The 55,369-nt window shown below is 70.8% G+C and carries 60 protein-coding genes, 2 tRNA genes and 1 pseudogene (1 of these 63 running past the window's edge); 49 read left to right on the forward strand and 14 right to left on the reverse strand.

Going from position 1 to position 55,369, the window contains the following annotated elements; translation table 11 throughout:
- Together N912_RS0136380 and lepB are read right to left on the reverse strand one after the other, a co-directional pair.
- Positions 1-640, reverse strand: partial view of a BTAD domain-containing putative transcriptional regulator gene (locus tag N912_RS0136380; RefSeq protein ID WP_028926296.1) — the 5' portion only. Its footprint begins 278 nt before the window's first position; 640 of the gene's 918 nt are visible here — the first part of the coding sequence; it begins with the start codon at positions 638-640; the stop codon falls past the left edge of the window.
- A 30-nt stretch (positions 641-670) separates the two neighbouring features.
- Positions 671-1,114, reverse strand: coding sequence for a signal peptidase I (lepB, locus tag N912_RS62705; RefSeq protein WP_169748018.1), 444 nt, complete (start codon positions 1,112-1,114; stop codon positions 671-673).
- Positions 1,115-1,304: 190 nt separating this feature from the next.
- On the opposite strand from lepB, the gene N912_RS66050 reads away from it, so the two are divergent.
- The 7 genes from N912_RS66050 (at position 1,305) to N912_RS0136420 (ending at position 8,181) form a co-directional block, all read left to right on the forward strand.
- The gene (locus tag N912_RS66050; RefSeq protein ID WP_028926298.1) at positions 1,305-1,595 is read left to right on the forward strand and encodes a transposase family protein; all 291 of its coding nucleotides are present in this window, start codon (positions 1,305-1,307) and stop codon (positions 1,593-1,595) included.
- Between the two features lie 397 nt (positions 1,596-1,992).
- A complete protein-coding gene (locus N912_RS66830) occupies positions 1,993-2,328 on the forward strand; it encodes a DNA-3-methyladenine glycosylase (RefSeq protein ID WP_425415364.1) in 336 nt (111 codons plus the stop codon).
- Between the two features lie 459 nt (positions 2,329-2,787).
- Complete coding sequence (locus N912_RS0136400) at positions 2,788-3,354, forward strand: TlpA family protein disulfide reductase (protein ID WP_028926299.1); 567 nt, start codon at positions 2,788-2,790, stop codon at positions 3,352-3,354.
- Between the two features lie 699 nt (positions 3,355-4,053).
- The gene (locus N912_RS66590) at positions 4,054-5,919 is read left to right on the forward strand and encodes an ABC transporter ATP-binding protein (RefSeq protein WP_051581297.1); all 1,866 of its coding nucleotides are present in this window, start codon (positions 4,054-4,056) and stop codon (positions 5,917-5,919) included.
- Between the two features lie 18 nt (positions 5,920-5,937).
- Positions 5,938-6,480 carry a MauE/DoxX family redox-associated membrane protein gene (locus tag N912_RS0136410; protein WP_028926300.1) on the forward strand — a complete coding sequence of 181 codons (543 nt, stop codon included), beginning with the start codon at positions 5,938-5,940 and terminating at the stop codon, positions 6,478-6,480.
- Positions 6,481-6,512: 32 nt separating this feature from the next.
- Positions 6,513-6,941: a S26 family signal peptidase gene (locus N912_RS61060; protein ID WP_169748019.1), complete on the forward strand. Its 429-nt coding sequence runs from the start codon at positions 6,513-6,515 to the stop codon at positions 6,939-6,941.
- 16 nt (positions 6,942-6,957) lie between these two features.
- The gene (locus tag N912_RS0136420; protein WP_028926301.1) at positions 6,958-8,181 is read left to right on the forward strand and encodes an ABC transporter permease; all 1,224 of its coding nucleotides are present in this window, start codon (positions 6,958-6,960) and stop codon (positions 8,179-8,181) included.
- An 8-nt stretch (positions 8,182-8,189) separates the two neighbouring features.
- On the opposite strand, the gene N912_RS0136425 is transcribed toward N912_RS0136420, so the two are convergent.
- Positions 8,190-11,099: an AfsR/SARP family transcriptional regulator gene (locus N912_RS0136425; protein ID WP_211261520.1), complete on the reverse strand. Its 2,910-nt coding sequence runs from the start codon at positions 11,097-11,099 to the stop codon at positions 8,190-8,192.
- A gap of 1,227 nt (positions 11,100-12,326) precedes the next feature.
- Between N912_RS0136425 and N912_RS56905 the strand changes: the two genes are divergently transcribed.
- The 3 genes from N912_RS56905 to N912_RS0136440 all read left to right on the forward strand — a co-directional run bounded on the left by N912_RS56905 (position 12,327) and on the right by N912_RS0136440 (position 15,042).
- A complete protein-coding gene (locus N912_RS56905) occupies positions 12,327-12,875 on the forward strand; it encodes a thioredoxin domain-containing protein (RefSeq protein WP_051581300.1) in 549 nt (182 codons plus the stop codon).
- A 652-nt stretch (positions 12,876-13,527) separates the two neighbouring features.
- A complete protein-coding gene (locus N912_RS0136435; RefSeq protein ID WP_156994260.1) occupies positions 13,528-13,938 on the forward strand; it encodes a hypothetical protein in 411 nt (136 codons plus the stop codon).
- 219 nt (positions 13,939-14,157) lie between these two features.
- The gene (locus N912_RS0136440) at positions 14,158-15,042 is read left to right on the forward strand and encodes a phosphotransferase family protein (protein ID WP_245645677.1); all 885 of its coding nucleotides are present in this window, start codon (positions 14,158-14,160) and stop codon (positions 15,040-15,042) included.
- Here the strand turns inward: N912_RS0136440 and N912_RS66065 are convergent.
- Positions 15,008-16,414: an NsdA family TPR-like regulatory protein gene (locus N912_RS66065; protein ID WP_028926305.1), complete on the reverse strand. Its 1,407-nt coding sequence runs from the start codon at positions 16,412-16,414 to the stop codon at positions 15,008-15,010. The two genes, N912_RS0136440 and N912_RS66065, sit on opposite strands and share 35 nt — an antisense overlap.
- Before the next feature lie 130 nt (positions 16,415-16,544).
- Positions 16,545-16,928, reverse strand: a complete 384-nt coding sequence (locus tag N912_RS61065; protein ID WP_169748020.1) for a GntR family transcriptional regulator — start codon at positions 16,926-16,928, stop codon at positions 16,545-16,547.
- Between the two features lie 124 nt (positions 16,929-17,052).
- Here N912_RS61065 and N912_RS0136455 point away from each other — a divergent pair, with 124 nt between their 5' ends.
- The 20 genes from N912_RS0136455 to N912_RS0136545 all read left to right on the forward strand — a co-directional run bounded on the left by N912_RS0136455 (position 17,053) and on the right by N912_RS0136545 (position 31,104).
- Positions 17,053-17,298 (forward strand): hypothetical protein, encoded by a 246-nt coding sequence (locus N912_RS0136455; RefSeq protein WP_028926306.1) that lies wholly within the window; start codon positions 17,053-17,055, stop codon positions 17,296-17,298.
- Positions 17,298-17,828 carry a hypothetical protein gene (locus tag N912_RS0136460; protein ID WP_028926307.1) on the forward strand — a complete coding sequence of 177 codons (531 nt, stop codon included), beginning with the start codon at positions 17,298-17,300 and terminating at the stop codon, positions 17,826-17,828. The genes N912_RS0136455 and N912_RS0136460 overlap by 1 nt, the downstream gene beginning before the upstream one ends.
- Entirely contained in the window at positions 17,825-18,142 is a 318-nt protein-coding gene (locus tag N912_RS64720; RefSeq protein WP_037068406.1) for a hypothetical protein, read from the forward strand. The genes N912_RS0136460 and N912_RS64720 overlap by 4 nt, the downstream gene beginning before the upstream one ends.
- A complete protein-coding gene (locus N912_RS66070) occupies positions 18,139-18,597 on the forward strand; it encodes an SsgA family sporulation/cell division regulator (protein WP_051581303.1) in 459 nt (152 codons plus the stop codon). The genes N912_RS64720 and N912_RS66070 overlap by 4 nt, the downstream gene beginning before the upstream one ends.
- On the forward strand, positions 18,594-19,088 hold the full coding sequence (locus N912_RS0136475; protein ID WP_245645679.1) for a transcriptional regulator: 495 nt from the start codon (positions 18,594-18,596) through the stop codon (positions 19,086-19,088). Before N912_RS66070 ends, N912_RS0136475 begins: the two co-directional genes overlap by 4 nt.
- Positions 19,085-19,363 carry a hypothetical protein gene (locus N912_RS0136480; RefSeq protein ID WP_028926309.1) on the forward strand — a complete coding sequence of 93 codons (279 nt, stop codon included), beginning with the start codon at positions 19,085-19,087 and terminating at the stop codon, positions 19,361-19,363. Before N912_RS0136475 ends, N912_RS0136480 begins: the two co-directional genes overlap by 4 nt.
- The gene (locus N912_RS64035) at positions 19,360-19,536 is read left to right on the forward strand and encodes a hypothetical protein (protein WP_156994263.1); all 177 of its coding nucleotides are present in this window, start codon (positions 19,360-19,362) and stop codon (positions 19,534-19,536) included. The genes N912_RS0136480 and N912_RS64035 overlap by 4 nt, the downstream gene beginning before the upstream one ends.
- Positions 19,537-19,541: 5 nt before the next feature.
- Positions 19,542-20,558, forward strand: coding sequence for a hypothetical protein (locus N912_RS0136490; RefSeq protein WP_037068579.1), 1,017 nt, complete (start codon positions 19,542-19,544; stop codon positions 20,556-20,558).
- Between the two features lie 196 nt (positions 20,559-20,754).
- Positions 20,755-20,931 (forward strand): hypothetical protein, encoded by a 177-nt coding sequence (locus N912_RS64040; RefSeq protein WP_156994264.1) that lies wholly within the window; start codon positions 20,755-20,757, stop codon positions 20,929-20,931.
- Positions 20,928-21,656 carry a DUF6197 family protein gene (locus N912_RS0136500; RefSeq protein WP_028926311.1) on the forward strand — a complete coding sequence of 243 codons (729 nt, stop codon included), beginning with the start codon at positions 20,928-20,930 and terminating at the stop codon, positions 21,654-21,656. The genes N912_RS64040 and N912_RS0136500 overlap by 4 nt, the downstream gene beginning before the upstream one ends.
- Positions 21,649-24,132, forward strand: coding sequence for an FtsK/SpoIIIE domain-containing protein (locus N912_RS56925; protein ID WP_156994265.1), 2,484 nt, complete (start codon positions 21,649-21,651; stop codon positions 24,130-24,132). The genes N912_RS0136500 and N912_RS56925 overlap by 8 nt, the downstream gene beginning before the upstream one ends.
- Positions 24,133-24,378: 246 nt before the next feature.
- Entirely contained in the window at positions 24,379-25,116 is a 738-nt protein-coding gene (locus tag N912_RS0136510) for a hypothetical protein (protein WP_028926312.1), read from the forward strand.
- Complete coding sequence (locus N912_RS64045; RefSeq protein ID WP_156994266.1) at positions 25,113-25,253, forward strand: hypothetical protein; 141 nt, start codon at positions 25,113-25,115, stop codon at positions 25,251-25,253. The genes N912_RS0136510 and N912_RS64045 overlap by 4 nt, the downstream gene beginning before the upstream one ends.
- The gene (locus N912_RS0136520) at positions 25,253-25,678 is read left to right on the forward strand and encodes a hypothetical protein (RefSeq protein ID WP_028926313.1); all 426 of its coding nucleotides are present in this window, start codon (positions 25,253-25,255) and stop codon (positions 25,676-25,678) included. Before N912_RS64045 ends, N912_RS0136520 begins: the two co-directional genes overlap by 1 nt.
- The gene (locus N912_RS0136525) at positions 25,675-26,199 is read left to right on the forward strand and encodes a zinc metalloprotease (protein WP_028926314.1); all 525 of its coding nucleotides are present in this window, start codon (positions 25,675-25,677) and stop codon (positions 26,197-26,199) included. The genes N912_RS0136520 and N912_RS0136525 overlap by 4 nt, the downstream gene beginning before the upstream one ends.
- Entirely contained in the window at positions 26,196-27,104 is a 909-nt protein-coding gene (locus tag N912_RS0136530; protein WP_051581305.1) for a hypothetical protein, read from the forward strand. Before N912_RS0136525 ends, N912_RS0136530 begins: the two co-directional genes overlap by 4 nt.
- Positions 27,104-27,658: a hypothetical protein gene (locus tag N912_RS56930; RefSeq protein WP_064745494.1), complete on the forward strand. Its 555-nt coding sequence runs from the start codon at positions 27,104-27,106 to the stop codon at positions 27,656-27,658. Before N912_RS0136530 ends, N912_RS56930 begins: the two co-directional genes overlap by 1 nt.
- A gap of 237 nt (positions 27,659-27,895) precedes the next feature.
- Positions 27,896-29,320 carry a DUF3987 domain-containing protein gene (locus N912_RS56935; protein ID WP_084211533.1) on the forward strand — a complete coding sequence of 475 codons (1,425 nt, stop codon included), beginning with the start codon at positions 27,896-27,898 and terminating at the stop codon, positions 29,318-29,320.
- 234 nt (positions 29,321-29,554) lie between these two features.
- Positions 29,555-29,737, forward strand: a complete 183-nt coding sequence (locus N912_RS56940; protein WP_037068408.1) for a helix-turn-helix transcriptional regulator — start codon at positions 29,555-29,557, stop codon at positions 29,735-29,737.
- Entirely contained in the window at positions 29,737-31,104 is a 1,368-nt protein-coding gene (locus N912_RS0136545) for a tyrosine-type recombinase/integrase (protein WP_028926316.1), read from the forward strand. Before N912_RS56940 ends, N912_RS0136545 begins: the two co-directional genes overlap by 1 nt.
- Positions 31,105-31,249: 145 nt before the next feature.
- On the opposite strand, the gene N912_RS0136550 is transcribed toward N912_RS0136545, so the two are convergent.
- Positions 31,250-31,322, reverse strand: a tRNA-Arg gene (locus tag N912_RS0136550).
- A gap of 82 nt (positions 31,323-31,404) precedes the next feature.
- Between N912_RS0136550 and bluB the strand changes: the two genes are divergently transcribed.
- Both bluB and N912_RS66595 read left to right on the forward strand, forming a co-directional pair.
- Positions 31,405-32,034, forward strand: a complete 630-nt coding sequence (bluB, locus tag N912_RS0136555; protein ID WP_028926317.1) for a 5,6-dimethylbenzimidazole synthase — start codon at positions 31,405-31,407, stop codon at positions 32,032-32,034.
- A gap of 11 nt (positions 32,035-32,045) precedes the next feature.
- A complete protein-coding gene (locus tag N912_RS66595) occupies positions 32,046-32,915 on the forward strand; it encodes a lytic transglycosylase domain-containing protein (protein ID WP_051581306.1) in 870 nt (289 codons plus the stop codon).
- Here N912_RS66595 and N912_RS66600 read toward each other — a convergent pair.
- Complete coding sequence (locus N912_RS66600; RefSeq protein WP_064745495.1) at positions 32,912-34,045, reverse strand: metallophosphoesterase; 1,134 nt, start codon at positions 34,043-34,045, stop codon at positions 32,912-32,914. The two genes, N912_RS66595 and N912_RS66600, sit on opposite strands and share 4 nt — an antisense overlap.
- Positions 34,046-34,171: 126 nt before the next feature.
- Complete coding sequence (locus N912_RS56945) at positions 34,172-35,416, reverse strand: L,D-transpeptidase (RefSeq protein ID WP_245645681.1); 1,245 nt, start codon at positions 35,414-35,416, stop codon at positions 34,172-34,174.
- Between the two features lie 186 nt (positions 35,417-35,602).
- Between N912_RS56945 and N912_RS0136575 the strand changes: the two genes are divergently transcribed.
- From N912_RS0136575 to N912_RS56965, 9 genes are all read left to right on the forward strand, one after another.
- Positions 35,603-36,295, forward strand: a complete 693-nt coding sequence (locus tag N912_RS0136575; protein ID WP_028926320.1) for a response regulator transcription factor — start codon at positions 35,603-35,605, stop codon at positions 36,293-36,295.
- Positions 36,296-36,494: 199 nt separating this feature from the next.
- A complete protein-coding gene (locus N912_RS0136580; RefSeq protein ID WP_028926321.1) occupies positions 36,495-37,862 on the forward strand; it encodes a sensor histidine kinase in 1,368 nt (455 codons plus the stop codon).
- A 244-nt stretch (positions 37,863-38,106) separates the two neighbouring features.
- Entirely contained in the window at positions 38,107-39,798 is a 1,692-nt protein-coding gene (locus tag N912_RS56950) for a trypsin-like peptidase domain-containing protein (RefSeq protein ID WP_051581308.1), read from the forward strand.
- Between the two features lie 335 nt (positions 39,799-40,133).
- A complete protein-coding gene (locus N912_RS0136590; protein WP_028926322.1) occupies positions 40,134-40,850 on the forward strand; it encodes a response regulator transcription factor in 717 nt (238 codons plus the stop codon).
- On the forward strand, positions 40,847-41,923 hold the full coding sequence (locus N912_RS0136595; protein ID WP_037068411.1) for a sensor histidine kinase: 1,077 nt from the start codon (positions 40,847-40,849) through the stop codon (positions 41,921-41,923). Before N912_RS0136590 ends, N912_RS0136595 begins: the two co-directional genes overlap by 4 nt.
- Positions 41,924-42,019: 96 nt before the next feature.
- Positions 42,020-43,336 carry a molybdopterin-dependent oxidoreductase gene (locus N912_RS0136600; protein WP_084211522.1) on the forward strand — a complete coding sequence of 439 codons (1,317 nt, stop codon included), beginning with the start codon at positions 42,020-42,022 and terminating at the stop codon, positions 43,334-43,336.
- Positions 43,333-43,695, forward strand: a complete 363-nt coding sequence (locus N912_RS56955; protein ID WP_051581309.1) for a hypothetical protein — start codon at positions 43,333-43,335, stop codon at positions 43,693-43,695. The genes N912_RS0136600 and N912_RS56955 overlap by 4 nt, the downstream gene beginning before the upstream one ends.
- A 125-nt stretch (positions 43,696-43,820) precedes the next feature.
- A complete protein-coding gene (locus tag N912_RS56960; RefSeq protein ID WP_037068413.1) occupies positions 43,821-44,321 on the forward strand; it encodes a MogA/MoaB family molybdenum cofactor biosynthesis protein in 501 nt (166 codons plus the stop codon).
- Positions 44,322-44,327: 6 nt separating this feature from the next.
- On the forward strand, positions 44,328-44,657 hold the full coding sequence (locus N912_RS56965) for a hypothetical protein (RefSeq protein WP_037068414.1): 330 nt from the start codon (positions 44,328-44,330) through the stop codon (positions 44,655-44,657).
- 54 nt (positions 44,658-44,711) lie between these two features.
- Here the strand turns inward: N912_RS56965 and mscL are convergent, their stop codons facing one another.
- Positions 44,712-45,134 (reverse strand): large conductance mechanosensitive channel protein MscL, encoded by a 423-nt coding sequence (gene mscL, locus N912_RS0136620; RefSeq protein WP_028926325.1) that lies wholly within the window; start codon positions 45,132-45,134, stop codon positions 44,712-44,714.
- Positions 45,135-45,176: 42 nt separating this feature from the next.
- Positions 45,177-45,854 carry an SAF domain-containing protein gene (locus N912_RS0136625; RefSeq protein WP_211261521.1) on the reverse strand — a complete coding sequence of 226 codons (678 nt, stop codon included), beginning with the start codon at positions 45,852-45,854 and terminating at the stop codon, positions 45,177-45,179.
- 148 nt (positions 45,855-46,002) lie between these two features.
- On the opposite strand from N912_RS0136625, the gene N912_RS66835 reads away from it, so the two are divergent.
- On the forward strand, positions 46,003-46,227 hold the full coding sequence (locus tag N912_RS66835; protein WP_028926327.1) for a hypothetical protein: 225 nt from the start codon (positions 46,003-46,005) through the stop codon (positions 46,225-46,227).
- 14 nt (positions 46,228-46,241) lie between these two features.
- On the opposite strand, the pseudogene N912_RS66840 reads toward N912_RS66835, so the two are convergent.
- Both N912_RS66840 and N912_RS0136635 read right to left on the reverse strand, forming a co-directional pair.
- Positions 46,242-46,409: pseudogene (locus N912_RS66840) on the reverse strand (FmdB family zinc ribbon protein); the annotation flags it as partial.
- Between the two features lie 44 nt (positions 46,410-46,453).
- On the reverse strand, positions 46,454-47,086 hold the full coding sequence (locus N912_RS0136635) for a 5-formyltetrahydrofolate cyclo-ligase (protein WP_028926328.1): 633 nt from the start codon (positions 47,084-47,086) through the stop codon (positions 46,454-46,456).
- Positions 47,087-47,395: 309 nt separating this feature from the next.
- Between N912_RS0136635 and N912_RS0136640 the strand changes: the two genes are divergently transcribed.
- From N912_RS0136640 to N912_RS0136670, 7 genes are all read left to right on the forward strand, one after another.
- A complete protein-coding gene (locus tag N912_RS0136640; protein WP_028926329.1) occupies positions 47,396-48,307 on the forward strand; it encodes a UTP--glucose-1-phosphate uridylyltransferase in 912 nt (303 codons plus the stop codon).
- Between the two features lie 57 nt (positions 48,308-48,364).
- Positions 48,365-49,591 carry a molybdotransferase-like divisome protein Glp gene (gene glp / locus N912_RS0136645; RefSeq protein ID WP_028926330.1) on the forward strand — a complete coding sequence of 409 codons (1,227 nt, stop codon included), beginning with the start codon at positions 48,365-48,367 and terminating at the stop codon, positions 49,589-49,591.
- Between the two features lie 34 nt (positions 49,592-49,625).
- Entirely contained in the window at positions 49,626-50,300 is a 675-nt protein-coding gene (locus N912_RS0136650) for a GNAT family N-acetyltransferase (protein WP_064745496.1), read from the forward strand.
- Positions 50,301-50,438: 138 nt separating this feature from the next.
- Positions 50,439-51,401 (forward strand): hypothetical protein, encoded by a 963-nt coding sequence (locus N912_RS61070; protein ID WP_051581311.1) that lies wholly within the window; start codon positions 50,439-50,441, stop codon positions 51,399-51,401.
- 52 nt (positions 51,402-51,453) lie between these two features.
- Positions 51,454-51,526, forward strand: a tRNA-Ala gene (locus tag N912_RS0136660).
- Positions 51,527-51,761: 235 nt separating this feature from the next.
- A complete protein-coding gene (locus N912_RS0136665; protein WP_245645691.1) occupies positions 51,762-52,784 on the forward strand; it encodes an AraC family transcriptional regulator in 1,023 nt (340 codons plus the stop codon).
- Between the two features lie 129 nt (positions 52,785-52,913).
- A complete protein-coding gene (locus N912_RS0136670; protein WP_028926334.1) occupies positions 52,914-54,344 on the forward strand; it encodes a carotenoid oxygenase family protein in 1,431 nt (476 codons plus the stop codon).
- A gap of 22 nt (positions 54,345-54,366) precedes the next feature.
- On the opposite strand, the gene N912_RS0136675 is transcribed toward N912_RS0136670, so the two are convergent.
- On the reverse strand, positions 54,367-54,780 hold the full coding sequence (locus tag N912_RS0136675) for a YkvA family protein (RefSeq protein ID WP_028926335.1): 414 nt from the start codon (positions 54,778-54,780) through the stop codon (positions 54,367-54,369).
- A gap of 6 nt (positions 54,781-54,786) precedes the next feature.
- On the reverse strand, positions 54,787-55,353 hold the full coding sequence (locus tag N912_RS0136680; RefSeq protein ID WP_028926336.1) for a Chromate resistance protein ChrB: 567 nt from the start codon (positions 55,351-55,353) through the stop codon (positions 54,787-54,789).
- Between the last annotated feature and the right edge of the window lie 16 nt (positions 55,354-55,369).

A 55,369-nucleotide genomic window follows, 5' to 3' on the forward strand; every position in this document is an offset into this window, starting at 1 on the left:
ACGCGAGCGCCGAGGGATGGCCGGTCATCGTCGCGGGCAGGTCGGCGAGCACGGGGCCACGCCAGCAGTCGAGCGCATCGGCGAGCAGGCAATGCGCGACCGAGCCGCTCACGCGGGCCCGATCGGCGATGGCGCGGAACCGGGCCGCGTCAAGTTGGTCGTCGCGGACCGACATCCGGTATCCGCCTCGGGTCGCCACGATGGTCGGTCCCCCCGTCACCGGGTTCTCGGCATCTCTCAGCACCCTGCGCAGGCGAGCGACGTAGGTGTGCACCAGGTTGATCGCGCTGTCCGGTGGGCTGTCGTCCCACAGCACGTCGACGATCTCGGCTTGCCCGACCGCCTGGTTCGCTCTGAGCGCCAGCAGGGCCAACAGGCACCTGACCTTCATCGACCCGATGGTGAACGGGTCGCCGTGACCGCTCAGCTCCAGAGGACCGAGCACTTTCACCTGGATCGTCCACCGCTCGGGCAGCCCGATCGCGTGCGACAACCGGCGCAGGGACTCACCGTGCGGCCGCCGCACATGCCCCAACTCGATGTTGCGGATCGCCCGCAGGCTCATCCCGGCCCGGTCGGCCACCTCGCGCTGCGACAACCCCAACAGCCGGCGCCTGCCTCTGACCAGCTCGCCGAACAAGTGCCCACCCCCCTGCGCGGTTGTCGGTGCTTACCGCGAAAGCTGACGCAGGACCACCCCCAGAAGCGCGCGGCCGTCGATGAATCCCGCTATACGTGAGTCGAAGCTTCGTCTCGAGTTGTCACCCCGAACGATCAAATGTCCATCGGGGACATGGGTGCGTTCGAGGCTGACGGCCGGTGGGACCGATTCGTGAGGTATCGGGTCGCCGGCGATCGCGATCGCGCGTTTCACCATCCACGGTGGATCTCCAGGTACGGCCATTCGTACCGCCGTGAGCGCGAAGACGATGAGATCCCCCCGCCGCACCGCATCGATGCCGGCTCGCCGCACGAGTACCAACTGCCCCTCGAGTAAGACAGGCTCCATGCTCGTGCCGGTTACCCGCACCACAACGAACCGCCGGCGCACACCGATGACCGCCACGACGATGGTAGCGACGACCGCGAAAGTGATGATTGCTGCTATGGCCACCGCTATGCTCCCGCGGTTGCGGGGCTTTCAAGCACTGACGGCCAGCACACACTCGATCCGCTGGTCCACGCTCGTCGTCTCCCCGCGTTCGTGATGTACACCCGACCAAGGGTCGTGGGCGGTATACTCAAAAAGTTCCCTTCCGGTTCTCCTGGGGCCGTTATTGATCTGGTCCGGCTCGGCCAATGGCATGGAGGACGGGTTTCCGAGATCCGGATTCGATACGGCGATCGAGGTCGCGAAGCGGAAGGCGTTCGTGATCCTCGCCGGCACCTTGCTTCGCATCGACCGGGTCGGCATGGCATCCGGGTGCAACCGGGCCTGCCACTCGGGCAAGCACAAGTGCCACGGGCTAAACATGCAGGTCACTGCCGACCCGATCGGCAGGTTAGCGTGGATCTCCGCGTCGCTGCCCGGCCCGCGTCACGACGTGGGCGCCGCCCGCAAGCACGAGATCATCGACGCGTTCACCATCTCATGAGATCCGGGCGGGTGGCTGATACTGCCTATCAGGGCGGCGGGCCGATGATCGCGGTGCCGCGGCGACGCCGGCGGCTCGACCCCGACACCAACCGCTAGCGGCGCCTGTCTCAGCACCAGCGCGACGCCAACACCGCCCACGCCCGTCGCCGCGGGCCGGGCGAGCGGGTCAACGCCGAGCTGAAGAAGCTGGCGGATCCTGCGCAAGATCCGCTCCAGCCCGAACACCGCCGACAAACTCATCGCCGCGGTTCAGATCCCCATGATCGCCAGCGCATGTTCAGGTTGGCAAAGGTTCACTATTGATCCTTTCGGCTGGACATCGCTGGCCGAGGTGCTCGGATAGATAAGCAGATCTTGACAACGACTAGATTAAGCAACCTGGACTTTCTTGGCACCTGTCGGTCTACTTCGTGCAAGGCGTGCACTTTTGCGTGAATGTGGTCTGTCTGACCGAGGGGGCCGGGGCAGTGCTGCTACGGGCTGGTGTGGTCAGCGACCTGGGCGTTTCCAGGTTTCGCCGTCCAACCGCGTGCGGGTGCCGAGCTCGCCTGGAGGCCGACGCCGCTGGCTTCGCTGGTCACGCCGGGTTGCGAGCGCAATGTCGCGGACTCGGCCGGTCTGGTTACCGCGACTCGATTGTGCGCGGTCCACCGATGATCCGAAGGTGCTCTGTGCTATTCCACGGCTCCGAAGAAGGCGAATCTGGCGTATTTCACGGACGAACAAGGTAGGATCATGTTGGGTCTGATTGAACGGTTGAGTGACCGCATATTATCGGTCGTCCTTCCTGGGGTCGACGCCATTGCATCGACGTCCGCCGCGCAAGGAGGACACATCCAGGTTTGCTGGTGTCGAGAATGTCCCCACCCCGCAAGAATGCAGCAGTGCTGCTTCTGCGACACGTGCGATGGTGAGGTGCATTGTCAACCCTGTAACTTCTGGTGCTGACGAATCACTGCCTCGTGGATCTTTGTTGAGTTTTGGCGTGAGCCGGCGGTTGCGGCGTATGCCGAAGAAGGCATTTCATCCTACCGGAGCTTACGGCCGGCGCTGGTTCGGTCCCGGGGGTGCATGTTTTTATGTTATCCCTGCTACCCCGGTTGCTGATGGATAACTGTTCATGAGGTTGGCTTGTCGGGGCGGTCGCCGTTGCGACAGGCCGTGACAACTCGCTGAGAGGGGCTGTCGGGATGGGGTTCGTTGTTTCAGCGTTGGTCGTTGTTTTCTTGTTGTGTGTCGTGGATCTTTTGTTGAGTTTTGGCGTGGTCCGGCGGTTACGGCGGCACACCGAAGAGCTCGCCAAGTTGACCTCGGCCTCCAGGGGGCATTCTGCCTTGCCCGAGCTTACGGTCGCCGTTGGTTCGGTTCCGGGGGAGTTTGCCGCTGTGGACACGGACGGCGTGCTGTTGTCGCGTGAGGATTTGCAGACCGGAGATGGCAGGACGGTGGCGGCTTTCTTGTCGCCGAGTTGCCCATCCTGTGCGGAGCGCTTGGCGGAATTCGTTCGGGAGATCCCGGACTTTCTGGTTGGCAAGGATCGGGCCGTCGCGGTAGTGGCCGCCGACGAGATCACGGACTCGGCCATGGTCACAGATCTGGAGTCTGTCGCCCGGGTGGTGGTCGAGCCCTGGAACGGGCCGGTGGCCACGGCGTTCGGGGTCAAGGGGGTGCCGGCGTTCTGCCTGCTCGACCCCGAGGGGGTGGTGATTGCCTCGGCGCCCCTGTTCAGCCGTGTGACCACGCCGGTGGCGGCATGACCGCAGCCAACATCTTACGGATCGAGTCAGGTTGGTTGACCTGTGGCTTCGCGGTTGGAAAGGAGGACGTGTCAGGTCTTCTGGCGCGACGCGGCGATGAATTAACGAAGTTATCGGCCAGCTATCAGCGGGCTATAAAGGAGAGATCATGTTGGGTCTGGTTGAACGGTTGAGTGACCGCGTGCTGTCGGTCGTCGTGCCCGGCGCCGACGCCGTCGCCTCGACGGCCGCGGATGACGTACACATCAATGTTTGCTGGTGCGATTATCAGTGCCCGATTTTCGTGCCGGAGAGGCAGTGTTGCTGCTACGATGGTTGCGAAAAGGTGCACTGTCAGCCGTGTGATCGTCGCTGCTAGCCGCGGCGGCCTCTCTTGCCACTCGCTCGTGAGTGACTGTTCATGATGTCGGCTTGTCGGGTCGGTCAGGTCGGCCGGCCCGACAAGCCGTGGCAAAGCGCCGCGAGGGGCGGAGACCTCATCGAGAGGGTTAGCGAGCTGAGGTTTTCTGTTTCCGCATTGGTGTAGGAGGGCATGTCGATTTCGCTGATGGGTCATTGTTCATGATGTCGTCTTGTCGGGGCGGTGTCATCGCCCCGACAAGGCCGTGACACCTCACCGAGAGGGGCAGATGGAATGGGGTTTGTCGCTTCCGCGTTGGTGGTCCATGCGTTTGGGCGTCTGACCGCGACGGCCACGGCATGACAGCGGCCGAGGCGGCGGCGAGGGTATCGACGCGCGAGTCGATCGCGCGGATGGCCGCCGCGGTGGAGTTGGGCTGGCGGGCGTGTCCGTTGGTTCTGCTCGGCCAGGTTGCGGTGGCGGTGGTGGGTGCCGTGGTGCCGGTGGCGGTGGCGTGGTTGACCAAGGTGGCGCTGGACGGGGTGGTGGCGGGCGCGGGCTGGGGTTGGCTGCTGGGCGTGGCGGCCGGACTGGCGGCCGCTGGTGTGGTGACCGCGGTGGTGCCTCAGGTAGATCGGTTCTTTGGCCAGGAGATGTCCCGTGCGATCGGCTTGTTGGGCATGGACCGGCTGTATCGGGCGGTGGATCGGTTCGTGGGGCTGGGCCGGTTCGAGGACCCGGAGTTTCATGATCGGTTGCGGCTTGCCCGCAGCTCTGGCCAGTCCGGTCCCAGTGATGTGTTGCAGGCTGGGATCGGGGTCTGCCGGGGTGTGCTCACGGGCGTCGGTTTCGTGGGCTCGCTGTTGGTGGTGAGCCCGGCGATGACCGTGGCCGTGCTGTTGTGCGCGGTTCCGGCGGTGTGGGCGGAGCGGGCGGTGACGCGGCGGCGCGCCTCGATGATGTGGGAGATCAGCCCGGGGATGCGCCGGGAGCTGTTCTATTCGGTGTTGCTGGGCGAGGTGCGGGCGGCCAAAGAGGTGCGGCTGTTCGGCATCGGGGAGTTCCTGCGGCGGCGGATGCTGGCCGAGCGTGGCGCGGCCAACCTCGCCCAGCGGCGGATCGACCTGCGTGACCTGTGGACGCAGGGTGCGCTGACGTTGCTGCTCGCGGTGGTGGCCGGGGCGGGCTTGGTCTGGGCGGTGGCGGCGGCCCGCGACGGGCGGCTGTCGGTGGGTGACGTGGCGATGTTCGTGGCCGCCGTGGCCGGCGCGCAGGGTGCGGTGTCGCAGGTGGTGTCGAGCTACGCGCTCGCCCGCCAGGCGATGTTGATGTTCGAGCATTTCCTCGCGGTGCTGCGGGTGGGGCCGGAGCTGCCGCTGGCCGCCGCGCCGACTCCGACCCCCGCGTTGCGGGGCGGGATCGAGTTCGACGATGTGTGGTTCCGCTACGCCCCGGAGCATCCGTGGGTGCTGCGCGGGGTCAGCCTGAGGATTCCGCATGGCGAGGCGGTCGCCCTGGCCGGGGTCAACGGCGCGGGCAAGACCACGATCGTCAAGCTGCTGTGCCGGTTCTACGACCCCACGCGGGGGGCGATCCGGTGGGACGGGGTGGACCTGCGCGACATGGCGCCCGACGAGCTGCGCGCCCGCATGGGGGCGGTGTTCCAGGACTTCATGGAGTACGACCTGACCGCGGCCGAGAACGTCGGTATCGGGGACGTGAGCGCCATCGACGACCGGCCGCGACTGCACCAGGCGGCTCGGCTCGCCGGCGTGCACGAGACCCTGTCCGACCTGCCCCGGGGTTACGACACGCTGCTGAGCAGGATGTTCGCCGGCGCAACGGGGAATGGGCAGGGTGATTCCGAGGTCGGGGTCAACCTGTCGACGGGGCAGTGGCAACGGGTGGCGTTGGCACGGGCGGTGTTCAAGGACGGCCCCGACCTGCTCATTCTCGACGAACCCAGCTCCGGGCTGGACGCGGAGGCCGAGCACCAGGTCCACACCATGCTGCGCTCGCTGCGCGCCGGGCGCACCAGCCTGCTGATCTCGCACCGGCTCGGCGCCGTTCGAGACGCCGACCGCATCGTCGTCGTGGCCGACGGCCGGATCGCCGAGGAAGGCGCCCATGCCGAGCTCATGGCACGGGGCGGTCGCTATGCCCGGATGTTCACCCTGCAGGCCGAGGGCTATCGGGACGAGGTGGCGGATGTCGCGCCGGGATGAGAACAAAGGGGAGTAGCCGTGGGTTATGTCGTCGTTTCCTGTCGGGCGTTGCTGGCGCTGGTGTTTCTGGCGGCGGTGGTGAGCAAGGTCCGGAGTAGGGCCGCGTTCGCGGAGTTCGCCGAGCCGCTGCGGAGGCTGCGGCTGGTGTCGGGGAGCTGGGTGCGGCCGGTCGCGGTCGCGGTCGTCGTGGCCGAGGCCGCGGTGCCGGTGGTGCTAGCCGTCCCGGCGACGGTGACCGCCGGGTTCGTGCTGGCCGGGGCCGTGTTGGTGGTCTTCATGGCGGCGATCACGGTTAGCATGCGGCGCGGCACGGCGGTGCCATGCCCCTGCTTCGGATCGGCCGCGGCGACGCCGCTGGGTGCTCGGCACGTCGTCCGCAACGCGCTGCTGCTCGCGGTGGCCGTGGCGGGTGGAGCCGGCTCGCTGACCGGCGACCCGGGCGCCGTCCAACCCGCCGGCGTGTTGATCTGCCTCTCGGCAGCGGCGGTGCTCGCGCTGATGGTCGTGCGGTTCGACGACCTGGTCGAGCTGTACAGCACCACATCCACCGCCCAGCACTGACGGTGGGGACCTTGATGAGAATAGGCGCCTTGGTGGGCTTCACCGTGCTCGTGCTGGCCGGCGTCGGACTGGCGATGGCCGCATACCTCGCCCGCTACACCTTTCTCGTGGTCACCGTTCGCGGGATCAGCATGGAACCGACCCTCCACGACGGCGACCGCATACTGGTGCGGCGAAAATCGGCGGCAAGCATCCGCCGAGGCGAAATCGCTGTCGTCATGGCCGGCATCGATCCGCCCGGCCACCTCGGATACGCGGTGAAACGCGTCGCGGCGTTACCCGGTGAAATCGTGCCACCGGCCGGATTCGACTCGGCGACGGGAATCGAGCCGGGCGCCACGGTGCCGGCCCAGAGCGTCGTGCTCATAGGCGACAACCGCGATCACAGCCACGACTCGCGCCAGCGCGGCTTCTATCACGCCACCACCATTCTCGGCACCATGGTTCGGAAGATGCCGTGACGAAACCCTACGTTCCGTGAGCCTGGGTGAGGCGGTGGCGTCCGCGCTGCGCAGCCTGCGCAGCAACCGACTGCGCTCGACGCTCACCACCGTCGGCATCGTCATCGGCACCGCTGCGGTGATCGCCCTGGTGGCCCTGGGCAACGGGATGAAGGCCGGCTTCGACGAGCAGTTCAGCCGGCTGGCCAACCAGATCACCATCAGCAAGCTGTCCCGCGACGAGCCCGGTGAGGCCAAGCCGAAGGAGCTGACCGACTCCGACGTCGAGGCGCTGCGGGACCCCCACCGGACCCCGCACGTCGCCTCGGTCACCCCGATGATCATCGGCAGCGCCACGCTCACCGTCGACCAGCAACACAGCTCGGCGGCCGTGATCGGCACCACCGTCGACTACCCCCGCGCGACGAACCGAGCGGTGGCCGTGGGCACCTGGTTCGACCGGGCTCAGCAGCAGGGCAACGCCAAGCTGGCGGTGCTAGGCCAGAACACCGTCGCCGCTCTGTGGGGACCTGACACCGACCTCGGCCGGGCGCTCGGGGCGAACATCCGGGTCGGCCGCATACCGTTCAAGGTGATCGGCGTGGCCGCCCGCGACGGCCAGCAGGACGACGCCATCCTCATGCCGCTCGGCACCGCGCGGGCGTTCCTGTTCGGCGCCGAAAAGCCGATCGGCCAGGTCATCGTCACCGCCACCGAGGCCGCCACCGTGCCCGCCGCCACCGAGGAACTGACCGCGGTGCTCGATGACCGGCACCGCACCAAGGACCCGACCAAGCGCGACTTCCGCATACAAACCATGCAGCAGATGCTCCGCCAGTACGGCCAGTCCCTGACCTCGCTGACCATCTTCGTCGCCGCGCTGGCCGCGATCTCGCTCATCGTGGGCGGCATCGGAGTCGCCAACATCATGCTGGTCGTGGTCACCGAAAGAACCCGCGAAATCGGCATCCGCAAAGCCGTCGGCGCCCCGCGAGGGTCCATTCTCCGACAGTTCCTCATCGAAGCGATCACGTTGACCGGGCTCGGCGGCCTGGCCGGCGTGACCCTCGGACTGGCTTTCTCCTATGCCGGTCGGTTCGTGCTGCCGATGGTCGCCCCTGACTTCCCGCCGCCGCTGCCCACCGCGGTGCCGCCACTCACCGCATTCGGAGTCAGCTTGATCATCGGTCTCACCGCCGGCCTCTACCCGGCCAACCGCGCCGCCCGACTGCACCCCATCCAGGCCCTCCGCTTCGAATAGTCGACCGCTCAGTCCGTTCGCCGTAAGCAGGAACGGGCGAGGGCCGCGGCCGAGGCCGCGGAAAGTTGCGAGCCTCGCGCCGCGGCGGCGTCGAAACGGACGGCGCCGAGGCTCGCGGCCAGTCGGGCCGTGCGCTCGGCGCTCAAGGACGGGGGCCTGCGGGCCGCGACGAGGTAGTAGTACAGGGCCGCGGCTTCGCTCTCGGCGCCCAACCGGATGAGCAACCGGATGATGTAGCGCAGACACAACCAGAGTTGCGTCCGGTCCCCGACTAGGTCGCAGTGATCCAGAACGTCGAGCAGCATCCGGGCGGCGACCGCCGGATCGCCGTGCACCGCACGGATGGACCCGGCCTCCATGAGCGCGGACCCCTGCCAGAAGAAGTTCCTGACCGACGCGGCCAGCGCCGCGGCCTCATCGAGCTGCAGCAGGGCCCGGTCGGGGTCGGACCTCTTGAGCACCAGGCCGAGCGCGTAGCGGGCCATCGACAGGGCGGTCGGGTTTCCTGTCGACATGGCGACCTCGACCGACTCCATCGCGCACGCCAGGCCAAGCTCTGGGACATGGCGAGCCGCCTGGCAGACGGCCGACCTGTGCAGCGTGTCAGCCAAGCGGATGGGGTCGTTGACCCGGCGGGCCAGGGCGACCTGGGACGAATAGTGGTCCAAGGCCGTGTCGACGTCGTCCTCGTAGAGCGCGACGTCCGCGGCCACGTCGGCCGGATAGGCAAAGCGAGCGGTCCCTCGACCGGGGACGCGCCCACCCGCGCGCGCGGCTAGCTTCCGAGCGCGCGCCGAGTCCCCGACCCCCCACGCGTCGCGGGCCGCGGCACCCAGGGCCGCGACGTAGAGCGGATGGTCCTCGTGGGCCAGCGAGAGCGCCTGCTCGGCCCACGCGAATGCCTCCCAGCCCAGCCGGGCCTGAACCAGCTCGGGCAGCGATGTCACCAGCCGCATCGCCAGATCGGCGTTCCGGTCGGCGATCGCCCGATGGAACGCCATTCGCAGGTTGTCCGCGTCCGGAAGAACGCGGTCGATCCACATCCGCTCATCCGGGCACTGCACACCCCGTGCGGCCCGCTCCGCCACGGCCACGAAATGCTCGGCATGCCGCCGTGCGAGCGATCCATCCGAGGACAGGCGGTCTCGTCCGTAGGCGCGCAACGTCTCCAGGAGGCGGTAGCGCGTGCCGCCCAGGCCCCTCTCCGCCACCACCATCGACTTGGCCACCAACGCGGCGAGCAGGTCTAGGGTGTCGGCCTCGGTCCGCTCCGGCTCGGCGCACACGGCGTGCACCGCGGCCAGGTCCGCGCTGCCCGCGAAGACCGAGAGCCGGTCGAAGAGCCGCTGCTCTGGCTCGCAGAGCAGGCGATAGGACCAGTCGATCGCGGTCGTGAGGCTCTGGTGGCGCGGCTCGGCCATGCGGGACCTGGACGCGAGCAGACGCTTGTCGGTGAGCCGATCGGCCACCTCCGCCGCGGTCATCACCGGTATCCGGGCGGCGGCCAGCTCGATCGCGAGCGGCAGGCCGTCGAGGCGCCGACAGATCTGCGCGACGTGGGCCTTGATCTCACGGTCGGGATGAAAGCTCGGACAGACGGCCCGCGCCCGCCGCACGAAAAGCGCTGTCGCGTCCTCCGAGGCCAGCGGCGGTACCGGCCAGACTCGCTCGCCCTGCACTCCCAACGCCTCGCGACTCGTGGCGAGCACGACGACCTTTGGACAGCGCGAGACGACGTTCGCGAGCAACCGCGACGCCTCGTCCAGTACGTGCTCGCAGTTGTCCATGACCAGCAGCAGCTTGCGGGGACTCAGATACTCGATCAGGGACTGTTCGATCGTCAGGCCGTGGCGCTGCTCCACGTGGAGCGCCACGGCCACGGCGCGGCCGACGGAACCGCCGTCGGGGACCGGCGCGAGCTCGCACACCCACACGCCGTCCGGAAAGTGGGGCTGGTCCTGCTGGGCCACCTCGAGCGCGAGCCGGGACTTGCCGACACCGCCGACGCCGGTGAGCGTCACCAACGGGGCCTCGCGCATGGCCGTGATCACTCGCTTGATCTCCACACGCCGACCGACCAGGACGCCGGCGGTGCGGAGCAGGCCGCTGGGGAGCGTGGGGCCCGGCCATGCCGCTGCGGACGGGTCCGCCCACGTCCGCTGCCGTTCGCCCTGGTCCGGATCCGCGGTGCGGTCATCGAGGAGCCGCGGCCGTCCCTTGTCGGCTCGTTGTGGAGTGTCGGCATCGTCGGTGAGGACGCGCGACTGCATGGCCCGCAGGTCCCGACCTGGACCGATGCCCAGCTCGTCGACCAGCTTGCGATGGATCTCCGTGTAGAGGTCCAGGGCCTCCGCGGTGCGCCCACTTCGGTGCAGTGCCAACATGAGCTGCGCGGTGAACCGTTCACGGAAGGGATGCTCCGCGCAGGCCAGGCGCAGTTCGGCCACGATCTTGTCGTGCTGACCGGCGGCCAGCTCGGCTTCGAACAGCTCCTCCAGCGCGACTATGCGGTGTTCGTCCAGGCCACGCCGTTCCTGCGCGGCAAGCTCGAGGGTCACCCCACCGAGCGCGGGTCCGCTCCACAGGGCGACCGCGGCACGCAGCCGTGCGGCCGCGGCCTGAGCACGGCCGGCCCGTAGGTCGATCCGCCCCCTGGCCACCGCCTCGGTGAAGATCTGCAGGTCGAGCTGGCCAGGAGCGACATTCATCTGGTAGCCGCCACCAGCGCGGAGAATCACCCCATGGCCGAGCAGCGCCCGCAGCTCCGAGATATAGACACGCAGCCGTCCCTTGACACTCTGGGGCGGTTGTTCCCCCCACACGAGAGCGAATAGCCGCTCCTCGGTCACCACCCGGTTCGGATGCAGCAGAAGGACCGCAAGAACCGACAGCAGCTTCGGCGCACCGACCGACAACACGCCACCCTCGCCGGAAGCGGTAACCGGGCCGAGCAGCCGATAGATCGGGCGAGGCGATTCGGCTATATGATGTATTGATATAGCAGTCACCTTTCCCCTGTCCCCCACAAGAGAATAGGACGGTTGACAAGCAGCACTTGTCACGCGTCAGCGCGGGTGGTGGAGCGGAGGGGCACGTTCGAGGGCCGCAGGGCGGTCGGGGCCGTGCCGTGCCAGCGGGGTCGCCGCTGGGGTGGGCATGCTGGCGCCCTCGGCGAGGTTCCGACTGCATCCGCCCGGTGGGGTGTTGGTCTCGGCTGGGTTGAGACGTTGATCATGGCTTCGGCGGCGTGAGCGATGTCATCGAGACCACCGGACAACAATGCGACGACGCCGCGATCTCAATCAACACGCCGATCCGACCGGTCGGCGGCGCTGGTGGCTGCTCGCGCGATGTCACACCCACCGTGGAGGAGTACCAGCGTCAGGAAACCGCCAACACAGGGGATAAAGATCTACCCGGAGTGCTAGACAGGGCGCATGACCCCGAAAGAGGGCAAATACCTTCTGGTCTAGCCCTGTATCTTCCGCGAATAGTGCCGCATTGGGATCATACGACGCCTCAGGCGCGATCCGAGTCGCACCGAAAGTCCAGGTCAGCGACTCGAATGCAGGCCACCCGGAGGCATTGATTCCTCGTGGCTGTCGTCCAGGTCCGCTCCAGTGAAGGAAGCTAGACTGACGTAGTACCTACCGATCAGGAAAGAGGAAGCTGATGGTTGCAATTCTTCACAAGTTTGCGGACCGGATGTTGGCCGGGCTGGTGCCGAACACGGTCGCGAGCGCATCCGTGTGCACCCCTGAATGGTGGTGTTCGACCGTTGTTTGTACTATAACCGGCTGGACGTTCTTCCGCTACCGCGTGGATCGTAATTGCAACCTCATTGACAAGCAGTGTAATTGCCCTTTGACGTAATTGCCCTCCGGCGTCGGCGGGACGCTGATGGTGGGCTTCGGCGTCCCGGCGATAAGCAAGCTGCGCGCCGCGTCGCGCAGCGGGTCTTCGCGGTGTCGTTCGCTCGCCCACGATCCGCCCTGTCGGACTCGTCGCGACACTCCCGCCGGTACAACACAACGCCCGGCGCGCGCGGCGGTTCTTCTCGTCATGGTCGGCGCCGTCCTGCCCCGGCTGGACGACGTCGGCGGGCCTCTTCGCCCTCCTCACGAACGGTTCAAGAAGGAGCTGACATGGCCGTCCTCGTCGCCGCGGTGATCGTCGTAGGGGTCGTCGGACTGCTCAACCTCGTGCTCACCGTCGGCGTGATCCGCAGGCTCCGCGAGCACAACGACATCCTCACCGACCAGGTCGCCGGCGCCAGCCCGCCCATCATGATCGACACGGGCACGGCGGCCGAGGAGTTCGTCGCCACCACGATCGACGGCACCCCCGTGACGCGGGACTCGCTCGCCGACACGACGCTTTTCGCGGCGATGTCCACCACCTGCACGACATGCCTGGACAAGCTGCCCACGTTCATCGACCGCGCCGCCGCCCATCCCGGCGGGCGCCAACGGGTGCTAGCCGTCGTCGTCGCGGGTCCCGACGACAGCAGCACCGCGCCCTTCCTCGAACGCCTGCCGGCCGTCGCGATGGTCGTCATGGAACCGGCGGGCGGAGCGATCGGCACCGCGTTCGACATCCGGGGTTACCCCGCGTTCGCGCTGGTCGGCACGGGTGGCGTGGTGCACGCTCGCAGCCTCGACCCGGCGAAGCTGCCGCGACCGGCGACGGTGTGAACCCACCCGGCGGTGCATTTCGCTCAGCGCTGCCGAGGGCACGATCGCATGGCGGGCGGCTCTGGTGCAGACGCCTGACTGGGTTCGTCCTGGTCAGGGGCATCGTTTGTGCTGGTCCAAGGTGCGAGCGAGGGGCGCCCTCGGCAGGATTCGAACCTGCGACACCCGCTTTAGGAGAGAAAGCCTCACACGCGCGCCGCCAAGCCTCTGACCAGCACAGATGGCCGCCCGGCGTGCCGCTCCGCGTGGACTCAGGCCCAAATGGGGCCACAACGCCCGGCTGGAGCGGGCACACCGGGACAACCACCGAGCGGCTGAACCAGCGAGGGGGGCATTTGAGCCGGCCGGACGCCACGGCCGGTGCCTGGCCTACCTCCACCCCTCGGCGCGGTTCCGCCAAGCGCTCTACAGCCATCTCAGAGCGTCCTGAGCGCCTGCCTACGAGCCCAGCGCCTCGTGGCCGCGTTCTCGGCCCGTTCCGGCCCATCGAGTCTGGCTATCTGTCAGGCTTGCGGCCATGTCGTTGTGGACGGAGTGGACCGCGGCGCGAGCCTGGGCGATGGCACTCACCTCGTGGCACAAGCGAATGCATCCCTCGCGGTGGCCCGAAGATCCCGCAGACCTGGAGCGGCAGAGAGGTCTGGTCGAGCTGGTGCTCGCCTACGCGATCCAAGCGGCCGGCAGGATCAACCGCCGCGAACCCCCGACCTCACCCTCATCCCGCGACTACGAGAGGGTCAGGCTGGTGCTGCTCCGCGCGCTGCTCACCCCCGACACGTTGCACGCGGTGATACTGCACCACGACACCACGTTGGGGCCGATCGGCGACCAGCCTGGCCACGACTTCCTCGGCCCGGTCCTGCGGATCAGCGAGCAACCCGAGCGATGGCGCGAGTTGGCCGACCGCGCGGCCGGCGTGATCGTCGACCACCACCGCGACAGCGCCACAGGCGACCTTTTCGACCCGATGCTCGAAATCGGCGACCGCCATATCCCCATGATCGAGCTATACAAGGCCCGTGTAGTCGGCTCGTCGAGCAACGAGCGAGGCGACGCCCGTTGACGCACTGACCGGGACATCCGGGCCGGCGCGCGCCGTGCGTTGGCCCCCTCTGGCTAGTGCCACACGAGCCAGGTGCCAGGGGCCGGATGGGCTGATTCCGACCGCTCTGCCCTGGTTGCAGGCGAACCAGCACGCTGCGGCTGCCGCCCGCCTGCTCGAAAGTCGGTAGCGTCGGATGCCACAACGATGCAGCCACGCCCACTGGAAGGACCGACGCCGGTGAGCTTCACCGAAGCCACTGCGACAGCCGCCCTCGCCGCCGCATGCCGCGCGGTTGGTCTCGATACGGCTGACGCCTCACTAATCCGCATCGGCTCCAACGCGGTTTTCAGATTACGCGCGCCGGTAATCGTCCGAATTGCTCGGGACAGCGGCGCAATGGGCGAAGCGCGGCGACAGATCGCGGTTGCACGCTGGCTGGAGAACTTAGACTATCCGGCGACACGCGCTCTGCCAATCGACCAACCACTGAATATTGATGGACATGCGGCAACGTTCTGGGAATCAGCATCAGAGAAAGTGGAGTACGCACCGATCGGCGACGTAGCGAGCCTGATTTGCCGCCTTCACCGGCTCCCCGCCCCCACGACGTTCACGTTGCCCACCTACCAGCCATTTAAGTCGCTTAATGAACGCCTCTCCGCGCTGACGGCGGGAGACCCGGAAGACACCGAGTTCCTCCGGACCCACGCCGCCCGGCTCCGCGCAGAGTACGACAATCTGAAATTCAAATTGGCGGCCGGCCCGATCCACGGTGATGCCAATGTTGGGAATGTCATCCTTAGTCGAGAAGGGCGGCCGGTCCTGATCGATCTCGACAGCTTCGCCCATGGGCCGCGCGAGTGGGACCTAGTGCAAACTGCGCTGTTCTATGAACGATTTGGCTGGCACACAGAGGAAGAGTACCGGACGTTCGCGGAGATCTACGGGTTCGACATCATGCAGTGGCCTGGCTACCCGGTGCTAGCTGGCTACAGAGAACTCTCGATGACGCTGTGGTTGGCCGGCAAAGCCGAGCAGGATGTAGCGGCCGCCGCCGAGGTGCACAAGCGGGTCGAAGCGATCCGGACTAACGGCGACCGACGCGACTGGACTCCTTTCTAGCATCGTCCGGCAACCAGAGGCGAGCCGATGACACCTGGTCGCGGAAGCTACGTACCGACGGCGTGAGCCCTACCATGTCGAGGCGTTCACGGAATTCAGTCACGTATGCAGCGCACCGCGCCGACTTGAGTCCTTCACCGATCTGTACGGCCTTGAGCGCAGTTTGGCAGGCCTGTTCAACCTCACCCTGAGCTAGGTAGGAATCGGCCAGCACCATCGTCACGAAGAAGTCGCTGCGGACGTACTCACCGTTCGCGCCAAGCGCCTGCGAGGCGTACGTAGTGGCATCGATGGCCCGACCCAGGTCCCGGTTGCAGTGCCCCAACTCGGCCGCCAGTTCAGCCTCATCAAAGTAGCCGAACCAATCCGCCGGGTCGTCGTCCGGCCTGCAATGCTCGAACTGCCGGACCGCCGCCGCCATGGCTTGGTCACACCCTGCTGCGTCACCAGCGCGAGCAAGCGCCCGGGCCTCCATCGCGTAGAAATGCGCGGCCGATCGGGCCGAACCCACGGACGCAGTTCCCATCCGAGCAGCCCGAGCGAGATTGGCCGCTTCCCGGTGATTGCCGACGAAGTTGGCCTGATGGCTCATTGCGTCCAGTACCCCCGCCGCGAGCAATCGGTCTCCGGTTGCCTCGGCGAGCTTGAGAGCTTGGATGAAGTACCGCTGAGCGATGCCATGCAGCCCAGCGTCGTAGGACATCCACGCGGCGAGCAGGGTGGACTGCGCAGCCACCCTGAACAATTCCCGGCCAGTGTCCTCGGAGTACGTCCCGCGCAGTAGAACTGCGAGGTGAGTACGCAAGAACTCGACCAACGCGCGGCGCGCGTGACCGCCGCCGTGCCGGCCGTCGAGTTGGTCGAACATGTGCGTAGTGCTCCGGATGCCCTCGATATCCACGGCACCGACACGGGCGCCTCCCCTGCGACCGGCGGCGACCTTCTCCGTCGCATTGACCAGCCACGACAGCGACGCCTCATTCCAGGCGGCCACGTTCGCCGGCACCGCTAACAAGGCCTGGACGTTGTCAAGGTCGGCCTGCCACAGCCGGGTGACCACGCCGATGCTCGCACCGACGTTGCCCGGGTAGCTCAGCCCAAGATCGGCCGCCGTTCGCTCCGGCACGCCGAACCCACACTCATCGAGTCCAACTCGCCGGCCGAGACGCTCGCCAACGGCGGTGGCGATCGCACGTTGCACCCCGATCTCGCGGGGAACCATCCCGCCAAGCCACCGGCCGACGTAGGTGTGAGTGAGGGTGCGCCCCGCATGGGCACTCACCGCACGAGCGATCGCCTTCCGGCCAGAACCGTCTGACCTCAGCAAACCCGCCTCACGGAAGAGGGCGGCCAGTCGCTCGTTGCCCGCCATGACTCAGCCTGGGTGCGCCCAAGTGTGCATCTGTGCCCCCTTCTGTGCCCTGCCCAGCACGCCCGACCTCCGCGATGGTGAACCCATGACCGAAACCGAGCGGAGCGAGCGGGGAACCGGACTCCCGCCTCTAGTCCTCCCGAGTTCGACTGGCCACCTCAGCGAGACGCTCTTCCAGCCTCGCCAGGTCAGTACCAACTCGTTGGACGGTAGCGCGCAGGTCGGCAACTTCGTTCGAGATCGCCATAACTTCCCGCCCCACATCGACATCGTCGGACCGACCTCGGACCTGCGCGCCAGAGTTGGGACGGATAGTTACCAGACCGGCATCTCGCAGCGCTCGCACGGCTGCCAGCGCGGTGTTGACCGCGACGCCGTACTCAGCGGCCAGTTGCCGGTAGGGAGGCAAGGCGTCCCCGGCGGCGAACTCCCCCGCCTCGATCCGCGCTTGTAGCTGATCGGCGACCCGCCGGCTAGCAGGGCGCTTGTCCTCGTCCGCTCGGTCGTCATCCATGCGCATCAGCGTACCGAGATGTCTTGAGACAGGCCTTGACGTGTCTCAAGCGAGAATCTAGTGTCTTGCGACATCTGAATGTCTTAAGACATAGAGATCACCCGAACACACATGGAGGTTGTCAGTGGCTGGGAAGCCGAGCGAGCCCGGTGGGCATGTCCCGGACGGGCTGGACAGGGTGGCGATCGATGCGTTGATCGCCGAGGTGTTTGACGGGCTGGGTGACTGCCCGGGGCCGACGTCTGCGCTGTTGGACGGTTCGGCGGCGGAGCGTCGTCGGCGGCGGATGACGCGTCGGGCGTTGGCCGTCGTGGCGCGGTCGTTGCCGGCTGGTCGTCGGGTCGTCTCGGTTGAGGCGGGGGTGGCCTGATGACGCTGGCGTATGACCCGCGCCGTGAACGCGAACGGGCAGGTAAGGACTGGCGGGGCGCGGCGGTGACGTCGGCGCCCGGCTCGATGGTTGAGGTTGTCCAACGGCTCCATGAGGGGTTCGCCCGGGTTCGCGCGCAGGCCAGTGTGTGTGCATACCTGGTTGTGGTCCCGGAGGTGTCGGGCGGGTTCACCGGTGGGTTCACCGCGCTGCATGTCCCGACGGGCCTCGTGCTGAAGCCGGCCGCGTTGTTGGGCCTGACCCCGGATGAGGTCGACACGGCGATCTGCGCCGTGGCCGGTCTGGACTGGTCCCGGGCCGACCGGGACTTCTACAACGCCGAGGACTCCGAGCACCGCAGGGCGTGGCATGAGGCAGTGCTCGATGTGGTCCGGCCCGGTGGTTCCTCCGCCAAGACGTCCCACCGGGCCGGGTCTCCCAACCACCAGAACGACAGCAAGGAGAACCCGCCCATCGTAGGGCGTCTGGCCGGTGTCGGCGGGGATGGCTGGGCGGGGGGTGCCCGGTGAGCAACGGCGTGGTTGTGCTGGTTGTCGCGGTGACGGCGTTGGCCGGCTGGGTGTTGTGGTGGGCGTTTCGGGCGGTGTGGTCCGAGCTGCGCCGCATGGCCGGTATCGCCCTGGCCGCTGTGGTGTCGGCGGCGTTGATTACCGCCGTGCAGTGGGCGGTGGTGTCGCGCATGAGCGACCCGATCGTGGTGGGTCTGGTGCTGGGGCTGCCGGCGCTGTTGGCCGGAGCCAGCGTCGGGCGGGTGCTGGAGTCCACCACCTGGATCCGCATCTCCGGCGGTGGCCGGCACGGTCGGCGGGGGGTGCGCCGATGAGCCCCCGCATCGTGATCGAAACCGAATTGCCGATCACGCTGGTTACCAGTGACGGGGACAGCGAGTACGACCTGGTGTGGCTGTCCTGGTCCGGCGCGGACCCGTGGGCGGTGACGCTGGAGATCCCGACTGAGACCGGCTCGGTGACGTGGCTGTTCGATCGGGAGCTGCTGTGGTCTGGGCTCAACGCTCCGGCCGGTCGGGGGGACGTGCTGATCGCCCCGGCCACCGAAGTCACGGCCGTAACCGAGGCTGACGGTCTCGGGCTGGCTGACGAGGTTGTCGTGCGGATATGCAGCCCGGCTGGTTGCGCGCACCTGTTCTTCGACCGGGGCGAGTTGTGGGAGTTCCTGCAGGTGACCAAGCCCCATTTCTCGGCCGCCCGCGACCAGGCGCGCGCCGGGCTCGACGGCGAGATCGCCGACCTGATCGACCAGTACGGAGGTGTGCTGTGAACACGGTCGTCACCAGTGTCCCGCTGGCACGGGCGGTGTGTTTCGCCGTGCTGCTGCCCACCCTGCTGGTCGCACACAACGTCGCCGACCACTGGGTCCAAACCCACGACCAGGCCGTCAGCAAGGGCCTGCCCGGCGGGACCGGGCGGCTGGCCTGCGCCCTGCACGTCACCGGCTACACGATCGTCACGACGCTGGCGGTCTGGCTGGTGTGGGGGCTGTTCGACCTGCCCCTGAACCCGGTCGGCGCGGTCGCCGGCCAGCTCGTCTCCGCCGTCACGCACTACTGGGCCGACCGGCGCACCACCCTGGCGTGGCTGGCCCGCAAAGCCGGCAAGGGCACGTTCTACCGCCTCGGCGCACCCCGCGACGGCCGCGACGACAACCCCTCGCTGGGGACCGGCGCCTATGCCCTGGACCAGTCCTGGCACTGGGCGTGGCTGTTCGCCGCCGCGCTGATCACCGCGCTCACCGCAGGAGGTACGGCATGACCGCGCGCTACCGCAAGCTGCGGATTCACCTGCTCGGTCTGCTGCACGTGTGCCTGGCCGCCGCGATCGCGCTGGCCGCGCCCGCGCTGCTCGGGCGCGCCGGGGGCGGCATCGCCGCCGTGGTCTACGTGGCCGCCGTCCCGATCGCCTACGTGCTCTACGTGCTCTACCGGCGCCGCCACGGCGCCCGCACCAACCACAACCCCGATCACAACCCTGATCACAACCCTGATCACAAGGCAGTCCAGAACCGCGAGGAGAACGACTCGAAATGAGCATCAAGGACTACATCAACGGGCTGCGTGAGGCCAACGCCGAGGTCAAGCGCGCCGACGCGCACCTGATGAACGCCGGCAACCGCGAGGAGTTCGAGCAGCGCAACGCCGAGGCCGACGAGGCGGTCGAGCGCCGCCGTGACGCCATCGTCGGGCACCGGAGGAACCGGTGAGCACGATGACGAACCGCACTCCGCGCGCCGGTTCGGACCGGTTGGCGCGCCTCGCCCAGCGGGCGGAGGAGGCGGCGGCGATCCGGGCGCACCAGACCCACCCGGATGTGATCGCGCTGGCTGTGGAGCGGGTCCGGTCGCAGGTGGACGCGCTGTTGTGGGTGGCGATCGTCGCGGGCTTGGGGTTCACGATGGTCAACGTTCAGCAGTTCGCCGCCCAGGACGCCACGAACGAGCTGGCGTGGTGGACCGCGTGGCTGCTCGACCCGATGGTGTCGCTGGCGCTGTTGGCGGTGCTCCGGGCCGAGCAGGTCACCGCCCGCTACCAGGTGGACCTGCACTGGTGGGCGCACACGACGAAGTGGCTGACGTTCGCCGCGACCTACACGATGAACACCTGGCAGTCCTGGGCGCACGGCTCGGCGGCCGGGGTGGTGCTGCACTCGGTGCCGCCCGTGCTGGTGTTCGCCGCCGCCGAGACCGGCCCCGGGCTGCGTGACCGGCTCACCGAAGCCGTGCGCGCCGCGCTGGCCGAAGCAATCGCACCCACCGCGACCACCGCCGTGCAACCCGATACGCCGGACGTGGCGGGCGAGAACGTGCGCCTGTCCGGGCCGCCCCGTGGCGAGGTTGCTGGCGCGCCGGGGCCATCGCCGGACTCCGACCTGACCCCTTCACTGCGGCCGGAAGCCGGCGAGCCAGGGTCCGTCGTGGTGCGGGCGCCGCGGCGCCCGGCGGGCAAGGCGGGCAAGGCGGGCAAGGCGGGCAAGGCGGGGCGGCGTGGCAAGCGCCGCAACCGGGCGCCGGTCCCGCGCCGGCTCAAGGCCGACATCCTCGCCGAGGCCCGCGCCCACCTCGACCAGCTCGCCTCCGGCGAGGCGCCGAGCGCCAAGTGGGTCCGCGACGTGACCCGCTGCGGCCACACCCTCAGCTCGGAGCTGGCCGCGACCCTGCGCGCCGAGCAAACCACCACCACGCCCACCACCACGACCACGCCGATCCGGCGCGCCGACGCGGCGTGACCAGCACGAACACAACCCGAGAACACAGGAGATCGAGATCCATGTTTGGCAACAACAAGAAGCCCGAGACCTTCCCCGACAGGTGCCCGTGCGGCTCGCGCGCTGTGGCTGACGGCCTGTGCGTTGACTGCCTCGATGTTCCGAACCCGACGTGCGGGGGCTGCGGCTACCGGCACAAGGAGGGGAGGTGCCCGCGATGACGTCGTTCAACGGCTGGGACCTCGCGACGTTCACTGCGGCCGGCTTCGCCATGGGCAACGCGGCCACGCGGGCGTACGACGCGGCTATGGAGCGCCACGACAGGAAGAAGGCCGCCAAGGCCGGCGAGGACGCGCAGCGCACCGACAGCGAGAAGAAGGGCAAGCGGCGATGAACACCATCGTGACCGACAACCCCGCCGAGCAGCCGTCGCTGCGCTCGCGGGTCGCTTCGGCGGCGTTCGTGCTGACCGGGGTTCCGCTTGTGCGGGCCGTGGTCGGGCGGGCGCGGGCTCGCCGGGAGCGCGCTGACGCCGAGCTGGACCGGTGGGTCGCGTCAGTGCTGGAGGCAGACCGGCGGTATCGGGAGGCCACCCACGACTACGAGGCCGGGCTGGACGAGATCTACGCCCGCGCGGGGCGTGCCCGGCCCGCCCCTGACGTCGTCGCGGCGTCGGTGCTGGCTCGCGCCGCCGGCCTGATCGAGTCCGACGGCTGGCTGAAGGGCAAGTACTGGCCCGGAGGCGATGCGCACGGACCGTACGCGGCTGGCGCGCCGTGCTGCGCGGTGGGTGGGCTCGCCGTCGCGGCCGGGGTGCACGACCCCAAGGCGGTTATGCCCGCCATGGTTGACCGCCCGGCGCTGGTTGAGGCGGTGCGTGCCCTGTACCGCGTGATCGCGAGCGACCCCGATCCGGCCGACGACGACGCGCCGTACGAGTTGACGCGGGCGGTGGAGTGGTGGAACGACCACGACGGCCGCGAGGCCGTCGAGGTGGTCGCCGCGCTGCGCCGCGCCGCCGACATGTTGACCCCCGGTTTTGGTGGTTCCTCCGCCAAGACGTCCCACCAGGCCGGGTCGCCCAACCACCAGAACGGCAGCAAGGAGTCCGATGTCTGAGCAACCAGAGCGGGAGTGGGTGCCGCTGGCCGGGGCCGGGGAGCGCCTGGTCGACCCGTTCGCGAACCCCGCCGACCCCCCGGCCGCGGACGACCCGCCGCGGCCGGCCGTGGCCGGCCGCGAGGACACCCCGGTCGATGGCCCGGTGGACGGCCGCGGGGCGGGGGGTCGGGTTATCGACTTCCCACCCCGCCCGGACCACGAACCCGACCATGACGTCGACGATGACCCGGACCTCGGCGACGACCTCGGCGAGGCTGTCGGGGACGGCGGCGCGGGTGGTGTGTCGGGTGAGTTGGTGGGTCCGGTGTTGGAAGGGGAGTTGCTTACCGACGCGGAGAACGCCGAGTTGGACCGGCGGCTGTCCTCCGGGGCGCTGGTGCGCCGCGCCGGGGTCGCGACCCGGGATCGGACGGTGTGGGCTGCGGGTCATGTGCGTACGGCGGTCACCCACCCGCACACGAAAACCGCGTCCAAGCTGGTCGGGCGCAACCTGTGGTACCCGATCGCCGGGGCCGGGGTGGTCATCCGGCGGTGGCGGGATGCGCACGGCGCGAACCGCTACGAGCGGATGATGCGCAAGGCCGAGATCGCTGGGGACCAGGAGGCGTTGTTGGAGTGGGAGGCCCGCGACGTGGCGGAGAAACAGCGCCGCCATGGCCGGGTGATGGACTGGGTCGCCGCCCCGCTGCAACTGGTCGTCGCGATCGGGGTCGCGGTGCTCGCCGCGGCGGGTCTGCTGGTCGGGCTGGGCATCATCCTGGCCATCGCCAACAAGGACGTTGGCATGGTGTTGGCCCCGATCAGCGCGGTGATCGGGGCGATCGCGTTCGTGTTCTGGTTCGCCTCGGTCTACGGCGCCACCGTGCTGCTCGCCGGCACCGCCGGGTTCGTGGCCTACCTGTGGCACACCGGGCGCACCCGCACCGACGCGCCGGGCTGGATGGCCCCCCTCGGCGACGACGCGGGGGAGCGGGACGTGGTCCCGGACGAGCGGGCGATCGTCTCCGCGCTGCGCAACCTCAACCTGGGGCCGTTGAACAAGAAGTTCAAGGAGGGCTGGCAGCCCCGGTGGGTGCAGGCGCCCGCCTATGACGGCAAGGGCTGGCACGCGCAGTTGTTGCTGCCCGAGGCGGTCAACGTGGACATGATCGTGGACCGCAAACCCCTGCTGGCGCACAACCTGCTGCGCCTGCCCGTGGAGGTGTGGCCCACCGAGCCCCGCGACAAGCCCGGCGTGCTGGACCTGCTGGTGCTCGACCAGGGCTCGATGACCAAACCGGTCGAACCGTGGCCGCTGCTCACCGAGGGCACCGCGGACTACTTCAAGGGCGTGCCGGTCGGGGTCGACCCGCGCGGGCGCACGGTGGTCGGGCGGCTGTTCGGGGCGAACTGGGGCAACGCCGGCACCATGGGCTCGGGTAAGTCGACCCTGATCATCACCATGCTGTTGGGTGCGATCCTGGACCCGCTGGTCGACGTCGACGTGTACTGCATGGCGCAGAACGCCGACTACGACCCCCTACGACCCCGGCTGCGGACCCTGTTCAAGTCCGACGACCCCGACGAGGTCCCGAAGGTGCTGGTCGCGCTCAAACAGCTCATGGCCGAGCTGTCCGAACGCGGGCGCATCCTGTCCGCGGCCGGCGAGCCCAAGCTCACCCGCGAACTGGCCGCGGCCGACCCGCGGATGCGCCCGCGGGTGGTCGTCATCGACGAATGCCAGGAGCTGTTCGTCTCCGCCGTGGGCGCCGAGGCGGCCGAGCTGGTGGAGAAGATGATCGCCAAGGCCCGCAAGTACGGGGTGACCATGGTGTTCGCCACCCCCGTGCCGTCGGCGGACAGCCTGCCCCGCAAGGTCGCCAAGGTGCTGTCCAACAAGGCGTGTTTCGCCATCGGTGACCACCAGGGCAACGACGCCATCCTGGGCACCGGCAAGCACAAGGCCGGCATCAGCGCGGTCAACCTGCGCCCGATGACCAAGGACCCCGAAACCGGCGAGGTCGACCCCGGCGACGTCGGCACCGCGATGACCGTCGGGTTCATGCCCCAGGACAGCCTGATGCGCTGCTACCGGGTCATCAAGGAGAAGAACGTCGACCAAGTCACCCCCGTGGTCAAGCGCGCCATGGACCAGCTCGACGGGGTCCAGACCGCCACCGCGCCCGACCCCGACGACGACACAGCCGCGCCGGACCTGCTGGTCGACGTCGCCGAGGTCATGCGCCGCGAAGGCGAAGAGCTGATGGCCCCGGAGAAGCTCATCCACGGGCTGGTCACCCTCAACCCCGGCGCCTACACCGGCGCCACCCCCGCGCAGCTGCGCGACCAGCTACCCGAGACGGCCAAGCCCTACAAAACCCGCGGCCTGATCCGGATCTCAGCGCGGCGCATCGCCGAAGCCATCGCCGAACGCGACCCCGACGACGACGGGGCCGCCGGGGACACCCACGTCGACGGCGACCACGCAGAGTGACCGTCAGGTGGGGGAGGCGGTGAGGGAGGACCCGGGGATCGAGGGAGCCGCTCCCTCGCCCCTCCCTCCCCGCCCCTCCCTCACCTGACCAGCCCGAACCGCCCCGAGGGAGGCGAGGGAGCCGCCCCTCGCTGACCAGCCAAAACACCCCAGAACACGGGATCGAGCCACCACCCGGCGGCTCCCTCCCTTCCCCTCGCACACCCACAGACCGTCACACACAGTAACTGAGGAGACCTGTCCGAGATGGACACGTACACCACCACGACCAACCGCCCACCGACCCCGCCGGCTTGCGCGGGCGGGAGCGCGGCGCTGCGGATGGCGGAGTTCGTCGGCCTGCTCGCCGACGCCGCCCGCATCGCCTCCACCAACCCGGACACGCCGATGCTGTGCGGGGTCCTGCTGCACACCGCCACCCACGCCGGGCGGCCGGTGCTGGTCGCCTCGGCGACCGACCGCTTCATGATGGTCCAGGCCCACGCCCCGCTGGAATTCGGCGGGCTGCCCGGCCGGCTGTGGCTGGCCAACACCCAACTGCGGCAGATCCGCGCCCTGTTCGGCACGCCGGCACGACGCCGCTGCCAGGCGCTCCACGTGCGCATCGCCGTGTCCAGCCACACCAACACCGCCACGATCAGCGAGTTCGAGATGCCCGGCATGGCCATGGCCGCGCTCAGCCTCACCCCGCTCGACACCGGCCCCCACTTCCCCGACATCGCCAAGGTCGCCCGCCAGGAATGGCACCGGTCCGACCAGCCGGTCACGGTCGACCCCCGCCACCTCGCCCGCGCCGCCGCGCTGTGCCGGCGTAACGAATCGCTGCGCATCGAGCTGGCCGGCCCCCGCTCACCAGTGCGCATCACCGTCGGCGAGCGGCTGTGGGTCTACCTGATGCCCCGCCGCGCCGACACCACCCCGATCGCGCCGGTGTTCGACCCGCCCACGGCCACCCCCACCCGGCGAGCGGAGGTGGCCGCATGACCACCACCAACGACACGTTCTGCGACGTCTGCGAGCAGGACAAGCACCCCGCCGAGATCGCCGTCACCGGCCAGGTCCGCGTGTGCTGGGACTGCGTCGAGGACGCCGAGATCGGCGCCGAGGCGGGTGAGGTCTGATGCCGGTCCTGGGCTGCTACTGGGGCGAGCGGAACAACCCCCGCCGCAAGCCCGACACCGGCCCCGACGCGCCGGCCTACGAGCGGGCGCCGAAGGTGGCCGACTACTTCCGCGGTGTCAGCCGCCCACCCCGGGCCATCTACACCCTGGAGCGGGACTGGAGCGAGCGGGCCTGGCGCAAGGCGCCGGTCGAGTGGGTGCCGCTGGACCAGCTCCACGCCACCCAGGACTGGATCTCGGTCAAGGGGCTGCGGCATCACGCCCGGCCCGGTGCCCGGCCTGACGGGAACATCCTGCCCCTGGTCGTGTACTACCGGGGCCGCTGGTGGCTCTTCGACGGCCACCACCGCGCCGTCTGCGCGATGGACCGGGGCGAACGCCGGATCGAGGCCCACGTCCGCCGGCCCGGGCAGGTGGCGGCATGACCCGGATGATGACCGGCCTCGATCGGGACCTGCTCCGCGCCGCGGAGCGCCGCAATCCCGCGCGGCTGGCCACCGCCGCCCACGAGATGGGCCACGCCCTGGCCGCCCTGGACGCCGGCATCACCGTCGACCACGTGCGGCTCAAGTTCGGCATGTTCGGCGGGCTGCACGGCGGGCAGTGCGAATGCGACTGGGACGAATTCGAACCCGACCCGACCTGGAGCCGCGGCCGCAAGATCGGCCAACTGCTGTTCCACCTGGCCGGCCACGCCGCGGAGACCCGCTTCCGCCGCCTCTACCTCAACCAAAACCCTCGTCAGGCCTACCGGGCCGGCAAGGACGACGCGACCAACGACTACTGGCACTTCCGCAACGACCGCAAACGGCTGCGGCTGCGCGGGATCTCCGAGGACTGGGCATTCGACCAGGCCACCACCCTGCTCGAAAACCAGAGCACGCGGCTGGACCGGCTCACGCTGCGCCTCGAACGCGACCACCGCGTCCCCGGGAGGCACCTATGACCCCGGCGAGCGGGCGCGCGGGTCTATCAGACCCTCCGACGCTGCGGCTGCTGTCGCTCGGCGCCGGTGTCCAGTCGACCACCCTCGCGCTGCTCGCCGTCGAGGGCGCACTACCGGCGCCCGACCTCGCGATCTTCGCCGACACCATGTCTGAGCCGCGCAAGGTATACGCGCACTTGGACAGGCTGGTCGCTGTCCTGACCGACGTTGGGATCGAGGTTGTCCGCGTGTCGCAGGGCGACCTGGGGGCCGACACGCTGTCCACCGCAGGGTTCATGCGGCTCCCCGCGTTCGTCCAGGGCGCCGGAAACGGGGCCGCGATGCTGCGTCGCCAGTGCACCGAGCGGTACAAGCTGGAGCCGATTCGCCGCGAGATCCGCCGTCGTCTCGGCGCCAGGACCTCGGCGACCGGTGCTGTGCTCACCCCGCCGCCCGGCGCTGTCGCTGAGCAGTGGATCGGGTTCTCCACCGATGAGATCGGACGGGTCAAGGACCAACGCGTGCCCTACATCCGCAACCGGTACCCCCTGCTTGAGCTGAACATGTCCCGGCAGAACTGCCTGGCGTGGTTGCGGCGGCGCGGGTGGGGTGACACTCCGAAGTCGGCGTGCACGTTCTGCCCGTTCCACGGCAACCGGCAGTGGCGGGAGATGCGCGACCACGACCCCGCGGCATGGGCCGACGCAGTGGAGTTTGACCGTCGGATACGGCAGCGCACGTTCCGCGGTCCGCAGGAGGTTCCGTTCCTGCACCGGTCCCTGCTGCCGCTCGACCAGGCCCCCATCGACCAGGTTCAACGCAAAGAACTACGCGACCAGCAGGGCGACCTGTTCGACCTGGTCGAGCACGGCGACCCGGACGGCTGCTCGCCCTACGGGTGCCGGTCGGGAGGTGAGGCGGCGTGATGCCCACCGCACCCACCCCGGCGCTGGTCGACCCGGAGCGGCAGTTCCTCGGCGCGCTGATGCAGATGCCCCTGCCAGGCGCCCGGCGGGTGCTGGCCGACGTGCGCCCGGACGACCTGGCTCACCCGCCGGGGCAGTGGGTACTAGCGCTGGCGTGCGACGTGGTGGCGGCCGGGCTCGACCCGTCACCGATGGCGCTGCTCGACCGCGCCCGCGAGACCACCGACACCAGCGCGCGCAGCGGCGGCGCGGACCAGCTCGCCCAGTTGGGGGTGTGGCTGGTCGACACCTACCGCGACGCCACCGGCGGCGGCGAGGACTACGCCCGCTGGCTCACCACCGTCCTGCTGCGCCAGGCGTGGCGGCGCGCGGTCGCCGAGCACGCCACCCGCCTGCTCCAGGCCGTCGAGCAGGCCCCGACCGGCGAGCTGTACCGCATCGCCACCGACACCCGCAGGCTCGACCAGCTCTGGTCCCGCTACCAGCACGCCACCGGCCACCCCCCGGTCACGGCCGCGCTCGGCAACGAGCCGGCGAGGAAGGTCGCGGCCTGACATGCCCACTCCCACCCGCACCCGGCACCGGCCCCCGACCAAGCGGCCCGGCCCTTCACCCCATCCCACCCGCGTCAGGCGCTCCACGGGCCTCTCAAAGCGCCCTGAACACGCCCCTCCCACACACGGTGCCCGGGTAGCTCGCCACCCGACCCACGCCGTGGACAGGCGCGGGCGGGCGGGTCAGGCCGGCCGTCGGGGGTTGGCGCCGGGCGGGTGGACCCCCTGGAGGCTCCGATGACCAGTCCCCGCCCGCTGCACGCCGTCCCGAGCTCGGCCCCGCCCGGCACCACGCTCGGCGCGGGGGTCGGGCCGGCGCGGGTCGCCGAGGACGCCGCCCGCGCCGAGGTCGCCCGCGCCCGCCGCGAACTCCCACAGGTCGACGACGCGGTCTGGGAGTGCTACCTCGGCGGGCTCACCAACGGGGTCGCGGAGACCAGCGAGGCCGACCCCATCGGCATCTACACCACCCTGCTCGCCGCCGCCGGGGTCTACCTCGGCCAACACCCCCACGTCCAAGCCGGCGACGACCACCACCCCCTGCTCGTGTGGCCCATGCTCATCGGCCGCACCGGCGGCGGGCGCAAAGGCGCCAGCATGTCCGCCGCCCGCCGCCTACTACGCGCCGCCGACCCCGGATTCCTCGCCACCAACCTGCGCTCCGGGCTCACCTCCGGAGAAGGCCTGGCCGCCATCTTCGCCGAACCCGACGACACCCAAACCGACCCCGACAACCCCGCCGAACCCGACACCGACCGCCCACCGGCCCGACGCCGGGGCCGCGCGCTGCTCCCACCCGGCGACCGAAGGCTGTTGGTGTTCGAACCCGAATGGGCCGCCGTCATGGCCCGCATGCGCCGCGAAGGCAACACCCTCTCGGCGACCCTGCGCGCCGCGTGGGAAGGCGGGGACCTGTCCACCCTCAACGTCACCGCCCGCGTCGCACCCGACAGCCACGTCGGTCTCCTCGCGCACATCACACCCGAGGAATTCCGCGCGAAACTGTCCGCCTCCGACCTCGCCGGAGGCACCTACAACCGGTTCCTACCCATCGCGGTCGCCCGCGCCCAATTCCTCCCCCTGTCCCACGGCGCCCCCGCCGACCTCATCGATGAACTCGGCGCGAGCCTGGCGAAACGACTCCAGAAAGGCGCCCACCTCGGCCGCATCGGCCTCACCGCACCCGCCGCCGCCCTCTGGCGCGGGCTGTATGTCGAATTCGGCACCGACCACGGCGACACCGGCCCCGTCGAACAATTCCTCGCCCGCACCGCCCCCAACTGCCTACGCATCGCCGCCATCCACGCCGCCCTCGACAACACCCCCGACATCGAACCCGACCACCTCAACGCCGCCGCCGCCCTCGTGCGCTACAGCATCGCCTCCGTACGCACCATATTCAGCAACAACGGCGACCAACGCCGCCTGCTCGACTTCATCACCGAAGCCGGCCCCACCGGACGCACCCGAACCGAGATCACCAACGTGTGCTTCGGCAAGAACCGCACCAGCGAGGACATCGAGCCCCTGCTCGACACCCTGGAAGCGGCCGGCGCCATCAGCCGCGCGAAGCGCCCGCCCGGAGGCAAGGGAGGCCGGCCCACCGCGGTGTACGTCGCGCAGCGCTACGGAAGAAACGGAGAAACGGACAAACCCCCCTGACCTGTGCAAACACAGCGCGAGTTTCTCCGTCGCGCTACGGAAGAACCCCCACCCACCAGGGTTCTTCCGTACTCCGACGGACAAACCCCAGCCGCAAAACCGCAGGTCAGGCTAGTTAGTCCGTTCTTCCGTTTCTTCCGTAGCCCCACGACCCGAGGAGACCCCCATGCAGCCAGCCGCGGCCACCAACCATCCGGCCCACCATGGGCCAGCCACCAAGGAGACCCGACCCCCATGGGTGCCCGACGCCTCACCATCCCGGACATCTGCGCCGATCTCGGCATCAACCGATCCACCTTCTACGAGTGGCGCGCTAAAGGACGCGCGCCGCGCTGCCTGAAACTGCCGAACGGGGAGATCCGAATCAGACAAGCCGACTACGAAGCGTGGCTCGACACCTTGGAGGAGGCAGCGTGATGGACGAAACCAGCTTCAAGGTGAGCATCCACCAAACCGAGACCGTCACCGGCAAACGGGCCACCAGTCATAAGGTCCGTTGGAGTGTGGCCGGGCAGCGACGTAAGCGCCCGTTCAAGACAGCCGCTCTCGCCGACAGTTTTCGGGCCGAACTGGTCGCGGCAGCGCGGAAAGGCGAAGCGTTCCGAACCTCGGACGGCTTGCCCGTCTCGATGGGCCGCGCCCAAAATGACATGGGATTTTACGATTTCGCGTGTGCGTTCGTCGACATGAAATGGGGGCGGGCCGCCGCCACCACCCGGCGCACCCACGCGGAGGCAATGACCGCCGTCACCGTGGCGATGCTGGTCGATCGCGGCGGCCGGCCCGACGCGAAGTTGATTCGGAGCGCGTTGACCCGGTGGGGCTTCAACACGGTCAGACGTGACCACGACGTCCCGCAAGAGGTCGCGGCAACCCTGCGATGGGTCAAGGAGCACACCCGGAAGGTGTCCGCTCTGCGTGACCCGGAGATCCTAAGATCCGTGCTGGATTCCCTCGCGCGGAAACTCGACGGCACCTCGGCAGCGCCAACCGTCGAGAACCGGCGAAGGAGGATTCTCATCACCGCGATGGGATACGCGGTGGAAAAGAAGATCCTCGATAGCAACCCGATCCCGGCCCTCAAGTGGACACCGCCGAAGTCCTCGCACGTCGTTGACCGGCGTCGGGTGGTCAACCCCATGCAAGCGCGGACACTGCTCAATGCGGTGCGGAGCCAACAGCGCACCGGGCGTCGGCTGGTCGCGTTCTTCGGGTGCCTTTACTTCGCTGCCCTGCGCCCCGAGGAAGCCGTCAACCTTGGCGAGGACAACCTAGATCTACCGGCCGAAGGGTGGGGAGATCTGCACCTGGAGCGCGTCACGCCCTACGCCGGGAAGGAGTGGACCGACAGCGGACTCAACCGAGACGAGCGCCAGCTCAAGCACCGTGCAGTAGGGGAATGGCGGACGGTGCCCAGTCCGCCCGAACTCACGGCCATGTTGCACGAGCACCTGAGGGCGTTCGGCACGGCGCCGGACGGCCGCCTGTTCCGAGGCGAACGCAACGCCGACGAGCTGCCCAAGCTTACGATCCTCCGGACCTGGCAGCGAGCGCGTGCGCGGGCCTTCACCGAGGAAGTGGCGGCGTCGAACCTGGCCAAGACCCCGTACGACCTGCGCCACGCAGCGGTGTCGACCTTCCTCAACGGCGGGATACCACCGACCACGGTCGCGGAGTGGGCCGGCCAGTCGGTCGAGGTGCTGCTCGCGATCTACGCCAAGTGCCTCGACGGCACGGACGCCGCGATCCGGGCACACGTACAGCACGTACTCGGGTGGCAGTAGGGGCCGGGCGCGGGCCGACATAGGGCCGGGATAACCGCAAACGGCCGGTGACGGCCGGACATCGCCGGACAGATGAACGAGGCCCCTGACTGGGTTAGCCCTGGTCAGGGCCTCGTTTGTGCTGGTCCAAGGTGCGAGCGAGGGGCGCCCTCGGCAGGATTCGAACCTGCGACACCCGCTTTAGGAGAGCGGTGCTCTATCCCCTGAGCTACGAGGGCCGGGGTGTGTCACGGTAAGGGTAACGGGCGGGCGGGGGCGAGCGGGTTGCGCCCTGGTCGGGTGCGCGGAGAGGGTGGCGGGGTGGGGCTGTACGAGGTGATCCACGGGCGGCGGGACGTGCGGGCGGAGTTCACCGGGGCGCCGGTCGGGGCGGACGTGTTGGAGCGGGTGCTGCGGGCGGCGCACGCGGCTCCGAGCGTGGGGCTCAGCCAGCCGTGGGACTTCGTGATCGTGCGGGACAGGGAGACTCGGTCGGCGTTCCGGGAGCACGTGCGGGAGCAGCGGCGGCGGTTCGCGGAGAGCTTGGACGGCGGCCGCGCCGGGACGTTCGAGAAGATCAAGATCGAGGGGATACTGGAGGCCACGCTCGGGGTGGTCGTGACCTATGACCCCGGGCGGGGCGCGCCGGCGGTGCTGGGGCGGCACACCATCGCCGACGCGGGGCTGTACTCGGTGTGCCTGGCCATCCAGAACCTGTGGCTGGCGGCCACCTCGGAGGGGCTCGGGGTCGGGTGGGTGTCGTTCTACGAGGAGGGGTTCCTGGCCGGGCTGCTCGGCATTCCGGACGGGATACGGCCGGTGGCGTGGCTCTGCGTGGGGCCGGTCAGCCACCTCGAAACCGTGCCTGACCTGGAGCGACACGGGTGGCGGCGACGGCGGCCGCTGGAGCGCGCGGTGCACCACGGACGGTGGGGCGAGCGGCTGCGCTAGCGTTTTCGGACGTGGTTCGTGTCGTTCTGATCCTGGTGGCGGTCCTGGCGGTGGCCGGATGCGCGGGCGGTGGCGCGCCGCCGCAGGGCCCGCCCGGCTCCGTCCCGCCGGCCTGTCCGGACACCGTCGACCCCGCCGCGCTGGCCTGCCGGATCAACGCCGGCGAGGCCGCCTTCCGGGGCGGCACGAGGACGGACGCCGCCGAGGCCGGCGCGCGCCTGCAGGCGGCCTACCGTGACCTCGCCGAGCATCCGGAGTGGGACGCGGCGGTGCTGGGCGCGGTCGGGCCGGAGCTGCGTGACCAGGTCGGCCATGCCGTCGCGGCGGCCAGGGAGCTTACCTCGCTGGCCGGCGCGCCGTCGCCCACCATGCCGCCGTGGCGGATCGTCGACCCGCTGCCGGGCGAGGCGCTGCGCGGGTTCTACGACGAGGGGCAGCGGCGGTTCGGGGTGCGGTGGTCGGTATTGGCCGCCATCAACCTGGTGGAGACGCGGATGGGTCGGATCGTCGGGACGTCCACCGCCGCCGCGCAGGGGCCGATGCAGTTCATCCCGACGACCTGGGCGAGCTACGGAATGGGCGGCGATGTGTGGCAGCCCCGCGACGCGATCCTGGGCGCGGCGAACTACCTGGCCGCGAACGGCGGTGCGAGCGATGCCACCCTGGACCGCGCGCTGAAGCGGTACAACAACGACGTGCGGTACGTGCGCGCGGTGCGGCACTACGCGGCGATGATGGACGCCGACCCGCGCGCGTTCGACGCGGTGCACGCCTGGCCGGTGGAGTACCGCACCACGGCCGGCGACATCCCGCTGCCCACCGGGTACGCCTCGGACCGCTCCGTCCCGGTGCAGGAGTGGCTGGCCAGCCATCCGCGCTAGGCCGGTCTCGCGGCGCGCAGGGTCAGGAGCGTGATCTCCGGCGGCGCGCCCACCCGCACCGGCGGACCCCAGAACCCGACGCCGCGCGTAACGTACAGCCAGGTCCGGCCGACCCTGGTCAGCCCGGCGAGCACCGGCTGGTCGAGCAGCACCACGTAGCCAAGCGGCAGGATCTGGCCGCCGTGGGTGTGCCCGGAGATCTGCAGGTCGACGTCCCGGCGGGCGGCCTGGTCGACCATGACCGGCTGGTGCGCGAGCAGCACCACCGGGCGGGACTGGTCGCGGCCGGCCAGCGCGGCGTCCAGGTTCGCCCCGTGCCCCGGCTCGCCCGAGCGCGCGGCGGTCCGGTCGTCGATGCCGGCCAGGTCGAACGTCGGTCCTCCGGGCCGCCCTACCGCCACCCGCTCGTTGCGCAACACCCGTACCCCGATCGTCGGCAGGAACTCGCACCACTGCTCGGCGCCGGAGAAGTACTCGTGGTTGCCGGTCACGAAGTACGCGGGCGAGCGCAGCGTGCCCAGCACCGACGCGGCCGGCCCCAGCTCGTCGACGCTCCCGTCCACCAGGTCGCCCACGATCGCGACCAGGTCGGTCCGCTCGGCGTTGACCCGGTCCACCACGTCGGCCAGGAACGGTCTGCCGTTGATCGCCCCGATGTGCACGTCGGAGAGCACCGCGATGGTGAACCCGTCCAGCGCCGGGTGCCACCGGTCCAGCGGGATCTCGCGGCGGACCAGCTGGGGCGAGGCGGCCTGGGTGATGCCGTAACCGGTGGTCCCCGCGCCGACCAGCACGGCGGCGCCGGCGATCACCCTGGGCAGCCGCCGCCGCGACGGGTCCACCCGCCGGCGCAGCACCGCCCGTGGCACCTCCGCCACCGCGAGCACCGTCGCCACGTACAGCGCCAGCACCAACCACAGGTATCCGACCCAGCTCAGCGTCCGGGTCTGGTCCGCGCTCAGCGCAGCGCGCAGCCCGAACGCCGCGAGCGTGCCCGCCCCCAACAGCGCGACCACCACCGCCCCCGCCAGCCGCCACTTCCGCCCGCCGGCAACCCCGTGCACCAACCGCCAGTACAGATAAACGTGCAACAAGACGACCACCGCGACGACGGCGAGCAGAAACGTCACACTCCGATCATGCCCGGCCGCGCGCACCCGCCGTGCTCAAAGGGCCACCCGCACATCCACTTCATACTTCGCACACCGGTTCCAGCGCGTGTGCGGAGTACGAACCGGGTGTGCGAGCGGACCTCGCTAGCGGGCCAGGAGGGGGCCGGGGGAGGAGCTGGCGGTGGCGTCGGCGGGGGTGTCGTGGAGGGCGGAGCCGGCCTTGTACTCCTCCCAGGACATCAGCCAGTCGGGGATGTCGCCGTCGGCCTTGGTGAGCGGGCGGGTGGAGTTGACGATGTTGACCGGGTCGCCGATCTGGACCCAGTCGTAGAAGACCTTGCCGTTGGCCGGCGAGAGGTTCACGCAGCCGTGGGAGACGTTCGAGCGGCCCTGTTGTCCCACCGTCGCGCCGTTGACGTGCACGAACTCGCCGTTGTTGGAGATGCGCACGGCCAGCGGGAGCACCTCGTCGTAGTAGCCGTCCTCGCCCTTCTCCGGGCCGCCCCAGGAGTCCGACGTCATGCGCTTGCTCAGGTGCTTCTCGAACGCCACGTGCATGCCGTACTGGGTGGGGTACTGCGGGCGGCCGAAGGACGCCGGGACGGTCCGGATCGGCTTGCCGTCGGCGAACATGGTGAACGTGTGCTTGGCCGCGTCCCCGACCGCCATCTGGCTGCGGCCGATGGTGAAGTTGGCCTTGTGGTCGGCCGCGCCGAAGGTGCCGGCGCCGGCGTCCACGCCGCGCAGCGCCGAGTTCACGGTGACCGCCGTGCCCGCCTTCCAGAACTCGCGCGGGCGCCAGTTCACCTGGTCGTTGCCCACCCAGTGGAAGGAACCCTCGGTCGGCACGCTGGTCTGGATGCTGAGCCGGCGCTCCACGGCCGCCCGGTCGGAGACGTCGCGGTTGAAGTAGATCGAGATCGGCATGGCGATGCCGACCTGCGCGCCGTCGGTCGGCCGGATGTACTGCACCTGCAGCGTGCGCGCCGGGGTCACGGTGCGGAACGCGGTGGTCAGGCCGGGCGCGGGCTTGCCGTCGAGGCCGACCCCGGCCGCGGTCACGTTGTAGTCGGAGTTGAACGCCAGCGGCGCGGACGTCCAGCGGGTGCGGTCCGGGCTGAGCGTGCCGTCCAGCGGCTTGCCGCCGGGGCCGGTCGCGGTCACGGTGGTCAGGGTGCCCTTGCTCGCGGTGATCACCAGCGGCTCGGTGATGCCGACGCCCTGCGCGCCGGGCGGGATGGACGGGGTCAGCGACGCCGCCGGTACCGGCGCGGCCACCACGGCCGAGCCCGCGGCCCCGGAGAAGTGCAAGCCGGTCAGCGTTGACGCGGTCAGCGAGGTGGCCACGGCGGCGGCGAGCGCCCACCGCATCGCCCTACTGTCCCGCACTCCGACGCCTCCTTCGCGTGTTCAGATCATATGCCGGTCGGCGACCCCGGAGACTCTGTCGGGGCATCGTCACGCGAGGGTGTCGAGGATATGTCGATCGGGTGCGAATCTGAGACAGTTTCACGCTCCCGATAGGGGTGTGTACCCTCTCAGGCCGCTCTCAGACGTCGGGTTCACACTGATCGCATGCGCATTCTCGTGGTCGACGACGACCGGGCGGTCCGCGAGTCGCTGCGACGTTCGCTGGCGTTCAACGGCTACCAGGTCGATCTGGCCACCGACGGACAGGCGGCGCTCACGGCCGTGAACATGGCCCGCCCGGACGCCATGGTGCTGGACGTCATGATGCCCCGGCTGGACGGGCTGGAGGTGTGCCGGCGGTTGCGCGGCACCGGCGACGACCTGCCGATCCTGGTGCTCACCGCCCGCGACGCGGTCTCCGACCGGGTGGCCGGGCTGGACGCCGGCGCCGACGACTACCTGCCCAAGCCGTTCGCCCTGGAGGAGCTGCTGGCCCGGCTGCGCGCGCTGCTGCGCCGCCGCACCGGTGGCCCGGGCGGCGAGCCGGGGCTGGCCCCGCTCACGTTCGCCGACCTCTCGCTGGACCCGGAGACCCGCGAGGTGCGCCGGGGCGAGCGCGAGATCAGCCTGACCCGCACCGAGTTCTCCTTGCTCGAACTGCTGCTGGCCAACCCGCGCCGGGTGCTCACCAGGGGCCGCATCCTGGAGGAGGTCTGGGGCTACGACTTCCCGACCACAGGGAACGCCCTCGAGGTCTACATCGGTTACCTTCGGCGCAAGACCGAGAGCGACGACGAACCGCGCCTGATCCACACCGTCCGGGGCGTCGGGTACGTGCTGCGAGAGAGCCCCCCGTGAAGGCCATTCACAACCCGGAACCGAGGGCGGGCCGGAGGTCTGACAGAGGGAGCGGAGCGACCGACCCTCAGCGAGCGAGCGCGTGTCGCCGAGGGTCCGGTCCGCCGAGACGAGCTGGGTCAGGATCGTACGACCGTTGTGAACGGCCTTCACTTGAAGAAGACACCGTGATGTCAAGGAAGCCGTGCTTGTAGGCGGGATGCGTGCGGTCCGGTCCGGGGTCGAGATCTCGCTGCGGATGCGGGTGGCGCTGCTCGCCGCCGTGATGGTCGGGCTCGCGGCGGCCGGGGTCTCGGCGGCCGCGTTCTGGGTGGTCAAGAGCGCGCTGTTCTCCGACCTGGACGACCAGCTGCGCCAGCGTGCGGCCACCGTGGTGGCCAGCGGGGTGGGCGACGACCCGCAGAACCTGCCGGCGGCCGCGCTGTACGGCTCGGACATCCGGGTCGAGCTGGTCAACCCGCAGGGCGGCGGGTTCGCCATCCGCAACTCCCCGCCGCCGCCGATCGGCCAGCCGGAGCTCGCGGTGGCCGCCGGGCGGCTGGACAACTCGCTGCGTACCACGCACGACATGCGGGTGCTCGCGGTGCCGGCCGGCGGCGGGCTCGCGCTGGTGCTGGCCCAGCCGATGAGCCCGGTGCGGCACACCCTGGCCGGGCTGGGAGTGGTGCTGGCGCTGGTCGGCGGGGCGGGCGTGGTGCTGGCCGGGCTGGCCGGTGCGACCGTGGCCGGGGCCGGGCTGCGCCCGGTGCAGCGGCTCACGGCGGCCACCGAGCGGGTCGCCGCCACCGGTGACCTGCGCCCGATCCCGGTCACCGGCAACGACGAGCTGGCCAGGCTCACGCACAGCTTCAACCTGATGCTCGGCGCGGTGGCCGGCGCCCAGGAGCAGCAGCGGCGCCTGGTCGCGGACGCCGGGCACGAGCTGCGGACCCCGCTCACGTCGCTGCGCACCAACGTGGAGCTGCTGATCGCGGCCGGGTCCGGGTCCGGCGCGGCGGCGCTGCCCGAGGCGGACCGCAAGGAGATCTTCGACGACGTGCGCGGCCAGATCGAGGAGCTGTCCACCCTGGTCGGCGACCTGGTCGAGTTGGCGCGCGACGACGCGCCGCAGGCCGTGCACGAGCAGGTGGACCTGGTCGAGGTGGTGGAGCGGGCGCTGCAGCGGGTCCGGCGCAGGGCCGGCGACGTGCGGTTCGAGGCCCAGCTCATGCCGTGGACGCTGCCGGGCGACGCCACCGCGCTGGAGCGCGCGGTGCTGAACCTGCTGGACAACGCCGCGAAGTGGAGCCCGCCGGACGGCGTGGTGCAGGTCGGGCTGCATCCGGTCGGGGACGGCACGGCGATGCTGGAGGTGGCGGATGCCGGGCCGGGGATCGCGAAGGAGGACCTGGCCAAGGTGTTCGACAGGTTCTACCGCGCCGCCGAGGACCGGGGCCGGCCGGGCAGCGGGCTGGGGCTGGCCATCGTCAAGCAGGTGGCCGAGCGGCACGGCGGTTCGGTACGGGCCGGCAGCAGCACCAGCGGCGGCGCGCTGCTCGCGGTCCGGCTGCCTGGCGAGGCTGGCTGACCGGGCCGGCTGTCACCGTGGCGTGCGGCGCCTGATCATGGTCAGAACGCTGCTCGGCGACGGCACCCCCAGGGAGTGCGGCGGTCACTCGCCGCCGCTAGCATCCGCCTGACGGGGGACCTTTTCGGGTCCGAGCACCGCCGAAGGCCCCGCGAGCCCTACGCTCGGTGGTCAGGGCTCGTTCGGGTGGTTTCCGCGAGGCCGGGTCCTGGTCTCCGACCGCCACGCGAACCACGGTGAGGGTATGGCCCACGACGACACGCCAGGGCAGCAGGGCAACGCGAGCGGGCGCGACGCGGCACCCGTTGCGGAAGGGCCATCGGCCGAGACGAAACCGCCGGACGGCGACGCCGCACCCGCCTCGGCCTCCGCACCCGCTTCCGCTTCCGCTTCCGCCTCGGCCGAGGGCGAGCCGCGCACGGACACCGAGGAGCCGACGGCCCGCAACGGCGAGGCCACGCCGGGGCCGAACTGGGACGAGCGCTCGCCGTGGGCGCGGCCGGGCTCCGGCACGACGGAATCGGCCGGGCCGGGCGGCACGGCCTCGATGGGCGGCCAGCCGTACTCGCCGTACCCCTCGACGCAGCCGTACGCCGGTCCGCAGCCGTATCCGCTGCCCGGTGACGCCGGGTATGCCGGCCAGCCGTACCAGGGGTCGCCCCAGGACGCGGGCGTGCCGCCGCCCTACCCGGGTGCGCCGACGCCCCGCTATCCGGTCGACTCCGCCGCCCAGGGCGGCCCCGATCAGTCCGCGTCCGCCGCCACCTACCCGGCGCTCGCGCCACCGGTCCCGCCGCCCGCCCCGCCGCAGCCCCAGCAGCGGCCGGGCGGTGGCGGGTCGGCCGGCCGGATCCTGCTCGGCGCCGTCGCGCTGGCGCTGGTGGCCGCGCTGATCGGCGGTGGGCTCGGCGGCATGATCGGCTACCGGGCCGCGTCCGGTGGCAACCCGCTCGGCGTGCTCGGCTCCCCGCTGGCCGACGGCGAGACCACCGCGGTGGAGGCCGTCTCGCAGCAGGTGCTGCCGTCCGTCGTGCAGATGCGGGTGATCTCCGGGCCGCGCTCCGGTGCCGGCTCGGGCATGGTGCTCAGCGCGGACGGCCTGATCCTGACCAACAACCACGTGATCGAGGCAGCCGCCGGTGGTGCCGGCAAGATCATGGTGCTGTTCCAGAACGGCAGGTCCGCGCAGGCGCAGATCGTGGGCCGGGACCCGAGCTCGGACATCGCGGTGATCAAGGCCCAGAACACGACGGGCCTCACCCCGATCGCGCTGGGCAACTCCGACGTGCTGCGGGTGGGCCAGCCGGTGATCGCGATCGGGTCGCCGCTCGGGCTGGGCGGCACCGTCACCACCGGGATCATCAGCGCGCTGAACCGCGCGGTCTCGGTGGGCAGGGACGACCCGGGCGACCCGGACTCCACCGAGGTGCTCAACGCGATCCAGACCGACGCCGCGATCAACCCGGGCAACTCGGGCGGTCCGCTGGTGGACATCCAGGGCCGGCTGATCGGGATCAACACCGCGATCGCCGGCGTCGGCGGGCCCGCGGGCGAGTCGGCCGGCTCGGTCGGGCTGGGCTTCTCGATCCCGATCAACCAGGTCAAACGGATCGCCGACGAGCTGCAGCGGACCGGCCAGGCCACCAAGCCGGTGCTCGGGGTGGAGATCCAGCGGCAGTCCCGGCTGGCGCCGCTGTCCGACCCGCCGGGCGCGAAGGTGGTCTCGGTCAAGCCGCCGGACGGCCCCGCCGGCCAGGCCGGGATCAAGGCCGGAGACGTGATCGTCAAGATCAACGAACGGGTCATTACCACCGGCGACGAGCTGGTCGCCACGGTCCGCTCGCACGCGCCGGGCGAGACGGTCACGCTGGAGCTCAGCGACGGCCGGTCCGCGAAGGTGGCGTTGCGCGGTGAGCCGGTGCCGGCGACGAAGTGACGGATCTGTTACGCACGGTGAAGTTGGGACGGCTCGGGCCGTCCCAAGAGGTCACCTTTAGAAAACAGCCCGGATTTGGCGGGGTCGAATCCGCCAATTGCGGGTACCGTGGGGATATCCAGCCAGTCCTGGCCCGACGGTCGCGGGCCGGGCTTTAGCCGCCGCGCCGGCGTAGGTCCCCCCTCCCCACGCCGGCGCGGCTCCTAAATGCCAGCGTCGTTTCGGGTGCCTTACGGAGTGATGACGTCACCCGCCGCCTCGGTCGTTTGCGTTGCCGGGCCGCACCCGACGCTGCGAGCCTGTGTCCGATGACGGACCCCAATGAGGACTAGGCGATGACGGGCGCGGCCGGTCATGTGTTGGTGATCGACGACGACCCCACGGTGCGCGACGTGGTGGGCCGCTACCTGGCCAGGGCCGGCTACCAGGTGTCGGTCAGCCCGGACGGCGAGCACGGCCTGCGCGCCGCCGTGTCCCATCCGCCCGACCTGGTGGTGCTCGACCTGATGCTGCCCGGCCGCTCCGGGCTGGAGATCTGCGCCGAGCTGCGCGCTCGCGGCTCCACCCCGGTGATCATGCTGACCGCGCTCGGCGAGGAGGAGGACCGGGTGGTCGGCCTGGAGCTCGGCGCCGACGACTACGTGACCAAGCCGTTCAGCCCTCGGGAGCTGGTGCTGCGGGTGGGCTCGGTGCTGCGCCGGTCCCGGGACGCCGCCGCCCGCCCGGACGGCGCCGGCCAGACCCTGGTGGACGGCGACCTGGTGATCGAGACCTCCGCCCGCCGCGCCGTCCTCGCCGGCCACGAGCTCGCGCTCACCACCCGCGAGTTCGACCTGCTGGCGTTCCTGATCCGCCACCCCGGGCGCGCGTTCGGGCGCCCCGAGCTGCTGGAACGGGTCTGGGGCTGGAGCTTCGGGGACCAGTCGACGGTCACCGTGCACGTGCGCCGGCTGCGGGAGAAGGTGGAGGCCGACCCGACCGCCCCGCGCCGGATCACCACCGTGTGGGGCGTCGGCTACCGCTACGACCCGGCCACCGGGGAGCCCCGATGATTGAGATCTGGGGCGAGCTCGGGCAGGTGTGGGGGCTGGCGCTCGCCTTCACCCTCCCGGTGGCGCTGGCCGGCGCGGTGCTGCTGCAGCTCATGCGGCGGCGCTCGATCACCGCGGCGGTCACCGTGCTGGTGCTCATCCCGGTGCTCGCGGCGCTGGTCGGGGTGCTCGCGGTGAGCGGCTTCATGCTGGACCGGATGAACGGGCGGGTCATCGCGGTCTGCCTGGTGGTGGCCGCCGTCTCGGTGCCCGCCGGCCTGCTGCTCGGCCGGGGCCTGGCCAGGGACAGCGTCTGGGAGCGCGAGGCCAGGCAGCGCGAGCGAGCCGCCGAGTCGGCCCGCCGCGAGCTGGTCACCTGGATCAGCCACGACCTGCGCACGCCGCTGGCCGGCATCAGGGCGATGTCCGAGGCGCTCGCCGACGGCGTGGTCGATGACCCGGCCGAGACCGGCCAGTACGCCCGGCGGATCGGCCGCGAGACCGAACGGCTGGCAGGCATGGTCGACGACCTGTTCCAGCTGTCGCGCATCACCTCCGGCGCGCTGCGCCTGACCCTGCACGCGGTGTCGCTCGGCGAGGTGGTGTCCGAAGCGGTGGCCGCCGAGCTGGCCGGTGCGGCTCGCAGGCGCGTGCACCTGATCGCCGACCCCGACCCCGACGCCGGCTGGCCCGTGGTCCGGGGCAGCGACCCCGAGCTCGCCAGGGTGGTCCGCAACCTGGTCTCCAACGCCATCCGCCACACCCCGCCCGACGGCACCGTCGTGCTGGCCGCCGGCGTCGACGGCGACCAGGCCTGGCTGCAGGTCCAGGACGGCTGCGGCGGCATCCCCCAGTCCGACCTGGACCGCGTCTTCGACGTCGCCTTCCGAGGCACCGCCGCCCGCACCCCAACCCCCGCCGCGGCGGAGCCGATCAGGCCGGATCGGGCAGGCACGCCGGCGGACGCTGGCGCCGGGCTTGGGCTGGCCATCGCCCGGGGACTGGTGGAGGCGCACAACGGCGAGATCGCGGCGTGCAACCACGGCCCCGGCTGCCGCTTCGAAGTCCGGCTGCCCCTCGCCGACCGAGCCTGACCCACCCCGCGGACTCCCGCATCGCCCGCTTACCGGAGCCTTACGGTTTGCGGTGATCGAGCCATGTGACCTGGTCAGGCCCGTACCGTCGGCGCCATGAAGGCCAGGTCGCCGAGCCGCGCCACCCGACTTCGCGGGGACCGCGCCGTCCGCGCCCATGTCACGGCCCGGGTGGCATGGCGCAGCCCGCTGCGGGGGCCGTGGCTGACCTCGGTGCTCGGGGCTGTGCTGCTGGCGGGCCTGCCCCTGGTGGTGATCACCGGGCTGTTGGACTACATCGCCTATGGGCCGGAGCTCGGGCAGGCCTTGCCCGCCGGCGTCGGTTGGCTTCGCCCGCCGGTGTTCGACTGGCCCACCCGCCCGTCCTGGCTGTTCCGGCTGACCCAGGGGCTGCATGTCGGCCTCGGGCTGGTGCTGGTGCCGGTGGTGCTGGCCAAGCTCTGGTCGGTGATGCCCCGCCTGTTCGCCTGGCCGCCGGTGCGGTCGCCGTGGCACGCGGTCGAGCGGCTGACCCTGGTCCCGCTGGTCGGCGGCGCCCTGTTCGAGATCGTCACCGGCGTGCTGAACATCCAGTACGACTACGTGTTCGGCTTCGACTTCTACACCGCGCACTACTACGGCGCGTGGGTGTTCCTGGCCGGGTTCATCGCGCACGTGACCGTCAAGCTGCCCCGGATGACGCGCGCGCTGCGCTCCCGGTCGCTTCGGGCCGAGCTGCGCACCTCGCTCGCCGACACCCGTCCGGAACCCGTGCTTCCCGGCGATGGACCGGACGGCCTGGTCGCCGCGAGTCCCGCGCCGGCCACGATGTCCCGCCGCGGCCTGCTCGCGCTGGTCGGCGGCGGATCGTTGCTGGTCGCGGCGCTGACCATCGGACAGACGGTGGACGGGCTTCGCGGCACCGCATGGCTGCTGCCGCGGGGCCGGAGCCAGGACGACGGCCCGACCGGGTTCCCGATCAACCGCACGGCCGCCGCGGCCGGCATCACCAGCGCGCGGGTGGGCGCCGACTGGCGGCTCACGCTCACCGGCGGCCCCGCTCCGGTGATCCTTGACGGGCCGGCGCTCGTCGCGTTGCCACCGCACACCGCCGAGCTGCCGATCGCCTGTGTGGAAGGTTGGTCCACCACCCAGACCTGGTCCGGTGTCCGCCTCGCCGACCTGGCCGCCCTGGCCGGCGTGCACCGGCCGGAGTCGGCGCTGGTCCGTTCGATCGAGCGCGGCGGCGCGTTCTCCTCCGCGCGGTTGACCGGCGCACAGGTCCTGGACCCGGACGCATTGCTGGCCACCGCCGTCAACGGCGTGCCGCTCAGCCTGGACCACGGCTATCCGGCGCGGGTGATCGTGCCCGCGTTGCCCGGCGTGCACTGCACGAAGTGGGTCGGCGCGATCGACTTCGAGGTCCGGCCATGATCACGCTCGGGATGCTGGTCTGGTTCGCGGCCGCCACCGTGGCGCACGACCTGTTGCTCTTCCCGCTGTACACCGCCGCCGACCGATTCCTTGTCCGGTCGCTCGCCTCCCGCCGCGCGGTCAACTACGTGCGGGTGCCCGCGCTCGCTTCGGGGTTGACCTTCCTGTTGTTCCTGCCAGGCATCATCCGCCAGGGCGCCGACACCCACCTGGCCGCGACCGGCCTCGACCAACAGCCGTTCCTGACCCGCTGGCTCGCGTTGTGCACGGCGTTCTTCGTGGTGTCCGCGCTGACACTCGCCGTCCGCACCCCTACCGCCCGCCGGAAGGCCCGGGCGCGGACCAACCAACGGCGCTGACCGAGCACGACTTGGTGATCTTGCTCGGCGAACGGAACGGTCGCATGCGAACCGATGAACCGCGCCCCGTCCGTGATCATGACGCGCGCCATGCCGGGATCGGGGCACCGGCTACGGTATGCGGCATGGAGATGGCACCGCCGCGCCTTGGACGCGCCCTTGTCGTGATCGTCGACGACCGCGCCGCGCACGGTGAGCACGAGGACACCACCGGCCCGCTGGTCACCGAGCTGCTCGAAGAGGGCGGGTTCGTGGTGGACGCCGTGGTCACGGTGCCCGGTGAAGCGGTAGCCATCCGCAACGCGCTGAACACCGCGGTGATCGGCGGGGTGGACCTGGTGGTCACCGTCGGCGGGACCGGGGTGTCCCCCCGGGACGTGACCTCGGACGCCACCGCCGGCGTGCTGGACCGGCCGATCCCCGGCATCGCCGAGGCCATCCGGGCGTCCGGGCTGGCCGCCGGCGCCATCGACGCGGGGCTGTCCCGAGGGCTCGTCGGGGTGTCCGGCAGCACGCTCGTGGTCAACCTGGCCGCCTCCCGCGCGGCCATCCGGGACGGGATGGCCACCCTCACGCCGCTGGTCTCGCACGTGATCGAGGAGCTGTCCGGCCTCGACGAGGCGTGACCCACCGTGTCGGGCGAGCACGAGCCACGCCCGGCGGGCAGCCCCGATCCCGCCGAGGCCGTCGCCGATCCGGCCGGGAACACCGATCCGGCGGAGAACCCCGGTCCCGCCAACGCCGTCACCGATCCGGCGGAGAACGCCGCTCCTGCCGAGGCTCTCGCCGATCCGGCCGAGGTCGCGGCGCGCAGGCGGCGGCTCGCCGAGGTGTTCGGTGACGTGTTGCCGGATGCCACCGGGGACGATGCGCCCGACACCGTGACGCGGGACGATCGGCCCGCCGACCTCACCGAGCGTTGGTACTCGGAGAACCGGCCACCGCATCACGACAAGGGCTGACCACCGCGGCAGGCGACTCGCGCCGTCCAGTCCCTACATCAACCACCCCCAATCTCACTCTCGTGGTGTTCCGTTGCCACCGGCCTCATCGGTCCGTGCGCGCAATAGGTCGCGGATCTCGGTGAGCAGCTCGACGTCGGTGGGTGCGGCCGGCGCGGTCTCCTCGCCGCGCCTGCGCCGCTCCTGGAGCTTGCGCAGCGGCATCACGATGGCGAAGTAGACGACGGCGGCCACCACGATGAAGTTGAGCGCGGCGGTGATCAGCGCCGCGACGTCGATGAACGTGGTCGACTTGCCCGCCACCAGCTCGACTCCGAGGCCAGGGCTGGTCGGCGGCGTCACCGCGTTGAGCAACGGCTTGATGATCCGGTCGGTGAACGCGGTGACGATCGAGCCGAACGCCGCGCCCATCACCACGGCGACGGACAGGTCGATCACGTTGCCGCGCAACAGGAAGTCTCGGAAACCCTTCAGCATGGTGCTCCTTCTGCCGTCTTGGCGATCGAAGATCACGAAGTTTCAGCGGAGCGTAATCGTCACCTCCTGGCTGAGCGTCGCCGCGGCCAGCTTCGGCGCCACCGCGCGAGGCACCGCCACCAGGACGAGGCGGCCCCGACCACCGGGTTTCGCCTCGGCCGGCAACACGGTGAGGACCACGGCGGCCGACACCAGCACGGTCGGCTGGTCGGACCGTGCGCCGGCGGTGACCACGTCCACCAGCCGGCCCGGTGCGAGCAGGGCTGCCACGTCGGCGTCGGCGAGCCGGATAGGCACGCCGGCCGCGTCGAAGCCGGGGCTCGCGCGCTTGGCCAGCTCGGGGCCGGCCAACCGCACGGTGGTCAGTGGCTCGCCGGTGTTGGCGGCCCCGGCCAGCACCCGCCCGTCCACCTCGGCAAGCGTGGTGAGTGCTCCCGCCGGGATGAGTTCGGGCGGCCAGGCACGGACCTGCACGTCGGCCGCGTGGACCGTGCTTCCCGGAGCGAGTTCGCGCACGGCGACCACCACGGGTGCCGCGCTGGACACCGCGCCCGGCCCGCGCACCGCGAGCACCAACGCGGTCAGCACGAGCAACCCGGCGACCACTCGCCGGGCCAGCACCGTGCGGCGCCACCCCAGTCCCCGGCCCAGCTCGGCCACGCGCCCGGAGCGCAGCCAACCGAGAGGGCCGGGCGGATGTCTTCCTCGTGTGTCGTTCACGCGGACGAAGCTAGGCGGCGACGAGCTTCCGTGGGCGCGCCTTGCTGGCCCGCTGTGGATAACTCACGGGTAGGTGCCGAAATGGGGCCGCCTGTGGATAACTCGGGCGACCGCGCCACCGGCCACGGCAGGATGGAGCATCCTGAGCGTGCCGACGGGCCTGCCTGGTCAGGAGGCCTTGGCGGCGCCCGCTTTCGAGCCCGAGGAGGAGGACCCCGATGACGAGCTGGACGACGAGCTCGACGATGACGACGAGGAATCCGATGAACTCGACGAACTGGACGACTTCGAGTCCGAAGACGTGGAGTCCGACTTGGCCTCCGACGACGACCCGGCGGACACGCCCGAGCCCGAGCGGCTGTCCGTCCGGTAGAAGCCGCTCCCCTTGAACACGATGCCGACCGAGGAGAACACCTTGCGCACCCGGCCCGCGCACTCGGGGCACTCGGTCAGCGTGGCGTCCGTGAATGCCTGCACGGCCTCGAAACGATGTCCGCAGGCCGTACACGCGTATTGATAGGTCGGCACCGCTCTACCTCCGCACCTGACACTCATCCTGGGCCACTCGTATCTGGCACTCGTGCCCCTTGAGTGCCAGTCTAGCTCAGCGGCAGCGGGCGCAGGCCGCAGTGTGGCGTAAGCACACCGGTCATGAGTACGTCGTGCCGCTCCACGGGCAGCGCGTCGACCACCTCGGCGTCCCTGAGCACGGTGACCAGCGGGGTGCCCGGGTGGGCCAGCGGGAGCGAACGGTCGTACCAGCCCGCGCCTCGGCCCAGGCGCACGCCCCGCCGATCCACCGCGAGCGCCGGGATCAGGACCAGGTCGGCCATCGCGATCGCGGCCGGGCCCCAGTGCGGCCCGGCCGGCTGGCGTAGCCCGTACGGGCCGGTGACCAGCGAGGAAGGACCTTGGTACGGCGCCCAGTCCAATGGGGCGGTGGTGGAGGGTGCGTCGGCGCCGTCGGTCGGGATCACCGGGAGCAGGACGTCGCGCCCGGCCTCACGAAGGGCGTCGAGCATCGCCAGCGAGCCGGGCTCCCGGCCGAACGGCAAGTAGCAGCAGACCGGAGAGGAGGTGCCGCCCATGGTGACCGAGTGAGCGGCCCGTGCCGAGGCGACGACCCCGGCCGCGAGCGACCGGGCCTCGGTGGCGTGCAGTTCGGCCGGCAACGCGCGCCGCCGGGCTAGCAGCAGCGCACGCCATTCGGCCTTGGTACGCGGCGTATTCATCTGGGTCCGGACGGCTCGGTTGGGTCGGTCGGGGCCTCGGTCGGTCGGAGCCTGGCCACTATGACCAGGCTACCGGCGGCCGGGCAGCATCGGCCCTGGACGCGGGCGCTTCGGTGCCGCGCCGCCTGGTTGGTGCCGCCTGGTTGGTGTCCGCGCGGTTGGTCGCGGTTGGTGCTGGGCGGTTGGCACTGCGCGGTTGGCACTGCGCGGTTGGCACTGCGCGGTTGGCACTGCGCGGACGTGGTGTTTCGCCGGCGCTTCGCGCGGTGTGCGGCCCGCCGGGGCCTCGCGCGGCTAGGCTCGCCGACCATGCAGGTATCCCGACCGTTTCGAACCGCGATCGTCCCGGCCGCCGGCATGGGGACCCGATTCCTGCCGACGACCAAGACCGTACCCAAAGAGTTGCTTCCGGTAGTGGACACGCCGGGCATCGAGATGGTCGCCGCGGAGGCGGCCGACGCGGGGGCGAGCAGACTGCTCATCGTCACCGCACCGGGTAAGGACGCGGTCGTCGCGCACTTCGAACCACAACCCGAGCTCGAGTCCACGCTGGCCGCGCGCGGCAAGGAGGCGCTGGCGGCCAAGGTCCGCCGGGCGGCCGAGCTGATCGAGGTGGCCACCGTGACCCAGGACGAGCCGAAGGGGCTCGGGCACGCCGTGGGTTGCGCCGGCGACGCGCTGGCCGCCGACGAGGAGGCCGTCGCGGTGCTGCTGCCCGACGACCTGGTGCTGCCCTCCGGCGTCCTGACCAGGATGGCAGAGGTGCGCGCCCGGCACGGCGGGAGCGTGCTCTGCGCCTTCGACGTGCCGAGGGAGCAGATCAGCGCGTACGGCGTGTTCGACGTGGAGGACACGGCCGACCCCGACGTGAAGCGCGTCAAGGACATGGTGGAGAAGCCGCCGGCCGACAAGGCTCCGTCCACCTACGCCACGGCCGGCAGGTACCTGCTGGACCGGGAGATCTTCGACGCGCTCAAGAGGATCACCCCGGGGGCCGGCGGCGAGCTGCAGCTGACCGACGCGGTCGCGCTGTTGATCGCCGAGGGCCACCCCGTGCACGTGGTGGTCCACCGGGGTGGACGGCACGACCTGGGTAACCCGGCCGGGTATGCGCGGGCGTTCGTCGACTTCGCGTTGGCGCACCCTGACTACGGCCCTGCGCTGCATAACTGGTTGGCCGAGCGGCTGACCTGGACCGGATCGGGTGTGCGGGGGGCGTGACATTGATGGGTGGCGAGCCGTTACGCAAGATGTGATACCGAGAGGGAGACCTGGGGCGTGAGATCTGTCGACGAGCAGCTCGCGCGTGTGCTGGACACCGCTGTCCGGCCGGCCCCGGTCCGGGTTGCGATCGCCGACGCGCAGGGGATGCTCTGCGCGGAGGAGGTCGTGGCCCAGCGCGCGCTGCCCGGGTTCGACCAGGCCGCGGTGGACGGCTACGCGGTGCGCAGCGTCGACCTCTCCGGCGCGGGCCCGGACCATCCGGTGACCCTCCCGGTGGTCGGGGAGATCCCGGCCGGTTCCCGTCAGCCGCATCGGTTGCAGCCCGGGCAGGCGGTGCGGCTGGTCACCGGCGCGCCGCTGCCCACGTTGGCCGACGCGGTGGTGCCGGTCGCGGACACGGACGGTCACCCCGCGCACGTCTCGATCTTCCGGGCGGTGCCGTCGGCGGCATTCGTACGGCGGATCGGCGAGGACGTCCAGCCCGGCGACATGGCGGTCAGGCGCGGTTCGGTCATTGCCGCCGCACAGGTCGGGTTGCTCGCGGCGGTCGGGCGCGACCGCGTCCTGGTGCACCCCCGCCCCCGGCTGTCGGTGCTCTCGGTGGGCGACGAGCTGGTCGACGTGGCCCGCAACCCGGGCGCGGGCGAGGTGTACGACGTCAACTCCTACGCGCTGGCCGCCGCCGCCCGCGACGCCGGCGCCGACGCGGTCCGGGTCGGGCTGGTGCCCAGGGAGACGCTGCGGCTGCGCGGCGCCGTCGAGGACTACCTGTCCAACAGCGAGGTTTTGGTGATCTCCGGCGGGGTCGGCGGCGCCGCCGGCGAGCAGGTGCTGGACGCGCTCGGGGCGCTCGGCGAGGTGGACGGCACCCGGGTGGCCATGCACCCCGGCTCGATGCAGGGCTTCGGCCGGCTCGGCCCGCACAAGGTGCCGACGTTCCTGCTCCCGGCCAACCCGGTCAGCGCGCTGGTGGTGTTCGAGGTGCTGGTGCGCCCGCTGATCCGGACCACGCTGGGCCGCAACGACCCGAGGCGGCGGCGGATCTCGGCGCGGTTGTTATCCCCGCTCGCGTCCGTGCCCGGCCGGCGGGGGTACCTGCGCGGGCGGCTGCTGCGCGAGGAGGCCACCGGGGAGTACCTGGTGCAACCGCTCGGCGGATCGGGGACGCAGCTGCTCTCCGCGCTGGCCGAGGCGAACTGCCTGATCGAGCTCGCCGAGCACGTCACCGAGGTGACGGTGGGCGAGCAGGTCACCGTGGCGTTCCTGGCGCCGCGCGGATGAGCGATCGAGGAGCGGTGATGCGAGAGGGGTGTAGTTGAGCTCGGTGACGCACTTCTCCGATCCTGGGCGGCTCGGTAGGCATCCCGGCTGGCCGGCCACGCTCGACCGGCTCCGGGTGGCCGACGGCGGGGTGGTCGGGGTGCGGCCGGTGCGGCTGCGGGACGGCTCGGTGTGGGCCGCGATCCGATCCCGCGACGAGCGGCACCTGGCGCCCTGGGAACCGGACATGCCGGGGCTCTGGACACAGCGCAACACTACATCGGAGTGGCCGGCGCGGTGGAGCGCGCTGCGCGCGATCGGCCGGCGGGGGCTCGGGCTGCCGTTCGCGATCACGCTGGACGGGGAGTTCGTCGGGCAGGTCATGGTCGGCAACGTGGTACGTGACCCGTTGTGGTCGGGCTACGTGGGCTACTGGCTGGGCAGCCACGCCACCGGCCGGGGGGTGGCCACCGCCGCCGTCGCGCTCGTGGTGGACCACTGCTTCGGGCCGGTCGGGCTGCACCGGATCGAGGCGACGGTCCGCCCGGAGAACGCGGCCAGCCGCCGCGTGCTGGCCAAGCTGGGTTTCCGCGAGGAGGGCCTGTACCTGCGCTACCTCAATGTGGACGGCGCCTGGCGTGATCACATCTGCTACGCGCTGACCGTCGAGGAGCTGACGGTGAGCCTGGTCGAGCGGCTGGTCAGGGCGGGGCTCGCGCGGCGGCTCTGACGGCCGGGCGGCCGCCGACGCGTTGCGGGTTCCCGACGGCCGACGCGGTGATCCGGCGCGCCGGTCCGGCGCGTCGCCATGATCGCGACCTGATCGCTGGTTACCGTGAGCTACGCCTGTACGACCGGGGAGGCGCGTGTGCCCAGCTCGTTGCTGTTCGCTGGGCTGGTCGCAACCTGGCTGGCCGTGCTGGTGCCGATGGCCGCGCGCCGGCGCAAACCGGTGTCGCGGCCCAGTGATGCGGCGTTGTCCTGCCGGGTGCTGGAACGTCCCCGACGCCGCGGTCAGGAGGTGACCACGATGGACGGCGCCACGGACGGCCGTACCCCTTCCGGGGCGGCGCAACCGTGGGACCACCACGACGGGTCGGACGACCAACCGGCCACGCCCCGCTACCGGCACGGGCGCGGCGGGTTCGACCCGGAGGCGGCCGCGCTCGCCGCCCGAGCCCGCTACACGTTCAGGCAGCGCATGGTGCTCGGGCTCGTGCTCCTCGCGGTGGCGTCCGCGCTGGTCGCGGGCGGGCTGCGGCTGACCGAGGGCTGGCTCGTGCACGCCGGCGTCGACGTGTTCCTGGTCGGCTACCTGGTGTACCTGCGCCGCCAGGTGCGCATGGAGCAGGCCATCCGGGCCAGGCGCGCGGCCAGGCTCGCCGGCAGCCGCGCGCCGGCCGGCGCCCGGGGTTCCGAGGGCGCTCGGGCACGGCGCGGCCGGCCGGGCAAGCGGGGCATGACCGTCGCGGACGCGGTCGCCGCGCGCGACGCCGCCCGCCGCAACCAGACCGACCACGAGCTGGACGACCACGAGCTGGACAACCACGAACTGGACGACCACGAGCTGGTGGACTACGACGAGGACGACTACGGGTTCGACGAACCGTCCGCACCGTCGGACGATGCCGACCTCGCCGACGACGACCTGACCGGCAACCGCCCGGCCGGCGGGTCCGACGACAAGCCCGCACTGCCCCGGCTACGCCCGATGCCCCCGCCGGAGCGCCCCGACGGCACGGTCGTGCTCGAGCTCGACGACGAGGACCCCGAGCTGCACGATCTCGACCATGAGCGGTACCGGGCGTACCGACGCGCGGCCGGCCAATGACCGGCTGATAAGCTCGCGTCCGCGCCTCGGCACACGCCGAGGATCACGCACTGGGGCTGTGGCGCAGTTGGTAGCGCGACTCGTTCGCATCGAGTAGGTCAGGGGTTCGATTCCCCTCAGCTCCACCCTCTGGGTTGTCGTGTCCGCGGGAGAGCGCGGACCGGGTCGGGTTCATGATGTTGGGGGGTCGACCCCCCCAAGCCCCCCACGGTGCGAGCTTCTCCCGACCCGGCGTTGTTCTGTTGGGCTTTGACCAGTATCGGTCTGACGTTGCTGGTCGGTCCGAATGCGCCTGGGACGGGTCGGGATCCTCGTATGGTGTGGCCGTTGGGTCGAGGGGCGGACGGGGGGACGCCGGTGATGTCGGGCGGGCCTTCGGACCGGGCGGTGATACCTCCGACGGTGCTGGCGGGGGTCTTGGACGTCGGGCGCCGGGAGGGGCTGGCGGTGGCGTCGTGGTTGTCTGGGACCGGGCTTGATCCGGCTGTGCTCTATGCGCCCGGTGCGCGTGTGTCGTTGCGGCAGGCGCGGACGGTGCTGCGCCGCGCGCTCGCCGCGTTGCCGGGGCGGGCGCTGGGGATGGAGGTGGGGGAGCGGGACGCGCTGTTGTCGTTCGGCCTGCTCGGCGTGGCGATGCGGGCGTCGGGGACCGTGGGCGAGGGTCTCGGTCTTGCCGAGGAGCTGCACCAGGCTTCGGGCAGCCTGCTCGACGTGGAGCGTGAGGATCTTGGTAGTGGGATCGGGGTTCGGTTCTGGGAGCGGTGGCCGGACACGGGGCTGGTGGCGTTCCTGTGTGAAGAGGCGCTGGTCAGTACCGTGATGGTGATCCGTTCGATGTTGGGCGACCCGACCTGGGCGCCGTTGCGGGTCGACCTGGCTTATCCGAGGCCTGCGTACGCCGCGCGCTACCACGACGCGTTCCGGTGCCCGCTCACGTTCCGGAGCGACGCGAACCGGATGGTCATCCCGGTTGCGTTGATGGAACGTCGGCTCCCGACCCAGCACGAGCCGACGCGGCTGGCGGCCATCGAGGCCTGCCGGAACATGCTCGCCCCGGACGACCCGCCGTCCGATCTCGTCGCCTCGCTCGAGGCGCTGCTCGCCATGCACCTGCGGCGGCCGCTGAGCATGCGCGAGGTCGCCGACCGGTTGCACGTGACCGAGCGGACCCTGCACCGCCGGCTGGCCGAGTCCGGGGTGCGGTTCCGCGACGTCGCGGATCGTGTCCGCGAGCAGCGCGCGACGTCCCTGCTGCGTCACACGTCGGTGCCGGTCAGCGAGGTGGCGAGCGAGGTCGGGTTCGGCGACGGCCGCGAGTTCCGACGCGCCTACGTCCGGTGGACCGGTCGAACACCGTCGCAGGCGCGCGGCACTGGAGGCTAGAGCGCCACAGGCCCGTCTGGTTTGCCCCTCTCGATGTCCGCTCCGGCCCCTACATCGCCATGTGCGCCGGCTGTTGCATGGAGCCCGATACCGCACCACGGGCGCACAACCGCAACGAGAGGGAATCCGATGACTCAGAGTCCGGCCGGCGAGGTCCCCCTGCACGTGACCGGGCACCTCGCTCCGGTTCCCGACGAGATCGACGCCATCGACCTGCCCGTCGAGGGCGCGCTGCCGCCCGAGCTGGTGGGCCGCTACCTGCGTAACGGCCCCAACCCGCTGCCCGGACAGCCGTCGCGGCACTGGTTCGCGGGCCACGGGATGGTGCACGGCATCCGGCTCGACGGGGGCCACGCGCGGTGGTACCGCAACCGCTGGGTGCGGACGAAGGCGCTGGCCGGGCAGTCCGCGATGCGTCCGGACGGGAGCTTCGACCTGACCGTCGGCGAGGCGAACACCAGCGTCATCGCCCACGCCGGCAAGATCCTGACGCTGGTCGAGAGCGGCCTGCCGCACGTGATCACCCCCGAGCTGCGGACCCTGGGCACCAGCGACTTCGACGGTCGGCTCACCACCGCCATGACCGCGCACCCCAAGACCGATCCGGTGACCGGTGACCTGCACTTCTTCGGCTACAGCCTGGTGGCACCGTTCCTCACCTACCACCGGCTGTCCGCCTCCGGCGAGCTGGTGACCAGCGCGCCGATCACCGTTCCCGGCCCGACGATGATGCACGACTTCGCCATCACCGACCGGCACGCGGTGTTCCTCGACCTGCCGATGACGTTCAACCCGGAACGGGGCGACCACCCGCTGCCCTTCGACTGGGACGAGTCCTACGGCGCCCGGATCGGCGTGATGCCGCTCGCGCGACCGGGCGAGGTGCGCTGGTACGACATCGACCCGTCCTATGTCTTCCACGTCGGCAACGCCCATACCGACGCCGACGGGAGGGTGGTGCTCGACGCCGCCCGCTACCCGGGTGCGGACGCGGCACGGGCGTGGGCGCGCACCGGCACCCCGTCCGCCTCGACCGGCGTCCCGGCGCACCCCGACCCGGCCGGGCCCGCCGCCGCTGCCGCCAACAGCGGCCTGGCACGCCTGCACCGCTGGGTGCTCGACCCGGCCACCGGCACCGTCGCCGAGACCACGATGGACGACAGGGGGATCGAGTTCCCCACCGTCGACGACGACCGCGTCGGACGCATCGCCCGGTACCGCTACGCCGTCTCCGGTGGTGACGCGTCCGCCACGGCGATCGTCAAGCTCGATGCGGACGCCGGCGTCATCGCCGAGCACGCGCTCGGTCCGGACGTCGTCGCCGGCGAGGCGGTGTTCGTCCCGGCCGCATCGCCCGACCGCGCGGAGGACGACGGTTGGCTGCTCAGCATCGCCAGCCGACGCGACGGCGGCGGCTCGAAGCTGCTCGTGCTCGACGCCACCGACGTCGGTGGAAAGCCGGTCGCAGCGGTGACCCTGCCCCGGCGAGTCCCGAGCGGCTTCCACGGCTCGTGGATCACCGACGAGGAGCTGGAGCGCAGCGGCAGGCCCAAGTCGTGACGGCGGCGTTGGCGCGCGTCGGTCACCGGTCCAGGCCGGTGAGGCGGGCGAGGGCGGTGAGGCCGTTGTCGGTGCCGGGCCAGTGTGCGCGGACGGCGTCGGGGCCGGCGCGGCGTATGACGTTGCGGAGCACGACGATGACGAGGATGGCGTCGTCGGCGTAGCCCAGGACGGGAATGAAGTCGGGGATGACGTCGATCGGGATGGCGAGGTAGGCCAGCAGGAGGGCCAGGCGGACGCGGACGCCTCGGGGCAGGGAGTTGTCGGCGGCGAGGCGGCGTACCAGGCGGAGCAGGTCGGGCAGCAGCCGTGGCGCTTCGCGGAGGAGGGCGCCTCGGGGGCGGGCGAGCAGCAGGGCGACCAGGAGGGCGAGCCAGGCCAGCAGCAGGCCGGCCGCCACGCCGAGGAGCAGGTCCCACCAGAAGGAGCCGGTCATGGCCGTCTACCGCCCTTCGGCCGGGGAGCGGGTTTCGGCCTGGAGGGCGGCCTGCTCGAACGCGGCCAGGTCGGCGGCGGCCTGTTCGAGGGCGTCGCGAGCCGACGCGCCGGCGGGGGCGGTGAAGTAGTCGCGGGCGGCGATCTTGGCCAGCCAGGCGCGGAAGCGGTCCAGGTCGGCCTCGGACTCCTCGACCTCGGCGTAGGTGAGGTTGCCCCGGGCACGTTCGTCCGCCAGCTCTCGGCGTAGCGAGGGGAGGCGGTCCAGGACCTCGGCGTACTCGGCGTCGCGGGCGGCGTTGAGCTCGGCGATCACGGCGCGCTCCTCGGACGGGTCGGTGAACGCCATGTGCAGCACGCGCGCCGAGCCGCCCTGGCGGTGGACCCGGTCGACCAGCCGGCGCACCTCCCGCACCACCTCGGCCCGCGCCGGCAGCAGGCAGGCCGACTGCTGCAGGTACAACGCCCCCAGCGAACGCAGCTTGCGCCACACCCGCACCCGCAACGACGCCGGCGCGCCCGCCGTCGACACGCTGACCACCAGCCAGGCGTCGTCGCCGGAATCCTCCGTCACATGCAGATGTTACATC

The organism is Actinospineispora acaciae DSM 45401 (assembly GCF_000620785.1).
Classification (GTDB): Bacteria; Actinomycetota; Actinomycetes; order Mycobacteriales; family Pseudonocardiaceae; genus Pseudonocardia; species Pseudonocardia acaciae.

Bases quoted from the DNA above. Each gene is read 5' to 3' on its own strand.
- N912_RS0136400 (WP_028926299.1), top strand. From the start codon at position 2,788: ATGGGGTTCGTTGTTTCAGCGTTGGTCGTTGTTTTCTTGTTGTGTGTC.
- N912_RS0136635 (WP_028926328.1), bottom strand. From the start codon at position 47,086: ATGAATACGCCGCGTACCAAGGCCGAATGGCGTGCGCTGCTGCTAGCC.
- N912_RS61065 (WP_169748020.1), bottom strand. From the start codon at position 16,928: ATGGATGACGACCGAGCGGACGAGGACAAGCGCCCTGCTAGCCGGCGG.
- N912_RS66590 (WP_051581297.1), top strand. From the start codon at position 4,054: ATGACAGCGGCCGAGGCGGCGGCGAGGGTATCGACGCGCGAGTCGATC.
- N912_RS64045 (WP_156994266.1), top strand. From the start codon at position 25,113: ATGACCACCACCAACGACACGTTCTGCGACGTCTGCGAGCAGGACAAG.
- N912_RS56930 (WP_064745494.1), top strand. From the start codon at position 27,104: ATGCCCACCGCACCCACCCCGGCGCTGGTCGACCCGGAGCGGCAGTTC.
- N912_RS0136510 (WP_028926312.1), top strand. From the start codon at position 24,379: ATGGACACGTACACCACCACGACCAACCGCCCACCGACCCCGCCGGCT.
- N912_RS56960 (WP_037068413.1), top strand. From the start codon at position 43,821: ATGGAGATGGCACCGCCGCGCCTTGGACGCGCCCTTGTCGTGATCGTC.
- N912_RS0136525 (WP_028926314.1), top strand. From the start codon at position 25,675: ATGACCCGGATGATGACCGGCCTCGATCGGGACCTGCTCCGCGCCGCG.
- N912_RS0136520 (WP_028926313.1), top strand. From the start codon at position 25,253: ATGCCGGTCCTGGGCTGCTACTGGGGCGAGCGGAACAACCCCCGCCGC.
- N912_RS66070 (WP_051581303.1), top strand. From the start codon at position 18,139: ATGAGCCCCCGCATCGTGATCGAAACCGAATTGCCGATCACGCTGGTT.
- N912_RS0136640 (WP_028926329.1), top strand. From the start codon at position 47,396: ATGCAGGTATCCCGACCGTTTCGAACCGCGATCGTCCCGGCCGCCGGC.
- N912_RS56950 (WP_051581308.1), top strand. From the start codon at position 38,107: ATGGCCCACGACGACACGCCAGGGCAGCAGGGCAACGCGAGCGGGCGC.
- N912_RS64035 (WP_156994263.1), top strand. From the start codon at position 19,360: ATGAGCATCAAGGACTACATCAACGGGCTGCGTGAGGCCAACGCCGAG.
- N912_RS56940 (WP_037068408.1), top strand. From the start codon at position 29,555: ATGGGTGCCCGACGCCTCACCATCCCGGACATCTGCGCCGATCTCGGC.
- N912_RS0136530 (WP_051581305.1), top strand. From the start codon at position 26,196: ATGACCCCGGCGAGCGGGCGCGCGGGTCTATCAGACCCTCCGACGCTG.
- mscL (WP_028926325.1), bottom strand. From the start codon at position 45,134: ATGCTGAAGGGTTTCCGAGACTTCCTGTTGCGCGGCAACGTGATCGAC.
- N912_RS0136675 (WP_028926335.1), bottom strand. From the start codon at position 54,780: ATGACCGGCTCCTTCTGGTGGGACCTGCTCCTCGGCGTGGCGGCCGGC.
- N912_RS56905 (WP_051581300.1), top strand. From the start codon at position 12,327: ATGGCCGTCCTCGTCGCCGCGGTGATCGTCGTAGGGGTCGTCGGACTG.
- N912_RS0136670 (WP_028926334.1), top strand. From the start codon at position 52,914: ATGACTCAGAGTCCGGCCGGCGAGGTCCCCCTGCACGTGACCGGGCAC.
- N912_RS0136460 (WP_028926307.1), top strand. From the start codon at position 17,298: ATGACGCTGGCGTATGACCCGCGCCGTGAACGCGAACGGGCAGGTAAG.
- N912_RS64040 (WP_156994264.1), top strand. From the start codon at position 20,755: ATGACGTCGTTCAACGGCTGGGACCTCGCGACGTTCACTGCGGCCGGC.
- N912_RS0136580 (WP_028926321.1), top strand. From the start codon at position 36,495: ATGCGTGCGGTCCGGTCCGGGGTCGAGATCTCGCTGCGGATGCGGGTG.
- N912_RS0136575 (WP_028926320.1), top strand. From the start codon at position 35,603: ATGCGCATTCTCGTGGTCGACGACGACCGGGCGGTCCGCGAGTCGCTG.
- N912_RS56955 (WP_051581309.1), top strand. From the start codon at position 43,333: ATGATCACGCTCGGGATGCTGGTCTGGTTCGCGGCCGCCACCGTGGCG.
- N912_RS0136595 (WP_037068411.1), top strand. From the start codon at position 40,847: ATGATTGAGATCTGGGGCGAGCTCGGGCAGGTGTGGGGGCTGGCGCTC.
- N912_RS0136545 (WP_028926316.1), top strand. From the start codon at position 29,737: ATGGACGAAACCAGCTTCAAGGTGAGCATCCACCAAACCGAGACCGTC.
- N912_RS0136480 (WP_028926309.1), top strand. From the start codon at position 19,085: ATGACCGCGCGCTACCGCAAGCTGCGGATTCACCTGCTCGGTCTGCTG.
- N912_RS0136590 (WP_028926322.1), top strand. From the start codon at position 40,134: ATGACGGGCGCGGCCGGTCATGTGTTGGTGATCGACGACGACCCCACG.
- N912_RS0136600 (WP_084211522.1), top strand. From the start codon at position 42,020: ATGAAGGCCAGGTCGCCGAGCCGCGCCACCCGACTTCGCGGGGACCGC.
- N912_RS0136490 (WP_037068579.1), top strand. From the start codon at position 19,542: ATGACGAACCGCACTCCGCGCGCCGGTTCGGACCGGTTGGCGCGCCTC.
- N912_RS56935 (WP_084211533.1), top strand. From the start codon at position 27,896: ATGACCAGTCCCCGCCCGCTGCACGCCGTCCCGAGCTCGGCCCCGCCC.
- N912_RS66065 (WP_028926305.1), bottom strand. From the start codon at position 16,414: ATGGCGGGCAACGAGCGACTGGCCGCCCTCTTCCGTGAGGCGGGTTTG.
- N912_RS0136665 (WP_245645691.1), top strand. From the start codon at position 51,762: ATGTCGGGCGGGCCTTCGGACCGGGCGGTGATACCTCCGACGGTGCTG.
- N912_RS56925 (WP_156994265.1), top strand. From the start codon at position 21,649: ATGTCTGAGCAACCAGAGCGGGAGTGGGTGCCGCTGGCCGGGGCCGGG.
- N912_RS66050 (WP_028926298.1), top strand. From the start codon at position 1,305: ATGGAGGACGGGTTTCCGAGATCCGGATTCGATACGGCGATCGAGGTC.
- N912_RS0136500 (WP_028926311.1), top strand. From the start codon at position 20,928: ATGAACACCATCGTGACCGACAACCCCGCCGAGCAGCCGTCGCTGCGC.